The organism is Undibacterium sp. (assembly GCF_030683615.1).
GTDB lineage: Bacteria > Pseudomonadota > Gammaproteobacteria > Burkholderiales > Burkholderiaceae_D > Undibacterium > Undibacterium umbellatum.
This window is the reverse complement of the sequence record NZ_JAUXQE010000036.1, coordinates 171,866-229,536: the sequence shown is the minus strand read 5'-3', so window position 1 is coordinate 229,536 and position 57,671 is coordinate 171,866. Positions and strand designations below refer to the sequence as shown.

The 57,671-nt window shown below is 49.4% G+C and carries 59 protein-coding genes and 2 tRNA genes (2 of these 61 running past the window's edge); 16 read left to right on the top strand and 45 right to left on the bottom strand.

Annotation, left to right across the window (positions count from 1 at the left end; all coding sequences use genetic code 11):
• Together Q8K39_RS19540 and Q8K39_RS19535 are read right to left on the bottom strand one after the other, a co-directional pair.
• Nucleotides 1-188, bottom strand: partial view of an efflux transporter outer membrane subunit gene (locus tag Q8K39_RS19540; RefSeq protein WP_305262796.1) — the beginning only. It extends 1,231 nt beyond the left edge of the window; 188 of the gene's 1,419 nt are visible here — the first part of the coding sequence; its start codon is at nt 186-188; its stop codon lies beyond the left edge, outside the window.
• A 19-nt stretch (nt 189-207) separates the two neighbouring features.
• Nucleotides 208-933 carry a TetR/AcrR family transcriptional regulator gene (locus Q8K39_RS19535; RefSeq protein WP_305262795.1) on the bottom strand — a complete coding sequence of 242 codons (726 nt, stop codon included), beginning with the start codon at nt 931-933 and terminating at the stop codon, nt 208-210.
• 199 nt (nt 934-1,132) lie between these two features.
• Between Q8K39_RS19535 and Q8K39_RS19530 the strand changes: the two genes are divergently transcribed.
• Complete coding sequence (locus Q8K39_RS19530; protein WP_305262794.1) at nt 1,133-3,121, top strand: methyl-accepting chemotaxis protein; 1,989 nt, start codon at nt 1,133-1,135, stop codon at nt 3,119-3,121.
• Between the two features lie 75 nt (nt 3,122-3,196).
• Here Q8K39_RS19530 and Q8K39_RS19525 read toward each other — a convergent pair whose 3' ends face one another.
• The 9 genes from Q8K39_RS19525 to Q8K39_RS19485 form a co-directional block, all read right to left on the bottom strand.
• Entirely contained in the window at nt 3,197-3,571 is a 375-nt protein-coding gene (locus Q8K39_RS19525; RefSeq protein ID WP_305262792.1) for a MerR family transcriptional regulator, read from the bottom strand.
• 8 nt (nt 3,572-3,579) lie between these two features.
• Entirely contained in the window at nt 3,580-3,993 is a 414-nt protein-coding gene (locus Q8K39_RS19520; protein ID WP_110253938.1) for an integration host factor subunit alpha, read from the bottom strand.
• 42 nt (nt 3,994-4,035) lie between these two features.
• Nucleotides 4,036-6,462, bottom strand: a complete 2,427-nt coding sequence (pheT, locus tag Q8K39_RS19515) for a phenylalanine--tRNA ligase subunit beta (RefSeq protein WP_305262791.1) — start codon at nt 6,460-6,462, stop codon at nt 4,036-4,038.
• A gap of 74 nt (nt 6,463-6,536) precedes the next feature.
• Nucleotides 6,537-7,553, bottom strand: a complete 1,017-nt coding sequence (gene pheS / locus Q8K39_RS19510; RefSeq protein ID WP_186951801.1) for a phenylalanine--tRNA ligase subunit alpha — start codon at nt 7,551-7,553, stop codon at nt 6,537-6,539.
• Between the two features lie 128 nt (nt 7,554-7,681).
• Complete coding sequence (gene rplT / locus Q8K39_RS19505) at nt 7,682-8,041, bottom strand: 50S ribosomal protein L20 (RefSeq protein WP_110253941.1); 360 nt, start codon at nt 8,039-8,041, stop codon at nt 7,682-7,684.
• A gap of 28 nt (nt 8,042-8,069) precedes the next feature.
• Nucleotides 8,070-8,267 (bottom strand): 50S ribosomal protein L35, encoded by a 198-nt coding sequence (gene rpmI, locus Q8K39_RS19500; RefSeq protein WP_110253942.1) that lies wholly within the window; start codon nt 8,265-8,267, stop codon nt 8,070-8,072.
• Nucleotides 8,268-8,468: 201 nt separating this feature from the next.
• A complete protein-coding gene (gene infC / locus Q8K39_RS19495) occupies nt 8,469-9,029 on the bottom strand; it encodes a translation initiation factor IF-3 (protein WP_305262786.1) in 561 nt (186 codons plus the stop codon).
• A 31-nt stretch (nt 9,030-9,060) separates the two neighbouring features.
• On the bottom strand, nt 9,061-10,968 hold the full coding sequence (gene thrS, locus Q8K39_RS19490; protein WP_305262784.1) for a threonine--tRNA ligase: 1,908 nt from the start codon (nt 10,966-10,968) through the stop codon (nt 9,061-9,063).
• Between the two features lie 228 nt (nt 10,969-11,196).
• Nucleotides 11,197-11,273 (bottom strand) — tRNA-Val (locus Q8K39_RS19485).
• A 203-nt stretch (nt 11,274-11,476) separates the two neighbouring features.
• On the opposite strand from Q8K39_RS19485, the gene Q8K39_RS19480 reads away from it, so the two are divergent.
• Nucleotides 11,477-12,412, top strand: a complete 936-nt coding sequence (locus tag Q8K39_RS19480) for a cation diffusion facilitator family transporter (RefSeq protein ID WP_305262782.1) — start codon at nt 11,477-11,479, stop codon at nt 12,410-12,412.
• 39 nt (nt 12,413-12,451) lie between these two features.
• Here Q8K39_RS19480 and Q8K39_RS19475 read toward each other — a convergent pair whose 3' ends face one another.
• The 3 genes from Q8K39_RS19475 to Q8K39_RS19465 are packed head-to-tail and all read right to left on the bottom strand — an operon-like array spanning nt 12,452 to nt 15,920.
• Nucleotides 12,452-14,689 (bottom strand): bifunctional (p)ppGpp synthetase/guanosine-3',5'-bis(diphosphate) 3'-pyrophosphohydrolase, encoded by a 2,238-nt coding sequence (locus Q8K39_RS19475; protein ID WP_305262781.1) that lies wholly within the window; start codon nt 14,687-14,689, stop codon nt 12,452-12,454.
• Between the two features lie 5 nt (nt 14,690-14,694).
• A complete protein-coding gene (locus Q8K39_RS19470; RefSeq protein ID WP_186951806.1) occupies nt 14,695-15,045 on the bottom strand; it encodes a RidA family protein in 351 nt (116 codons plus the stop codon).
• Between the two features lie 11 nt (nt 15,046-15,056).
• Entirely contained in the window at nt 15,057-15,920 is an 864-nt protein-coding gene (locus Q8K39_RS19465; protein ID WP_305262779.1) for an alpha/beta fold hydrolase, read from the bottom strand.
• Between the two features lie 205 nt (nt 15,921-16,125).
• Between Q8K39_RS19465 and Q8K39_RS19460 the strand changes: the two genes are divergently transcribed.
• The gene (locus tag Q8K39_RS19460; RefSeq protein ID WP_305262778.1) at nt 16,126-16,920 is read left to right on the top strand and encodes a 3-hydroxybutyrate dehydrogenase; all 795 of its coding nucleotides are present in this window, start codon (nt 16,126-16,128) and stop codon (nt 16,918-16,920) included.
• A 125-nt stretch (nt 16,921-17,045) separates the two neighbouring features.
• Complete coding sequence (locus tag Q8K39_RS19455) at nt 17,046-17,570, top strand: DUF3617 domain-containing protein (protein WP_186951808.1); 525 nt, start codon at nt 17,046-17,048, stop codon at nt 17,568-17,570.
• Nucleotides 17,571-17,643: 73 nt separating this feature from the next.
• Here the strand turns inward: Q8K39_RS19455 and Q8K39_RS19450 are convergent, their stop codons facing one another.
• Both Q8K39_RS19450 and Q8K39_RS19445 read right to left on the bottom strand, forming a co-directional pair.
• Entirely contained in the window at nt 17,644-18,285 is a 642-nt protein-coding gene (locus Q8K39_RS19450; RefSeq protein WP_305262777.1) for a CoA transferase subunit B, read from the bottom strand.
• Between the two features lie 18 nt (nt 18,286-18,303).
• Nucleotides 18,304-19,005, bottom strand: coding sequence for a CoA transferase subunit A (locus Q8K39_RS19445; RefSeq protein WP_305262775.1), 702 nt, complete (start codon nt 19,003-19,005; stop codon nt 18,304-18,306).
• A 179-nt stretch (nt 19,006-19,184) separates the two neighbouring features.
• On the opposite strand from Q8K39_RS19445, the gene Q8K39_RS19440 reads away from it, so the two are divergent.
• Nucleotides 19,185-19,745 (top strand): LuxR C-terminal-related transcriptional regulator, encoded by a 561-nt coding sequence (locus tag Q8K39_RS19440; protein ID WP_305262773.1) that lies wholly within the window; start codon nt 19,185-19,187, stop codon nt 19,743-19,745.
• 70 nt (nt 19,746-19,815) lie between these two features.
• Here Q8K39_RS19440 and Q8K39_RS19435 read toward each other — a convergent pair whose 3' ends face one another.
• Both Q8K39_RS19435 and Q8K39_RS19430 read right to left on the bottom strand, forming a co-directional pair.
• Nucleotides 19,816-20,277 (bottom strand): thioesterase family protein, encoded by a 462-nt coding sequence (locus tag Q8K39_RS19435; protein ID WP_305262771.1) that lies wholly within the window; start codon nt 20,275-20,277, stop codon nt 19,816-19,818.
• Nucleotides 20,274-21,050, bottom strand: a complete 777-nt coding sequence (locus Q8K39_RS19430; RefSeq protein WP_162041802.1) for an SDR family oxidoreductase — start codon at nt 21,048-21,050, stop codon at nt 20,274-20,276. The genes Q8K39_RS19435 and Q8K39_RS19430 overlap by 4 nt, the downstream gene beginning before the upstream one ends.
• 342 nt (nt 21,051-21,392) lie before the next feature.
• Between Q8K39_RS19430 and Q8K39_RS19425 the strand changes: the two genes are divergently transcribed.
• Nucleotides 21,393-23,015, top strand: a complete 1,623-nt coding sequence (locus Q8K39_RS19425) for an electron transfer flavoprotein-ubiquinone oxidoreductase (RefSeq protein WP_370868646.1) — start codon at nt 21,393-21,395, stop codon at nt 23,013-23,015.
• Between the two features lie 228 nt (nt 23,016-23,243).
• Here the strand turns inward: Q8K39_RS19425 and Q8K39_RS19420 are convergent, their stop codons facing one another.
• The 27 genes from Q8K39_RS19420 to Q8K39_RS19285 form a co-directional block, all read right to left on the bottom strand.
• A complete protein-coding gene (locus Q8K39_RS19420) occupies nt 23,244-23,810 on the bottom strand; it encodes an NUDIX hydrolase (protein WP_305262767.1) in 567 nt (188 codons plus the stop codon).
• Entirely contained in the window at nt 23,803-24,270 is a 468-nt protein-coding gene (locus tag Q8K39_RS25015) for a DUF2818 family protein (RefSeq protein ID WP_370868643.1), read from the bottom strand. Before Q8K39_RS25015 ends, Q8K39_RS19420 begins: the two co-directional genes overlap by 8 nt.
• 11 nt (nt 24,271-24,281) lie before the next feature.
• On the bottom strand, nt 24,282-25,766 hold the full coding sequence (gene nuoN / locus Q8K39_RS19405; protein WP_305262765.1) for an NADH-quinone oxidoreductase subunit NuoN: 1,485 nt from the start codon (nt 25,764-25,766) through the stop codon (nt 24,282-24,284).
• A gap of 73 nt (nt 25,767-25,839) precedes the next feature.
• Entirely contained in the window at nt 25,840-27,333 is a 1,494-nt protein-coding gene (locus Q8K39_RS19400; protein WP_305262809.1) for an NADH-quinone oxidoreductase subunit M, read from the bottom strand.
• 26 nt (nt 27,334-27,359) lie between these two features.
• On the bottom strand, nt 27,360-29,405 hold the full coding sequence (gene nuoL / locus Q8K39_RS19395) for an NADH-quinone oxidoreductase subunit L (protein ID WP_305262763.1): 2,046 nt from the start codon (nt 29,403-29,405) through the stop codon (nt 27,360-27,362).
• Between the two features lie 89 nt (nt 29,406-29,494).
• On the bottom strand, nt 29,495-29,809 hold the full coding sequence (nuoK, locus tag Q8K39_RS19390; protein WP_162041807.1) for an NADH-quinone oxidoreductase subunit NuoK: 315 nt from the start codon (nt 29,807-29,809) through the stop codon (nt 29,495-29,497).
• The gene (locus Q8K39_RS19385; protein ID WP_305262808.1) at nt 29,810-30,460 is read right to left on the bottom strand and encodes an NADH-quinone oxidoreductase subunit J; all 651 of its coding nucleotides are present in this window, start codon (nt 30,458-30,460) and stop codon (nt 29,810-29,812) included.
• A gap of 16 nt (nt 30,461-30,476) precedes the next feature.
• A complete protein-coding gene (gene nuoI / locus Q8K39_RS19380; RefSeq protein WP_186951817.1) occupies nt 30,477-30,965 on the bottom strand; it encodes an NADH-quinone oxidoreductase subunit NuoI in 489 nt (162 codons plus the stop codon).
• Between the two features lie 12 nt (nt 30,966-30,977).
• Nucleotides 30,978-32,042, bottom strand: a complete 1,065-nt coding sequence (gene nuoH / locus Q8K39_RS19375; protein ID WP_186951818.1) for an NADH-quinone oxidoreductase subunit NuoH — start codon at nt 32,040-32,042, stop codon at nt 30,978-30,980.
• Nucleotides 32,042-34,348 carry an NADH-quinone oxidoreductase subunit NuoG gene (gene nuoG / locus Q8K39_RS19370; protein ID WP_305262759.1) on the bottom strand — a complete coding sequence of 769 codons (2,307 nt, stop codon included), beginning with the start codon at nt 34,346-34,348 and terminating at the stop codon, nt 32,042-32,044. Before nuoG ends, nuoH begins: the two co-directional genes overlap by 1 nt.
• A 32-nt stretch (nt 34,349-34,380) precedes the next feature.
• Complete coding sequence (gene nuoF, locus Q8K39_RS19365; RefSeq protein WP_305262758.1) at nt 34,381-35,676, bottom strand: NADH-quinone oxidoreductase subunit NuoF; 1,296 nt, start codon at nt 35,674-35,676, stop codon at nt 34,381-34,383.
• Nucleotides 35,676-36,161, bottom strand: coding sequence for an NADH-quinone oxidoreductase subunit NuoE (gene nuoE, locus Q8K39_RS19360; protein WP_162041813.1), 486 nt, complete (start codon nt 36,159-36,161; stop codon nt 35,676-35,678). Before nuoE ends, nuoF begins: the two co-directional genes overlap by 1 nt.
• Before the next feature lie 37 nt (nt 36,162-36,198).
• A complete protein-coding gene (locus tag Q8K39_RS19355) occupies nt 36,199-37,452 on the bottom strand; it encodes an NADH-quinone oxidoreductase subunit D (protein ID WP_110253968.1) in 1,254 nt (417 codons plus the stop codon).
• Nucleotides 37,452-38,048, bottom strand: a complete 597-nt coding sequence (locus tag Q8K39_RS19350) for an NADH-quinone oxidoreductase subunit C (protein WP_305262754.1) — start codon at nt 38,046-38,048, stop codon at nt 37,452-37,454. Before Q8K39_RS19350 ends, Q8K39_RS19355 begins: the two co-directional genes overlap by 1 nt.
• Nucleotides 38,049-38,077: 29 nt before the next feature.
• Entirely contained in the window at nt 38,078-38,554 is a 477-nt protein-coding gene (locus tag Q8K39_RS19345; RefSeq protein ID WP_305262752.1) for an NADH-quinone oxidoreductase subunit B family protein, read from the bottom strand.
• A 6-nt stretch (nt 38,555-38,560) separates the two neighbouring features.
• Nucleotides 38,561-38,920, bottom strand: a complete 360-nt coding sequence (locus Q8K39_RS19340) for an NADH-quinone oxidoreductase subunit A (protein WP_186951822.1) — start codon at nt 38,918-38,920, stop codon at nt 38,561-38,563.
• A 114-nt stretch (nt 38,921-39,034) separates the two neighbouring features.
• Nucleotides 39,035-39,119 (bottom strand) — tRNA-Leu (locus Q8K39_RS19335).
• 85 nt (nt 39,120-39,204) lie between these two features.
• Nucleotides 39,205-39,606, bottom strand: a complete 402-nt coding sequence (gene secG / locus Q8K39_RS19330; protein ID WP_305262749.1) for a preprotein translocase subunit SecG — start codon at nt 39,604-39,606, stop codon at nt 39,205-39,207.
• Nucleotides 39,607-39,647: 41 nt separating this feature from the next.
• Nucleotides 39,648-40,391 (bottom strand): triose-phosphate isomerase, encoded by a 744-nt coding sequence (gene tpiA / locus Q8K39_RS19325; protein ID WP_305262748.1) that lies wholly within the window; start codon nt 40,389-40,391, stop codon nt 39,648-39,650.
• A gap of 190 nt (nt 40,392-40,581) precedes the next feature.
• A complete protein-coding gene (locus tag Q8K39_RS19320) occupies nt 40,582-41,562 on the bottom strand; it encodes an NAD(P)H-quinone oxidoreductase (RefSeq protein ID WP_305262746.1) in 981 nt (326 codons plus the stop codon).
• Nucleotides 41,563-41,687: 125 nt separating this feature from the next.
• A complete protein-coding gene (gene pnp / locus Q8K39_RS19315) occupies nt 41,688-43,826 on the bottom strand; it encodes a polyribonucleotide nucleotidyltransferase (protein ID WP_305262745.1) in 2,139 nt (712 codons plus the stop codon).
• Nucleotides 43,827-44,040: 214 nt separating this feature from the next.
• Nucleotides 44,041-44,310 (bottom strand): 30S ribosomal protein S15, encoded by a 270-nt coding sequence (gene rpsO / locus Q8K39_RS19310; protein ID WP_110253976.1) that lies wholly within the window; start codon nt 44,308-44,310, stop codon nt 44,041-44,043.
• Nucleotides 44,311-44,451: 141 nt separating this feature from the next.
• Nucleotides 44,452-45,990, bottom strand: coding sequence for a 2-isopropylmalate synthase (locus tag Q8K39_RS19305; RefSeq protein ID WP_305262743.1), 1,539 nt, complete (start codon nt 45,988-45,990; stop codon nt 44,452-44,454).
• A 395-nt stretch (nt 45,991-46,385) separates the two neighbouring features.
• A complete protein-coding gene (gene pssA, locus Q8K39_RS19300) occupies nt 46,386-47,243 on the bottom strand; it encodes a CDP-diacylglycerol--serine O-phosphatidyltransferase (RefSeq protein ID WP_305262742.1) in 858 nt (285 codons plus the stop codon).
• Nucleotides 47,244-47,484: 241 nt separating this feature from the next.
• Nucleotides 47,485-48,501: a ketol-acid reductoisomerase gene (ilvC, locus tag Q8K39_RS19295; protein WP_110253979.1), complete on the bottom strand. Its 1,017-nt coding sequence runs from the start codon at nt 48,499-48,501 to the stop codon at nt 47,485-47,487.
• Nucleotides 48,502-48,558: 57 nt separating this feature from the next.
• Complete coding sequence (ilvN, locus tag Q8K39_RS19290) at nt 48,559-49,050, bottom strand: acetolactate synthase small subunit (protein WP_110253980.1); 492 nt, start codon at nt 49,048-49,050, stop codon at nt 48,559-48,561.
• Nucleotides 49,050-50,765, bottom strand: a complete 1,716-nt coding sequence (locus tag Q8K39_RS19285; protein WP_186951829.1) for an acetolactate synthase 3 catalytic subunit — start codon at nt 50,763-50,765, stop codon at nt 49,050-49,052. The genes ilvN and Q8K39_RS19285 overlap by 1 nt, the downstream gene beginning before the upstream one ends.
• Before the next feature lie 551 nt (nt 50,766-51,316).
• On the opposite strand from Q8K39_RS19285, the gene Q8K39_RS19280 reads away from it, so the two are divergent.
• The 10 genes from Q8K39_RS19280 to Q8K39_RS19235 form a co-directional block, all read left to right on the top strand.
• Entirely contained in the window at nt 51,317-51,889 is a 573-nt protein-coding gene (locus tag Q8K39_RS19280; RefSeq protein ID WP_186951831.1) for an RNA polymerase sigma factor, read from the top strand.
• Nucleotides 51,886-52,302 (top strand): DUF3619 family protein, encoded by a 417-nt coding sequence (locus Q8K39_RS19275; protein ID WP_186951832.1) that lies wholly within the window; start codon nt 51,886-51,888, stop codon nt 52,300-52,302. The genes Q8K39_RS19280 and Q8K39_RS19275 overlap by 4 nt, the downstream gene beginning before the upstream one ends.
• A gap of 2 nt (nt 52,303-52,304) precedes the next feature.
• Nucleotides 52,305-53,009, top strand: coding sequence for a DUF3106 domain-containing protein (locus Q8K39_RS19270; protein ID WP_305262737.1), 705 nt, complete (start codon nt 52,305-52,307; stop codon nt 53,007-53,009).
• A 4-nt stretch (nt 53,010-53,013) separates the two neighbouring features.
• The gene (locus Q8K39_RS19265) at nt 53,014-53,532 is read left to right on the top strand and encodes an RDD family protein (RefSeq protein WP_305262735.1); all 519 of its coding nucleotides are present in this window, start codon (nt 53,014-53,016) and stop codon (nt 53,530-53,532) included.
• Between the two features lie 62 nt (nt 53,533-53,594).
• Entirely contained in the window at nt 53,595-54,266 is a 672-nt protein-coding gene (locus tag Q8K39_RS19260) for a TetR/AcrR family transcriptional regulator (RefSeq protein ID WP_305262733.1), read from the top strand.
• Complete coding sequence (locus tag Q8K39_RS19255; RefSeq protein WP_305262731.1) at nt 54,263-54,844, top strand: TIGR00730 family Rossman fold protein; 582 nt, start codon at nt 54,263-54,265, stop codon at nt 54,842-54,844. The genes Q8K39_RS19260 and Q8K39_RS19255 overlap by 4 nt, the downstream gene beginning before the upstream one ends.
• Nucleotides 54,845-54,949: 105 nt before the next feature.
• Nucleotides 54,950-55,159, top strand: coding sequence for a DUF3460 family protein (locus Q8K39_RS19250; RefSeq protein WP_110253987.1), 210 nt, complete (start codon nt 54,950-54,952; stop codon nt 55,157-55,159).
• Nucleotides 55,160-55,201: 42 nt separating this feature from the next.
• Complete coding sequence (locus Q8K39_RS19245) at nt 55,202-56,059, top strand: ScpA family protein (protein ID WP_305262729.1); 858 nt, start codon at nt 55,202-55,204, stop codon at nt 56,057-56,059.
• Between the two features lie 39 nt (nt 56,060-56,098).
• A complete protein-coding gene (gene panC, locus Q8K39_RS19240) occupies nt 56,099-56,938 on the top strand; it encodes a pantoate--beta-alanine ligase (protein WP_305262727.1) in 840 nt (279 codons plus the stop codon).
• Nucleotides 56,938-57,671, top strand: the 5' portion of a protein-coding gene (locus Q8K39_RS19235; protein WP_305262725.1) for a cobalamin-binding protein. It continues 166 nt past the right edge of the window; the window shows 734 of its 900 coding nt (coding positions 1-734); it begins with the start codon at nt 56,938-56,940; the stop codon falls past the right edge of the window. The genes panC and Q8K39_RS19235 overlap by 1 nt, the downstream gene beginning before the upstream one ends.

The window sequence follows — 57,671 nt, the reverse complement described above, 5'->3', positions numbered from 1 at the left end:
TCCAGCAAACTGGCGTCGCCGTGCGCTTGCCACCAATTGCGCAATTCCGTGTTTTTTTCTTCGGAGGGCAAGATAGCCTGCCAGTGTGCTGGCAAGCTGGCTGAACTCGACGCAGTAGGATTTGTCGTAGCGCATGCAGCAAGCAACACTGCAATGGCCGGGATAAGGATGAAATGTCGTATAGTCATGTCGTTGTCGAAGATATGGTTAATCAGAATTCATTGTGAGCCGGCGGCGTTTTTCATCTTCACACATGGCGATGGCATAATCCACCAGCCGCGAAGCATAGGCATCAATTGCCTTGGATTTGGCAATCAAAGCGGGCCGGATCGCCTGTATCACATCACCACTGATCAGCAAAGAAATGGCCAGGCCAGAGATGGAAATCGCCAGTCTGTGTACATCATCGTCTGCCTTGCTGATACCCAGATACCTGCACAAGAATTTGACCATGGCCAGATGAGAAGGCTTGATGGCCGTATCGATTTCTTCCAGCCATAAACCAGTAGGTTCGAGCATTTCACGAAAATGCAATTTCATGCAAGTTTGCACGAGCTCCCCCTGCTTCAAAGAGTCAGTAAACGTACAGATCAAGGCGGCCAGTGTAGAACGCAAATCGGCTCCATCCTGTTCGAATATGGCTGGATCAACATTTGGATTGGTGCGCGGATCATTGAACACGGCACGATATAAGCCAGCTTTATCAGCAAAATAATAACTGATCGCAGAAATATTCACATTGGCGGCCTTGGCAATCTCCCTGGTCGATGTTTTTGCATAACCTCTTTCGGCAAATAATTGCAGGGCGGCATCCAGCAGGCGCATACGCGCCTCCAGGCCATCAACACGCAATATTTTTCCGTCGGCCGTGGCGACTTGGCTCTCTGGCTGGATTTGTCGCTTGGCAACTTTTTTTTTGCTGGATGTTTTCATTCCGGGAATACTAGCACATAAATCAAACGTTTGATTTAACTAGCACCGCAAAAACAAAAGACGTTATCAAATAGAAATACCATTGCAAAATGGGATAGCCCTGCTCACAACAAGGATGTTGCCAACTGTCACGGCATAGTCATATTCACGGTTTAGGCTTCGCACTAAACGCTTTCACAAACTCATTTGATATCTCAAAGTGACCTTACTTACCTCCCCCGCCATCCGCCTTTTGCGCAATTTCAAGATTGCTCACAAGCTTGGTTTTGTCGCTCTGGCATTTGCGATCCCCCTACTCGTCGTGCTGGCACTGCTATTCCATAATCTGCGGCAAGATGTCTTGCAAATCCAGGAAAAGCAGGCTGCCATCAAAATAATTGCGACCAAAAATGAATTGCGTCTGCTGATACAAAAACAGCGCGCCCTGCAGCACATGCGCCTGCTCGGCAATAAACAAGTGGGCAGCAGTATCAGTGAAAACCAGGGAAAGATAGAAAATTTGTTCAAGCAAGCAGGCCAAAATAACGTCAGCAATCAACTATGGTCCACTCTGGCATCAAAGCAGGCAACATTTAAAGCTGCTGAAAGTTTCACCGAACATAGTAGCTTGCTGAATGCCATTGAGCTTGAAATTAAAGAAATTGCCAATAATTCAAAGTTAGCGCTGGATAGTGATTTAAAAACCAACCAGTTGGTCAACATCTATCTCACTACCCTGCCCCAAATAGAAGAAAAGTTATCCATCATCGCAGGTCGTGGTGCAGCGTATATTGATACAGGTTTGTTCGAAGCAGGTGAAGATGTGATGCTAAATTCCCTGCACATGCTGGCAAAGCTTAACTTGTCTGAGCTTGCATCGAGCATGCAAAACCTGGGGGTGCATAACAAGGAATATGGGTTGGCAGACATCGGCGCGCAAACCAGCGTAGCGGATGCAAAAAAATTTCTTGTGCGCTCGCAGGATGAAGTACTGGCATCTGTCAATCAAAGTAACGGCAACGCATTCCTGCAGGCAGGCACAGACAATTTGAATACACTGCATGCAACGAAAACGGCGGTCGCCAAGCTCATTGCCAATAATCTCGAGCATGAAATTAATAAAACCAGCCAGCAAGCCTGGCAAATGTCAGCGGGCATTATTTTACTCTTGCTGATAGCCAGCTATTTTTTGATGGCAATCTATCAGGCATTAACGACGGACTTGAAGATATTGGCTCAGGCAGTAGCAGAAACTGCAGCAGGCAATTTACAAAACCGTGTCAGTAGTAAGAGCAAGGATGAACTGGCACAATTGATCAATGCGGTAGGCAGAATGAATATGGAATTAAGCAATCTGGTTGCCAATATTCGTCTGAGCGCGCAAACCGTGGATATCATTGCCAGGGAAATTCACGATGAAAACACGGACCTGGCCAACCGCACGGAAAGCCAGGCAGCATCCCTGCAACAAACTGCCAGTGCAATTGATGAACTGGCAGCCACTATTTCTGAAAACGCTGGCAATCTGGCGCAAGCCAATAGTCTCATGCATAGCTCGGCAGAGCGTGTGCAACATGGGCTGCAAGTCATGGATAGCAGCATCCTCTCCATGCAAACCGTCATTGCCAGCACCAAGAAAATAACTGAAATCATCGGCGTCATGGATGGTATCGCCTTCCAGACGAATATCCTGGCCCTCAACGCAGCGGTGGAAGCTGCCAGGGCTGGCCAGGAGGGCCGTGGCTTTGCGGTAGTCGCTGCAGAAGTACGCAACCTGGCACAGCGCAGCGCCAATGCCGCCAAAGAAATCAAAGGCCTGATTGCCTCATCCGGCCAGGCAGTGGAAGCTGGCAGCAAGATGATCAATACGGCAGGCCAGACCATGCGCAATATCGCCGACAATGTGGAAGTGGTCACAGAACTCATCAAGCAAATCGCCAAGGCCAGCCAGGAGCAAAGCATGGGTATTTCAGACGTCAATCAGGCGATTGCCGACATTGATGAAATCACTCAGGATAATACCCGACTGGTGGAAATGGCGAGTGAATCTACCGCCAAACTGGAAGAACAGGCCGCCTCACTCGGTGCAGCAGTCAGCGTCTTCAAAACATTGCCATTGGTTACTGATGCGCAGCACCTGCATCTGGCCAGCAGTTCAAATGACAGCTTTATGCTGGCAGCGCTTGAGAAGAAAAAACTGGCTGCATAAGGCAACAAGCAACTTACCATAGAAAAAAGCCACCAGACATATGCACTGGTGGCTTTTTTGGTTTTGCGGTTTATTTCAGACTTTTAGGAGAGTCAGTATGGAGAGCAATTCATCCCTGATCTGATGCAGATTTACAGGCTCGTCTGCTGGCTCTTGCACCGCTGTTTCGGCATGTCCACCGTTGACGTTGAGCTTGTTTCTGGCACCATTGATGGTAAAGCCCTGCTCATATAATAATTCGCGGATACGGCGTATCAGCAAAACTTCATGATGCTGATAATAACGACGGTTACCGCGACGCTTGACAGGCTTTAGTTGTGTAAATTCCTGCTCCCAATAACGCAGAACATGCGGTTTGACGCCACACAATTCACCAACTTCGCCTATCGTAAAATACCGCTTGGCCGGAATAGGCGGCAGTACAAAAGACTCAATCTTGATTTCAGTCATGGAAAATATCAGGCAGCATGGGCAAGAGGTTGATTACCGACATCGTCGACCATGCCTTTGAGTTTCTGGCTGGCATGGAAAGTAACGACACGACGTGCAGTAATAGGAATTTCTTCACCGGTTTTAGGATTGCGACCAGGACGTTGCGGTTTGTCACGCAACTGGAAATTGCCAAAGCCAGACAATTTGACGGCTTCGCCTCTTTCCAGTGCATCACGGATTTCATCAAAAAAAGTTTCTACCATGTCCTTGGCTTCGCGCTTGTTCAAACCTACATGTTCAAACAGGAGTTCGGCCAATTCTGCCTTGGTCAAGGTAGGCAATTCCTTTTCCGCCTGTGACCGCGCCCTGGCTTCCTGCATTGCGCGATTCAAATCAGCATCCAGCACCGACTGAAACTCGGCGGAAATCACATCATTCATTTAGAAACTCTTCTCAATTAATACTAACAAATACAGACAAGATCAACGCAGTTTGGCAGCAAATTGCTGACTTGCGGCTTGTACCAGGGCTTGCATCGCGGCCTCTACTTTATCGTCTTGCAGGGTACTTTGAGTATCTTGCAAGCTAAAGCGGAAAGCAAGACTTTTCTCATCCGCTTCCAGACCTTTTCCACGATATTCATCAAATAAAACAAAGCCTTGCACAATTTTACAGACTTCGTTTTGCTGCGTTTCGCGCTTGAAAACATCCAGCAGATTTTGCACTACAACTGTCTGTTTGACAACTAAAGCCAAGTCACGAGTAACGGCCTGGAACTTGGATATTTCCTGATATGAGGGCACTTGCACTTGTTGCAAGGCTATAACGTCAACTTCAAATACTACCGGTGCCAAAGGCAGGTCATATTTTTGCTGCAGGCGTGGATGCAACTCGCCAATAAAGCCGATGACTTTACCATCAAATTCTATATTGGCGCTGCGGCCTGGATGCAGGGCGACGTGCTCATTCTTGACGAAGCGCAAGGAACCAGGCGCAAACAGGGCTTCCAGGTCTGCCTTGATGTCAAAGAAGTCGACGTTGCGGGTATCTTGCCCCCACTGCTCTTCTGCTACCGGGCCATATGCCAATGCTGCCAAATGCTTGGGCTGACTGTAACCAGCCACTTCCAGCGGACCATCTTGCACGCCGGCATCTTGCAAGTACACTGCACCGATTTCAAAAATGCGTATTCGATTCAGTTTGCGGTTCAGGTTGTAACGAGTATTCGCTACCAAGCTACCTATCATGCTGGTACGCATGACACTCATCTGGCTGGCGATAGGATTAAGCAACTTAACTGGCGCATCATTACCAGCAAAATCTTTTTCCCATGCTTCTTCAACGAAGCTGTAATTCACGACTTCCTGATAATCCTGGTCAGCCACGAGGCGACGCACGGCAAACAGCGAACGCTGGTTTTCAGGTGCAATCAGCATGGCATTTGCAGCTACAGGCGGCAATGCAGGGATATTTTCAAAGCCATACACGCGCGCGACTTCTTCGATCAAATCTTCTTCGATTTCTATGTCGAAGCGATAAGATGGCGGTGTCACCAGGAACTCACCTGGCTGCTGGGTGAATTGCAAACCCAGGCGGGTGAAAATGTCAGCAATCCTGGCATCATCCAGCGCCACACCGATGACTTTCACGGCGCGCGCGGTACGCAGCTTGACTGGCGGACGTTGTGGCAGATTGACGATCTGGTCATCTACCGGCCCCAGCTTGACTTGTTCACTACCACCGCAAATTTCCACAATCAGGGCACTGATGCGCTCTATGTGTTCAACGATGGAGGCGAAGTCAACACCACGCTCAAAGCGGTGCGCTGCATCAGTGGAGAAATTAAAACGACGGGCACGGCCCTGTATTGCCTGTGGCCACCAGAAAGCGGCTTCCAGATAAATGTTTTGCGTATCCAGAGTCACGGATGTCGAGTCACCACCCATGATACCGGCCAGGGATTCAATTTCTTTATCATCAGAAATAACGCCAACCCAGTCATCCACTTCAACCGTATTGCCATTCAAGAGCTTCAGCGATTCACCTGCCTTGCCCCAGCGCACTTCCAGGCCACCATGGATTTTGTCCAGATCAAACACGTGGGAAGGTCGGCCCAGTTCCAGCATGACATAGTTGGAAATATCGACCAATGCAGAGATAGGACGCTGACCACTGCGTTCCAATCTTTGCTTCATCCATTCTGGTGTCGCGGCACGGGCATTGACGCCACGGATAACACGACCGGCGAAACGACCACACAGGTCAGGCGCACTGACTTTGACAGGCAGAGTTTCTTGCAAAGTCACCGGCAATACAACTGCTTCCGGCAAGTGCATGGCTGTGCCTGTCAAGGCAGATACCTCACGCGCCACGCCGAGTACGGACAGGCAGTCTGCCTTGTTCGGTGTCAGCTTGATGGTGAATTTCAGGTCATTGAGTTGATAGTAATCGCGGAAGTTCTGACCGACTGGCGCATCAGATGGCAAATCCATCAAGCCACCGTGGTCTTCCGACAATTTCAATTCACGGGCAGAGCACAGCATGCCGTAGGACTCAACGCCGCGCAGTTTGCCTATCTTGATTTCAAATGGCTTGCCATCTGCGCCAGGTGGCAGGATGGCGCCAACCATGGCGCAAGGCACTTTCATGCCTACGCGTACATTCGGTGCGCCGCAGACGATGTTGAGCAAGCTGCCCGTGCCTACATCGACCTGACAGACATTGAGTTTGTCAGCATCTGGATGCTTGGCGATTTCGCGAATTTCCGCGACGACGACATTATTAAATGGAGGAGCAACTGGCTCCACCTCTTCGACTTCCAATCCCGACATGGTGAGCATATGGGACAACTCATCCGAAGTCATCTTCGGATCGACCATGGTACGTAGCCAGTTTTCAGAAAATTGCATAATTCAGCAGTCTAATGTTGGATGCAGGGCGCGATGCGCCACTCAAAAATTCAGGGATGCGCTGTGTAATTCTTTTAGTTGAATTGCTTCAAAAAGCGCAAGTCGCCTTCGTAGAACAGGCGCAAATCATTGACGCCATAACGCAGCATGGTCAGGCGTTCAAGACCGGAACCAAAGGCGAAGCCTATGTATTTTTCCGGGTCCAGACCCATGTTACGCACTACGCTAGGGTGCACCTGACCAGAGCCGGACACTTCCAGCCAGCGACCTTTCAACGGGCCACTACCAAAGGCGATATCGATCTCAGCGGAAGGTTCAGTGAACGGGAAATACGATGGGCGGAAACGCACTTGCAGATCGTCAGTTTCAAAGAAAGCTTTGACGAAATTCAGGTACACGCCTTTGAGGTCAGCAAAGCTGATGTCTTCAGCAATCCACAAGCCCTCGACCTGATGGAACATCGGGGAGTGCGTGGCATCGCTATCAACGCGATAAGTACGACCAGGTGCAATGACCTTGATCGGTGGTTTGTTCATGCGTGCATAACGCACCTGCATGGGGCTGGTATGGGTACGCAGCAATAATTGTTTTCCCTGACTATCTTTGCCATCGACATAAAAGGTGTCCTGCATGGAGCGTGCAGGATGATTTTCCGGGCTGTTCAGGGCGGTAAAGTTAGTCCAGTCCGTTTCGATTTCGGGGCCGTCTGCCACGTCAAAACCGATGGAACGGAAAATCTCTTCGACACGCTGCCAGGTACGCATCACTGGATGGATGCCGCCAACGCCACGGCCACGGCCAGGCAAGCTGACATCGATCGCTTCTGCATTCAGGCGCGTCTGCATTTGCGCATTCGCCAGGGCATCGCGTCTTTCAGTCAGTGCTTCTTCTATCTGTACCTTGGCTGCATTGATCACTGCGCCCTGTACTTTTTTTTCCTCTGGTGGCAATTTACCCAGACTCTTCATCTGTTCTGTAATCTGACCACTCTTACCAAGGTAAAGCGCTTTCGCGTTCTCTAATGCGGCAGCATCATTTGCTGCCAGAAAATCAGCACGTGCCTGGCTGACGATTTGATCTAAAGGGTTCATGCCTTGTTCCCGCTTACTGTGAAGCTGAAATAATGATCTGAAAACAAAACGGGGCATAGGATTCAACCTCTGCCCCGCTTGATATTTGCAACTAGCTTGCACCAGTCGCTACGACTCACTGATTGCGATTAGGCAGCCAGGTTAGCTTTGACTTGATTAACAATCGCAGCGAATGCTGGTTTGTCAGTCACAGCCATGTCAGCCAGTACTTTACGGTCGAGTTCAATTGCGGCTTTTTTCAGGCCGTTCATAAACACGCTGTAAGTCAGGCCATGCTGGCGAGCCGCTGCATTGATACGTGTGATCCACAAAGCGCGGAATACACGTTTCTTGTTGCGGCGATCACGGTATGCATACTGACCAGCGCGCATAACTGCTTGCTTGGCAATACGGAATACCTTACTACGACGACCACGGTAACCTTTAGCAAGGTTGAGAACTTTCTTATGACGGGCACGAGCTGTAACCCCACGTTTTACTCTAGGCATAATAACTCCTTAAATAATGAGTATGAGGTTAAGCTGTTGGCATCATGCGCATGACGGATACCATGTTGGTGTCATGAACACCTACGGAACCGCGCAATTGACGTTTGTTCTTGGTAGTTTTCTTGGTCAGAATGTGACGTTTGAAAGCTTGACCGCGTTTAACGGTTCCACCTGGACGGACGCGGAAGCGCTTCTTGGCGCTGCTTTTCGTCTTCATTTTTGGCATAGTACTATCTGTCTTTTAAGACAGCTCCACTTTTATATGATGGTAGGTGGCAGCAACAATCGCTACTCTTGGATGCCTACTTCTCACTTATTGTGACTCATCCTGAGGATGAGTCTTTCGTAATGCGCGCAATGCGTGCCTCACAAACCTGCTCAAGAAACAAACAGAAAATAAGCAAAACTTATTTCCTGTTATTTCTCATTATTTCTTTTTCTTAGGTGCCAGAATCATGATCATCTGACGACCTTCCATCTTTGGAAACTGTTCGACCTGGCCATACGGCTCCAGATCAGCTTTCAAACGTTCCAACATACGCATGCCGATTTCCTGATGCGCCATTTCACGACCGCGGAAACGCAGTGTGATCTTGGTCTTGTCGCCATCATCCAGGAACTTGGTCAGATTACGCAATTTGATATTGTAATCGCCATCATCCGTACCAGGACGGAATTTGACTTCCTTGACCAGTATGACTTTTTGCTTCAGCTTGGCTTCGTGAGCTTTCTTTTGCTCCTGGTATTTGAACTTGCCGTAATCCATCAAACGGCAAACTGGCGGCTGCGCCGTCGGCGCTATTTCCACCAAATCAACATTGGCTTCTTCCGCTAAACGGAAGGCTTCACCCAGTTTTACGATGCCCAGAGGCTCGTTCTCAACGCCGGATAAGCGCACTTCTGGCGCTGTAATTTCACCGTTGATGCGATGTGACTTGTCAGTAGCTATTGCAGTTTCCTTCGAAAATAATAATAAAAAGCTATGCAACCCTGTTTAGAACAGGGTCGCTGCTAATCTGTTAAACCTTGGTTTCAACTTCGCTTTTTAAACGAGCTATAAAGGCGTCCAGAGGCATTACCCCCAGATCCAGATTGCCACGCGTACGCACAGCCACTGTATTCGCATCCCTCTCTTTATCGCCTATCACAAGGATATATGGCAGTTTTTGAATGGAATGCTCGCGTATTTTAAAGGTAATCTTCTCATTACGCAAATCAGTTTTCACTCTAAACCCTTGTTTCTTCAGGATTTCTGCAACAGATTGTGAATACTCCGCCTGCGATTCCGAGATATTCAGGACAGAGACCTGCACTGGCGCCAGCCACAAAGGCAAGGCTGCAGCATGATTTTCTATCAAGATACCAATGAAACGCTCCATCGAGCCCACAATCGCACGGTGCAACATGATAGGCACTTTGCGACTATTGTCATCGGCAACATATTCCGCACCCAGACGACCAGGCATGAAGAAGTCGACCTGCATGGTACCAACCTGCCATGGACGACCGAGGCTGTCTTTCAGGTGATACTCAATTTTAGGACCGTAGAAAGCGCCCTCACCCGGCAATTCTTCCCACTCAACACCGCAAGAACTGAGGGCAGTACGCAGGGTAGCCTCTGCCTTATCCCAGATTTCGTCACTGCCGATGCGGTTTTCAGGACGCAAAGCCAGCTTGATGAAAATCTTTTCAAAACCGAAGTCCTCATACACTTTCATCGCCTGCGGATGGAAAGCCATGACCTCATCCTGAATTTGTTCTTCAGTACAGAAAATATGACCATCATCCTGGGTAAAGCCACGCACGCGCATGATGCCATGCAGCGCGCCAGACGGCTCATTGCGATGGCACTGACCAAATTCACCAAAACGCAAAGGCAGATCACGATAGCTCTTCATGCCAGAGTTGAAAATCTGTACATGGCCAGGGCAATTCATCGGCTTCAAGGCATATTCACGACTCTCGGACTCAGTGACAAACATATTGTCTTTATAGTTCTCCCAGTGACCAGTCTTGCCCCACAGGCTTTTATCCAGAATTTGCGGGCCTTTAACTTCTTGATAGCCACAGTCCTGATAGACCTTGCGCATGTATTGCTCTACTTGCTGCCAGATAGTCCAACCCTTGGCATGCCAGAATACCAGGCCAGGCGCTTCGTCCTGGAAGTGGAACAAATCCAGCGCCTTGCCGAGTTTGCGGTGATCGCGCTTCTCTGCTTCTTCCAGCATGTGCAGATAAGCTTCCTGATCTTCTTTCTTGGCAAAAGCAGTGCCATAGACACGTTGCAGCATCTCATTCTTGGAGTCGCCACGCCAGTAGGCACCGGCCAGCTTCATGAGCTTGAATACTTTCAACTTGCCAGTCGATGGCACGTGCGGGCCACGGCACAAGTCAGTGAAATTGCCTTCTGTATACAGCGACACATCCTGATCAGCAGGAATCGATTCTATGATCTCGGCCTTATAGGCTTCGCCTATGGATTTGAAATAGGCAACAGCCTCGTCGCGCGGCAGAACCTTGCGAGTAACTGGCTCGTCTTTCTTCGCCAGTTCAGCCATTTTCTTTTCTATCGCCACCAGATCATCCGGCGTGAATGGACGCTTGTAGGAAAAGTCATAGTAAAAGCCATTTTCGATGACTGGGCCAATAGTGACTTGCGCATCTGGATACAATTCCTTGACGGCATAGGCCAGCAAGTGAGCGGTAGAGTGACGTATCACCTCCAGGCCATCAGCATCTTTATCCGTGACGATGGCAAGATCTGCATCAGCATCGATCAGATGCGAGGTATCGACCAGCTTGCCATTAACGCGGCCAGCCAGAGCAGCTTTTGCCAGGCCAGCACCGATGCTGGCAGCAACCTGCGCCACCGTTACCGGCGCATCGAATTGTCGTTGCGAACCATCAGGAAGTTTTACTGAAACCATGTCACTCTCCAAAGCGGAAAAATACAAAAAATAATTGAGATAAAAGATGAGTCTAAAAAACGCAGACGAAAAAAAAGCACGGCGAGCCGTGCTTTTTCAGTTTGTTTCAAACGAAAAGTATCCTCGACTAGAGTCGCTCCCAAACCAGTTTAGTGGTAGTTCGCGGTGTCATAACCAGGGATGCCTTTCTCGCTCTTAACTATAATGTTTTAATAATTTTAAAATCTTTGGTAGGCACGATTGGACTCGAACCAACGACCCCTACCATGTCAAGGTAGTGCTCTAACCAGCTGAGCTACGCGCCTAAGAAACAAGAGTATAGCAGAGCCTTTAGGAAAATTGCTAGTCCCCTCGGTCAAAATATTTCCATGGACCTTATAAGCCTGGATACTAAACCTGCATATTTAGCTCTACCCGCTGAAAGAACTGCATCCGAAAAATTGCCATGCATATATGATCCCGCCTTAGGCTACACTAATGCCATATTCAATACAGCACCATACCCTACATGACCTCCCCCTCCCATCATCAGAGCAGCGAGCATTTGCATGACCACCGGCGTGGCGATGCGCAGCACAGACATTATTTTGAAAACCGCAGTCAAAAAATTCTGGCATGGGCACTGGGCCTGACCCTGAGTTTTGCTGGCGTCGAAGTTGCATTTGGCTTCCTTTCAAATTCCCTGGCCCTGATCTCTGATGCGGGGCACATGGTGACTGATGCCGCCGCCCTGGGCCTGGCTCTGCTGGCACAAATCATCGCCAAGCGCCCGCCTACGGCAAAAAATTCTTTTGGCTTTGGCCGTGCTGAGGCGCTGGCAGCTTTTGTAAATGGTTTGGCCATGCTGGGTGTGATTGCCTGGATATGTAAGGAAGCGATACAAAGATTTTCTGCGCCAGAAACCGTGCAAGGCGGAACCGTCATGCTGGTAGCAGGCATAGGCCTGGCCATCAATATCGTCGTTGCCTGGGTGCTATCGCATGATAAAGAGAGCGTGAATACCAAGGCTGCCCTGGTTCACGTCATGGGAGATTTACTGGGCTCCATTGCCGCGATTATTTCCGGCGCGGTCATTTACAAAACCGGCTGGATGCAAATCGACCCACTGCTATCGATTTTTGTTTCCCTGCTGATTTTAAAATCCACTTTGTCGGTTTTAAAGGAGTCTTATCATTTCCTGATGGAAGGCGTGCCACACCATATAGACTACGTGCAGATCGGCACCGACCTGGAAAACATCAATGGCGTCTTGTCAGTACATGACTTGCATGTATGGGAAATGTCACCAGGCTACCCTGCCCTGATCGGTCACCTGGAAATCGAAGACCTCAGCGCGTGGCCACGCATTTTGGAAAACGTCAAGACCATGCTACTCGTCAAGCACAAGATTGATCATATAACGATACAGGCAGAAGTCACCGAGAGCGATGAATATCGAGATTAGATATAGACACGGGAAAAACCACCATCCGGTGCAAACATTTCAATTCCTGCGCACTTCCAGCACACCGCTAACTTCATGCAACACATGTAGCGCCTTTTGCAACTGAGTCGTGCCACCTATCTCTACAGTAAACGACATGCGCGCCTGTGCTTTTGCACTCTGGGTATTGACGCCTATCACATTGATCTTTTCGCGGGAAAATACTTCGGAAATATCACGCAACAACCCTTGCCTGTCCTGCGCCAGCACGAAAATATCGACTGGATAAACCGTGTCCTTACCATGATCACCCCAGGTAGTTTGTATCACCCTCTCTGGTGCCTTATTGCGCATTTCGGCGAAATTCTTGCAACTCAGGCGATGTATTGACACGCCTTTGCCGCGAGTGACAAATCCAACGATATCATCTGGAGGTGCTGGTTTGCAGCAGCGCGCCAGTTGCGTCATCAATCCTTCCGTACCTACCACCAGCACGCCCGACTTGGCACCTTGAGTAACGCTGGACGCCCGGCTCTTGTTGGTGAAACTGAGTTCGTCAGGCTCGACCTCGGGTACGTTTTCCCGTAAGACGGTTTCTATTTGCCTGAGACTGAATTCATCTTTACCGACAGACAGGAAGAGATCATTGACATCAGCAAAACCCAGCTTGCGCGCCAGTTCTTCAAGATTGACTGCTGTCTTCCCTTCACGCTGCAAAGTTTTTTCTACCAGAGCACGGCCATTCGACAGTGTTTCCTCCTGATCGATAGCATTGAACCACGCACGGATTTTGGTGCGTGTACGAGTACTGGCAGAGTAATCTGGCGAGAGCCAGTCACGCGATGGCCCCGCCTGGGAAGACCCTGCCTTGAGAGTAATGATCTCAACCGTCTGTCCATTTTGCAAAGGTGTATTCAGCGGCACCATGACATTGTCTACCCGCGCACCGCGGCAACGATGACCGACATCAGTGTGCAAATGATAGGCAAAATCCACAGGCGTGGAATTGCAGGGCAATTCTATGACCCGTGCTTGCGGGGTCAGCACATAGATACGGTCATCGAGGCTGGCTGCCTTGAGTTTTTCCACCCACTCACGCTGCAATTCCTCCTGCTCGACGACGACATCAGTGACGTCAGTTTTCCAGGCCAGCAATTGCCTGAGCCAGGCGATTTTTTCATCATATTCTTGCGTTGAAAAATTCGAACCACCTGATTCTTTATAGCGCCAGTGTGCTGCCACACCATATTCGGCAAACTGGTGCATTTCTCGCGTACGTACCTGCACTTCCAGCGGCCTGCCATCCTCCACCACCACGACCGTGTGCAGCGACTTATAGCCATTCGGCTTGGGACGGGAAATATAGTCGTCAAATTCCTTGGGTATCGGAACCCAGGCGTTGTGTACTATGCCAAGTACGGTATAGCAATCCTTGATGTCATCGACGATGACGCGGAAAGCACGCACGTCATACAGCTCATCAAAATTGACCGACTTGCCCTTCATCTTTTTCCAGATGCTATAGATATGCTTGGGACGCCCGGACACTTCAGCCTTAATGCCGGCTATCTGCAATTCCTTATTCAGTCTTTCGATCGCATTGACAACAAAGCTCTCGCGCTCCAGGCGCTTTTCTTCCAGCATCTTGGCAATGCGCTTGTATTGCACAGGCTCCAGGAAGCGAAAAGATAGGTCTTCCAGTTCCCATTTGAGTTGCCAGACACCGAGGCGGTTTGCCAGTGGCGCGTACAAGTCCATGGTTTCACTGGCGTATTGCTGGGCAGCGCCATCTTCGCGCTTGCATTCAGCAAAATACCGCAAGGTAGTTACCCTGGACGCCAAACGCACCAGTACTACGCGCATGTCGGTGGCCATGGCCAGCACCATCTTGCGCAGGGTTTCCATCTGGCTGGCGGCTTTTTCAGCAGCGTCTTTGCCACGGCCAACATCGTGTTGCGTCAAAGCGGCTTCACGCAATTTCATCAGGCGACGTATGCCGGTGACCAGATCGGCGATTTCCTTGCCGAAGCGGATTTCTATCTGCTCTGCCGCAATCGGGTTCAATTCTGGCAATTCAAACAGGATGGCAGCGATACGGGTATCAACATCAGTACGCAACATGGCCAGTGTAGCCACCACGCCATTGACAAACTGCAGGGCGTTTTGCTCAGTGATCACGCATTTACTGGCATACAGCGGCGTCACGTATTCCAGGGCAGCCATGACGCGTTCAGCGTCGGCTTCCGATAAGCCTTCCAGCAAAGCGGCTTCTGTTGCTGTAGTCGATATTGATACCATATGATTTATATCTGCGCTGCAGTGACAACGACCTCTATAAGCCAGTCAGGATTGGCCAGTCTGGCTTCTACCGTGGCACGTGGTGGCGAATTACCCTGGGCGACCCAGGCATCCCATACCTGGTTCATGCTACCTATCAGACTGATGTCAGACAAGAATATCTGGCAACTGAGTATGCGCGACTTGTCGCTACCCGCTTCTGCCAGCAAGCGGTCAATATGGGCCAGCACTTGTGCCGTTTGCCCTGCTATATCCTGAGTGGCGTCGTCTGGAATTTGCCCGGCAAGATAAACGACCTTATTAAAAATCGCGGTTTCGGACAAACGCGGGCCTACGTGAAATCTTTGGATACTCATTTTTCTTAACTTTAGTTCAATAAAAAATCAACAGCCACCGCGATCTGCTCTGGCTGAAGGAAAGTTGGGGCATGCCCCACACCAGCAAATTCCACCAACCGAGCACGCGGACCGCGCTGTGTCATCACTTGCGCAGATTCAGCAGTCAGCAAATCAGACTCTGCACCACGCACCAGCAAAGTCGGGCACGTTATCGCATCATACGCCGCCCATAGCATGGTCTGGGCAATTGCCGCCAGTTCTGGTGTACTGGCCTTGATAGGTTGGGCCAGACCGAGATCATAGTGTCGCACCCACTGCCCCTGCTCATTCTGACGCAGGACATCCCTCGCCAGCTTTTTCCACTGAGCTTCACTGTGAGGGCCAAAGGAAATCGAAATGGCCTTTATATAAGCCTGCGCCTCATCAAAGTTTTCAAAGCGCACGTCCTGACCTATGTATTCACCTATCCTGGCCAAAGCTTCAGGATTAAGCACTGGCCCCACATCATTCAACACGAGTTTTTTGATGGGATTGTCAGGCAAACTTGCAAGACTCATGCCTATCAATCCCCCCATGGAAGTACCAAACCAGTGCACGGTTTCGGCTTCCAGCCTGGCCAGCAAGCTGACCATATCACTGACATATTGCGGTATCTGGTAATGCATGGGATTGCGCAAACGGCCTGAATAACCGCGCCCGACCACATCCGGGCATACCACGCGGTACTCCTGGCACAGTGCTACGGCCAGGGAATCAAAGTCCTCAGCCACTCGCGTCACACCGTGAACACAGACTAATACCTTGGGATTAAGCGGGTCACCCCACTCTTTGTAAGACATGGTGTGCAAGCCGGTAGGCGAGATACATTGCACTGATTTGCGTCTGGCCTGCATGGATTTTCCTCGTGAACAGTATTTTTACTAGCGCATATGAACGACATTTTACCGTTCGTTGAGCTTAAAATCATTGTTAACTGTTGGAATGCATGTTTTTTAGACAAATTGAAACTTGCAGCCACTGGCATTAATACTATATACACCATGTACGAATAGCAGTTTTTTTGCGTCCCTTGCACAAAACCACACTTCAGGAGTCAGCATGTCAGCATCGTCCCTCAAAGGCAAAACCGCACTGGTTACAGGTTCCACTTCTGGCATAGGGCTGGGTATAGCCCGTTGCCTGGCTTCAGAAGGCGCAAATATCGTCTTCAACGGTTTTGGCGACAGGCAAGAGATACAGGTCCTGCAAAATGCCGTTGAAAACGAATTCGCGGTAAAAACGGCCTATCACAATGCTGACATGAGCAAAGCAGGAGAAATTGAAACCATGATGAGCTTTGCCAGCACGACTTTTGGTGGCATTGATATCCTGGTCAACAATGCCGGGATACAGCATGTCGCCAATATTGAAGACTTCCCGGTAGAAAAATGGGATGCCATCATCGCCATCAACCTGACCTCCAGCTTCCACACCACACGCCTGGCCTTGCCATATATGAAGCAAAAGAACTGGGGTCGCATCATCAATCTGGCATCCGTCCATGGCCTGGTTGCTTCTGCACAAAAATCTGCCTACGTGGCGGCCAAACATGGCCTGGTCGGCTTTACCAAGACCACGGCACTGGAAACAGCACAAACAGGCATTACCTGCAATGCCATCTGTCCCGGCTGGGTGTTAACGCCATTGGTGCAAAAACAGGTAGATGCACGAGCTGAAAGGGACAGCGTCGATAACGATACTGCCAAAAAGTTGCTATTAGCTGAAAAACAACCATCCGGCGAGTTCGTCACACCTGAACAATTAGGTGCTTTAGCAGTATTCTTTTGCAGCGACGCCGCCAGCCAGATACGCGGTGTTGCCTGGAATATGGATGGTGGCTGGGTAGCGCAGTAATACATAGCGCAACTGATCGTTAGTTGCCCTACCGAAGAACGAGAATGCGACGCTGACAATTTTTGCTTTCGTCGCATTTTCTTCAGATGTATAGTGTTGGGACACCATTTAAACGGGAGACTTTCATGCATATACTTGTCCGCCTTATCGGCATTTCAGTCATGGGCATGACGACTGCCACCTGCCTTGCCGCCGACAAAATGAAACCCGGCCTTTGGGAAATGACGATGAAGTCAGATGCCATGAAGGCCATGCCCAAGATCCCTCCTGAGCAACTGGAAAAAATGAAGCAGATGGGTATCAAAATGCCGGACATGCAAAATGGCGCAATGGTACATAAGATTTGCTACACCAAGGAAATGGTAGAGCAAGAAAAACCACCTGCCAGCGGTCGCGAACAGCAATGTCAAAGTAAGAATTTCAGCCGCTCAGGCAACGCCTATTCCGGCGACATTATCTGCGACATGCCAGAGATGAAAGGCACAGGAAATGTCAAAGGCAGCATCAGCCAGGACAGCATGACTTCAGTTTATGATTTCAAGGGTGTATCTCACGGCAAGCCGTATACCCAGCATATGGAAACCACAGGAAAGTGGTTGGGAAGCGATTGCGGTGATGTGAAGCCACCGATGATGCCACCGAAAAAATAGATCTACCTGAAGCCATATACCAAATCAAAAAGCCGCTGATCAGCGGCTTTTTGATTCCAAAACGAATTACACATCAGGCAACAGCACTGACATCCAGCGTTGCCTCAGTCTTGGCAATGATTTCTTCCTTGGCGACGCCAGTCGCCAACTCCACCAGCTTCAATCCTGCCGGAGTAACATCAATCACACCGAGGTCAGTAATAATACGGTTCACGACAGCCACGCCCGTCAGAGGCAAATTACAAGCCTTAAGGATTTTATGGGCATCGCCCTTGGCGACATGCTCCATCAAGACAACTACGCGACCTACCCCGGCCACCAGATCCATGGCACCGCCCATACCCTTGACCATTTTGCCAGGAATCATCCAGTTGGCCAGATCGCCCTGTTCGCTGACCTGCATCGCACCCAGAATAGCCAGGTTGATCTTGCCGCCGCGTATCATGGCGAAAGAGTCAGCCGAGCTGAATATGGACGAACCAGGCAAGGTGGTCACCGTTTGCTTGCCAGCGTTGATCATGTCGGGATCAACTTCTTCTTCTGTCGGGAAAGGGCCTATGCCCAGCAAGCCGTTTTCAGACTGCAACCAGACTTCCATGCCTTGCGGCACGTGATTGGCGACCATCGTCGGCAATCCTATACCCAGATTGACGTAAAAGCCGTCTTGCAGTTCTTGTGCTGCACGCGCAGCCATTTCATCACGATTCCATGCCATGTCTTGTCTCCTGCTATCTTAATTCGAAGGGCGTACGGTACGCTGTTCTATACGTTTTTCCGGATTGGCATTGACGACGATGCGCTGTACGAAAATACCTGGCGTGTGGACTTCATCCGGGTCCAGCTCGCCAATTTCTACCAGCACCTCAACCTCGGCTACCGTGATCTTGCCAGCCATCGCTACATTGGGGTTAAAGTTGCGTGCCGTCTTGCGATACACCAGGTTACCTGCCTTGTCAGCCTTCCAGGCCTTGACCAGAGATACGTCAGATACCAGTGAACGTTCCATCACATATTTCTGACCATCGAACTCGCGGATTTCCTTACCATCTGCAACAATAGTGCCGACGCCAGTCTTGGTGAAAAAGGCCGGAATACCGGCACCGCCGGCACGCAGTTTTTCTGCCAGCGTACCTTGTGGCGTGAATTCCAGCTCCAGCTCGCCTGCCAGGTATTGGCGCTCGAACTCCTTGTTTTCGCCGACATAGGAGGAAATCATTTTCTTGATCTGGCGCGTCGTCAACAACTGACCCAGACCAAAGCCGTCAACACCGGCATTATTTGAAATGGCGGTCAGCTCCCTGACTCCAGAATCGCGCAGGGCAGCAATCAGTGCCTCAGGTATGCCACACAGTCCAAAACCGCCTACCGCGATGGTCTGGCCGTCTTTAATAATACCAGCCAGAGCACTGGCTGCGTCAGGATAAACTTTGTCCATATTGTCCCCTCTCCAGGTTGTAAATCGATATTTCTTTTGTCAAATGGTTGCCTGCAACTTACCGCAAACAGCCAAACAAATCATTAGTCTTACAGGATATGATGCTGCGTTATACTGCGCAATACCGTAAAAATACGCCTTTACTACATCAATTGCACCAATGTCAGCGGAACCTGGAAATGAATGTCGTACAGCCTATCGATTTTGAATCCATATTTCAACACGCACCTGTTGGTATGTGCGTATCGCAAAACCGCATTATCCATGCCTGCAATGATGATCTGGCCAATATGTTTGGCTACCAAAAAGATGAATTGCTAGGGCAGTCTTTTCTGGTACTTTACCCTAGCCCTGACGAGTTTGAGCGTACCGGCGCACGCATCACTCCGATCATGAATGCCAAGGGCTATTATTCTGATGAACGCATCATGAAGCGCGCAAATCAAGACCTTTTCTGGTGCCATGTTTCTGGTCGAGGCCTGAACAAGGACAACCCGCATGCAGCTGGCATCTGGACTTTTGAAGACCTGAGTTCCAAACGCCCGGTCACGGCAGAACTAACGCCGCGTGAACGTGAAATCGCCGCCCTGCTGGTAGAAGGTAAAACCAGCAAGCTGATCGCTCGCCAGATTAATCTCAGCCCAAGAACAGTAGAAATGCACAGGGCAAAACTGATGCGCAAATTCAGTTCAGCGACATCCAGCGAACTGGTACACAAGTTGCTGGGCATCATGCGCTGAACAGCCAAGTTCCTCAAATTGCCTGAGTCGGCACCTGGCTTGCTTCATTGAAGCTAGCTCAACCTCAAATTCAAACCTTCACAGCTTTATTTTTACGCTTTGCGACTTTGATTTCACTGAGTTTTTGCTTGATCGCTTCGGGCAAAGCTTCAGACTTGCCAGTCTCGGCTGATACCCAGACGACCTTGGCCCCGCCTTCTGCATACAGGGCATAACCATCACCGACTGAACGCATTTCCTGCATGGTTTCAAAACTGCTGCGGCCTGCTGCGCCGATGTAGGTGCAAACTTCCACCTGCCCCGGATATTTCAACGGTTTTTTGAAAGTGCAATAGGCATTGACGATAACGGGGCCGTTGCCAGCCTCGTCTGGCAGGCACCCCATCATGCTCAGCCATTCTATACGCGCCTGCTCCATATAACGGAAGTACACGGTATTATTGACATGGCCCATGGCATCCATATCGCCCCACCTGATAGGAATGGTGACGGTATAGACCAACTTCTTTTCCGTAACCTTATTCTCTATCATTGCACGCTCATACCGTCATCGGCTGTGACGATCGCACCATTGAGGAAACGTGATTCTTCAGCCGCCAGCAAGAGCAGCAAACCATCGAGATCTTCAGGTGTGCCCACACGTTTTCTTGGCAGCATGTCGACCAGTTTTTGGCCAGCGTCTGTAGAAAAATAATCTGAATTGATTTCAGTAGAAATATAGCCAGGGCAAATCGCATTGACGTTAATGCCATACTTGCCCCACTCCACTGCCATGGCCTTGGTCATGTGTACGACCGCAGCTTTGCTCATGCAGTAAATGCCTATTTGCGGCAATACCCGCAAACCGGCAACCGAAGCGATGTTGATGATGCGATGTTGCTTTTTAGGATCACCCTTGTGGCGGGCGATCATGCGCTTGGCAGCTTCCTGCGCCACAAAGAAAGCACCACGCTGATTGGTATCCATGACATAGGCATAATCGTCGGGCGTAACATCGACCAGGCGTTGCGTGGTTGATACACCAGAGTTATTGATGAGGATATCGATAGGACCAGCCTCGGTCTCTGCATGGGCAATGGCTGATTTGATGCTGCCATAATCCGTAACATCGAGAGCAACCACATGAGCCGCACCACCTTCAGATTCGATTTCGGCACGCAATTCTTTAAGCCTGTCTATGCGCCGCGATGCCAGCACGACTTGTGCGCCTGCCTGCGCCAGAATTTTTGCAAATCGTGCGCCAAGACCACTGGAAGCACCAGTAACCAGTGCAATCTTGCCTTCGAAATTGACTTCTATGCCCATCTGACTCTCCGCAATATTTGGAATAAATTCACTAATCTATAAGACTCTATGATGACATACTGATTATGCTTGTGTTGTATGGATTTGAATTACTTGGCGATTTTTAAAGAAATTTTCCGGCTATTTTGTATGATCTTGATGCATACCAAAGTTGGCTCTGCGATAATTCTGTGTATTTTGTACATCCACAACAATAAAAATTCGAGCACACCCTCGCTTGCGCAATACATGGGTAGCAGATAACATGCTGACAGCAAATAAGCACGCTCGTTCGAAAATCTTCAGAAAGTGAAAAAAGCCATGACACAAAGCATACTTGAACAGTACGGCCCACGCGACGCAATGGAATATGACGTCGTCGTCGTCGGCGGCGGACCCGCTGGCCTGTCAGCTGCCATCAAGCTGAAGCAACTGGCCGCAGAAAAAGGCACGGAAGTCTCAGTCTGCGTACTGGAAAAAGGTGGCGAGCCTGGTGCCCATATCTTGTCTGGCGCCGTCATGGACCCAAAAGCGCTGACTGAACTCTTTCCGAACTGGAAGGAAATGGGTGCACCTTTAAATACAGAGGTTACTGAAGACCGTGTATTGATTTTGACTGAGAACAGCGCCTATCGCACTCCCAACTGGATGTTGCCTGCCTGCTTCGAAAATCATGGCAACTACATCGTTTCCCTGGCCAATGTTACTCGTTGGCTGGGTCAGCAGGCCGAAGCATTGGGCGTAGAGGTATTCCCTGGCTTTGCTGCAGCAGAAGTCTTGTACAACGAAGATGGCTCCGTCAAAGGCGTAGCGACCGGCAATATGGGGGTAGACCGTCATGGCCAGCCCTCTTCTTCTTTCCAGCTTGGCATGGAGTTGCATGCAAAGTACACCTTGTTTGCTGAAGGCGCACGCGGTCACCTGGGCAAACAAGTCATTGCCAAGTATGACTTAAATAAGGGTAAAGACCCGCAATCCTATGGCATAGGGATCAAGGAATTATGGGAAATCGATCCCAAGCAGCACAAACAAGGCCTGGTCGTGCATACGACTGGCTGGCCTTTGATGGACCAGTACAGCGGCTCTTTCCTGTATCATCTGGAAGATAATCTGGTGGCAGTTGGTTATGTGGTTGGACTTGCTTATGAAAACCCTTATCTGTCGCCTTACGAAGAATTCCAGCGCTTCAAGACCCACCCTGCAATTCGCACTTTCTTTGCAGGCGGCAAACGTGTTTCTTATGGCGCAAGAGCAATTACTGCTGGCGGTTTGCAATCACTGCCTAAACTGGTGTTCCCGGGTGGTGCATTGATAGGATGTGATGCTGGCTTCTTGAACATGAGCCGTATCAAGGGTAGCCATGCCGCAATCAAGACCGGCATGCTGGCTGCTACAGCAGCTTTTGAAGCCGTATCTGCCAACCGTCAGCATGATGAACTGAGCGCTTATTCAACCTCCTTTGAGCAATCCTGGCTGCATGAAGAGTTGTACACTGCACGCAATGTCAAAGCTTTGCTCAAGCGCGGCACTTATGGCTCGCCGCTGGTATGGCTGGATCAGGTAGTATTACGCGGCAAGGCGCCCTGGACTCTGCGTCACAACAAGGCAGATCATGAATGTCTTCGACCTGCTTCGGAATTTACACCTATCGTTTATCCCAAGCCAGATGGCAAACTGACTTTTGATCGTTTGTCCTCAGTTTTTATCTCGAATACCAATCACGCTGAAGACCAGCCTATTCATCTGACTTTGAAAAATGCCGATGTACCTGTATCCATTAACCTAGCAAAATTTGCCGGGCCTGAGGCACGCTACTGCCCGGCGGGTGTGTATGAATTTGTGAAGAACGAAGAAGGTGCAGACCGCTTGCAAATCAATGCGCAAAACTGCGTGCATTGCAAAACTTGCGATATCAAGGACCCAACTCAGAATATCGTCTGGGTGACGCCTGAAGGTGGCGGAGGACCAAATTATCCAAACATGTAACATGAGGCGCTGATTAAGCTACTGCGCGACCTTACTTTTAGCCTGCTGTTTTTGCAAATTCGTCGTCGTACGCTTGTACGACTGCGCTTCTTAACTAAAATTAAGGCCGCTCGCTACGCTTACTCAGCGCCTCCTGTGACGGAAATTGGACAACAGAACCAAACAAAAAAAAGCCGCTGATCAGCGGCTTTTCTCGTTTGCAAAGACTTTTACGACTTCAAGTTTCAATCACCACTTACCGGCCAGGATTTTTTCCAGCCAGAATGTGCCTATGACGGTTTTTACGTCGGTGATCTGGCCGGATTTGATCCAGTCCAGCATTTCTGGCAGTGTGGCGGTGAAGACTTCGAGGAATTCTTCTTCATCCAGAGCCGCCGGCCCCGCAGTCAAACCCTTGGCAAGGTAGATGTCCAGATGTTCGTCCGAATAAGCGATGGCGTTGTGTATGGTGCAGACGAAAGACCAGTCGCTTGCGGTATAGCCGGTTTCTTCGCGCAACTCACGCTGCGCGCAGAGTAAGGGGTCCTCACCTGCATCTATCTTGCCAGCCGGGAACTCAATGAAGACTTGATGCAAGGGATAGCGGAACTGCTTTTCCAGCAAGATGCGGCCATCATCAAACAAGGGGATGATGACGACTGCACCAGGGTGGCGTATGTATTCACGTGTGGCAGTCTGCCCATCTGGCAAAGATACAACATCTTTATCGACCTTGAGAAAACTGCCTTCATACACCAGCTCACTGCTGAGTTTTCGTTCTTGCAAATCCAGTTTACTGGTGACTTGCTCAGCCATGATGGTGCTTCAGGTAGCGATAAACAAAACCTGGGAAAGCCAATACCAGGAATAGACAGGCATTGATGGCATAGAATTCCCAGCGCTGCGGGAAGCGATTGCCAGCTGCAGATTCCAGGACAAAAGCGATGGCGCCGACGCAAAAGTACAGGATGATGAGCTCAAAAAGACGCAGCCACAGAGATTTTATAACTGGAGCGGATGTATCCTTCAAGCTTTGAATATGGATAGGCTTTTCAAGCGAGCCATCGCTTGAAGAAAATACCAATCCGTTCACACGCGGATCTGCAACTGGCAAATCAGTTGTCGGCACATCTCCCGTAGCCCGAGAGAACATCGATTTAAGAAATGCGAAGCGCTGCAAGGCGATGATAGCAAAGCAGCGTTCATTCAAGAAAGGCAGGTTGGCAGCAAGAACTGCCAACGCAATGATCAACCAGGTAGATGCAGAATTACCCACTGCTAGCCGTATCAGTATTTAAGAGTATTTGAGATGGCATTCACGCAGGCTGTCATCAAAGACCCAGGCATGATACCCAAGACCAGGACGAGCAAGCCATTCACGCTCAAGACCATACGCATGTCAGGGCTGGCGACGATAGGGCTATGGTCCAGCGGCTCATCAAAGTACATCAGTTTGACGACGCGCAGGTAATAGAACGTACCAATCAGGGAGAACAATACGGCAACTATAGCCAGCCACAATTTACCAGTGGACAAAACTGCTTCCAGGACTGACAGCTTGGCGTAGAAACCCATCATTGGCGGGATACCAGCCAGGGAGAACATCAACAACAACATGACAAATGCGAACCAGGGGCTGCGCTTGTTCAAGCCCTTCAAATCTTCGAGGTTCTCTGCTTCAAAGCCTGAGCGTGCCAACAACATAATGACGCCAAAAGTGCCCAGCGTCGTCAATACATAAGTGATGCTATAGAACATGGATGAGCTGTAAGCATCAACTGCCAGCGAAGAATCGCCATTTGCCACACCAGACAAGAGGCCCAGCAACATGAAACCCATTTGCGAAATAGTGGAGTAAGCCAGCATACGCTTGAGATTGGTTTGTGCAATCGCGGTCAGGTTACCTATCGCCATCGACAAGACAGCCAGCACGACCAGCATTTGCTGCCAATCAACAGCCAGCGGAAACAAGCCTTCGACCAGCAAACGGAAAGTGATAGCAAATGCGGCAAGCTTGGGGGCGCCGCCCAATAGCAAAGTGACTGCTGTAGGTGCGCCATGATAAACGTCGGGTACCCACATATGAAAAGGCACAACTCCCAGTTTAAAGGCCAGACCAGCAACCAGGAAAACAATACCGAATACCAGAATGGTTTTGTTAGCAGTCGCAGTGGCAGTTACCTTCACCACTTCACTCAATTGCAACGAACCAGTAGCACCGTACAACATGGAGATGCCATACAACATGAAACCAGAAGCCAGTGCACCGAGAATGAAGTACTTCATTGCTGCTTCAGTAGACACTGTGTGATTACGACGCAAGGCAACCAGTGCATACAGAGAAAGGGACATCAATTCCAGACCCAGGTAAATCACCAAGAAGTTATTACCGGAAATCATCACCATCTGGCCGAGCAAGGCAAACAGAGCCAATACATAGTATTCGCCACCCAGATGCGTATTCGTCATGGCGCGGTCACTGACGTATTGACGCGAATAAATCAGGGTAACGCCGACGGCGATATAAGAAAACAATTTCAACAGCACTGACATTGGGTCAGAAACAAACATATTATTACTGACGTATTCCGACTTCACCGTATCAGCGAATGCCACAGTCAAGACACCACAGATCGTCACTGCAATTATGCTGAGTGCATAAGTCACATTGCGTTTGCTGTCTGGCAAAAACATATCTATAAGCAAGATGGCACAAATGGCCAGCAGCAAAAAGATTTCAGGAAAAAGTGGTATCAGGTTCATATTATTCATTTTTTACTAGCATTGATCTGCTGCCACAACGGCCTGAAACAGACTGTCGTGGCTTGCGTATCCAAATTCCCGGTCAAGGTGTCAGCTTAGGGACTGCCACATGTTTTAACAGATCAGCTACCGAGACCTGCATTGCATCTGTAAATGGAGCCGGATACAAACCCATCACCAGCACCGCAATCGCCAACACACCCAGCATAAAGAATTCACGTTTATTCAGGTCGCTCAGATGGGCCACATGTTCATTCGTGATATTACCGAACACTACACGCTTGACCATCCACAAGGAGTAGGCTGCGCCAAATATCAGGGCTGTCGCTGCCAGCATGCCTATCCAAAAATTGAACTGTACTGCACCCAGTATCACCATGAACTCACCAACGAAACCGGATGTTGCCGGCAAGCCGCAGTTAGCCATGGAGAACAGCACGAACAAGGCGGCAAACTTGGGCATGGTATGAACCACACCGCCGTAGTCAGCAATTTCACGGGAGTGTACGCGGTCATACAAGACACCGATACACAGGAACATCGCGCCAGAGATAAAACCGTGAGAAATCATTTGTACGATAGCGCCCTGCACCGACATGTCGTTGAACATGAAGAAACCCAGCGTCACGAAGCCCATGTGGGCAATCGAAGAATATGCCACCAGCTTTTTCATGTCTTTTTGCACCAGTGCCACCAGACCGATATAAATCACAGCAATCAGCGACAGCGTGATCATGAAGCCCGCCATGTAATGGCTGGCGTCAGGCGCAATTGGCAGCGAGAAACGCAGGAAGCCATAGGCACCCAGTTTCAGCATGATAGCGGCCAGTACAACTGAACCACCAGTAGGCGCTTCAACGTGAGCATCTGGCAACCAGGTATGCACCGGCCACATTGGAACCTTAACTGCGAACGCCATCAGGAAGGCGCAGAAAATCATGATCTGGGTAGTCAAAGGCAAAGGCAATTTGTGCCATACCAAGATATCAAAGGAATGACCGGCTTTCAGGTACAGATAAATGATGGCAATCAGCGTCAGCAAGGAACCCATCAAGGTGTACAGGAAAAACTTGAATGCAGCATAGACGCGATTCGGTCCACCCCAGACACCAACGATGATGTACATGGGGATCAGCGTGGCTTCGAAGAAGACATAGAACAACATGCCATCAGTTGCGCAGAACACGCCTATCATCAAACCGGATAAAATCAGGAAAGCACCCATGTACTGGGAAACTTGCTTTTCTATGACTTCCCAGGCGGCTATTACCACGATCACAGTGATAAAGGCAGTCAAAGGCACGAGCCACAAAGAGATACCGTCGATACCCAGTGAATAAAACACATTGAAGCGCTCTATCCAGGCGTGTTTTTCAACAAACTGCATGCCATGAGCTGCATTGTCAAAAAGTTTAATCAATGGCAGCGTCACAATGAAGCTGCAGATGGAGCCGATAAGGGCAACACCGCGGACCAAAGCGGGATTATCATCGCGACCAAAGGCCAGTATGAAGATACCGAAAACAATCGGCAACCAGATCGCGAGGCTAAGTAGAGTAGAAGTTGACTGCATAATAATTATCTTTTTATAGCCGTGGTCACTTATTTAGCAAAGGGAAACAGCACTGTGTAAGCCAGGAAACCCATTACGCCGAGTATCATCACAAATGCATAGTGATAGATATAACCACTCTGCAAATGACGTATCAATCTTGAGACCCAGCCAACCAATTTCGCGCTGCCGTTAACAAGCAGGCCATCAATGAGACCTTTGTCACCGATGTTCCACAAACCACCGCCGAGCATGCGTGCACCACCTGCAAATACGATCTCATTAAAACGATCCAGGTAGTATTTATTTTCAAGTAAGGTGTACAGAGGGCTAACGGCTTTCTTGATGGCTGCAGGAATACCTGGTTTGACCATGTAGAACACATAGGCAGTCACAACACCCGCAACCGCCAGCCAGAATGGCGCAGTCGTGAATGAGTGCAAGCCCATGGCGCCAGCACCGTGGAACTCTTCCTTGAGCACTTTCATGGCGTGATGTGCATCATTGACAAAAATAACTCCATCGAAAAAGCTGCCGTACAACATAGGTTTGATAGCAATCGCACCAATAACTAGCGAAGGAATCGCCAACAAAACCAAAGGCAACCAAACTACCATCGGAGACTCATGCGGCTTTTGACCAGGAGCCAGACCATGGTGATGATCGTCATGATGGTCATCAGCAGCATGGTGATCATAATGTGCATGTGCCTTGCCAAAATTTTCCTTTCCATGGAAGACCAGGAAATACATGCGGAAGGAATAGAAAGCCGTGACAAACACGCCCGCAAGTACAGCAAACTGAGCAAAACCTGCCCCAGGCAAATTGCTGAGCTGCACTGCTTCGATAATACTGTCCTTGGAATAGAAACCGGACAGGAAAGGTGTGCCTATCAATGCAAGGGAACCAATCAGGGAAGTCAGCCAGGTGATACGCATGTACTTCCACAAGCCACCCATGTTACGGATGTCCTGATCATGGTGCATACCGATAATCACTGAACCGGCACCAAGGAACAACAGCGCTTTAAAGAAAGCATGTGTCATCAGATGGAATACCGCCACCGAGTAGGCAGAAGCACCCAGTGCCACTGTCATGTAACCCAGTTGCGACAGTGTGGAGTACGCTACCACACGTTTGATATCGTTCTGAATAATGCCCATGAAACCCATGAACAGCGCAGTAATCGCACCAATGACCAGGATGAAAGACAAAGCCGTGTCAGACAACTCAAACAATGGCGACATGCGCGCTACCATGAAGATACCCGCAGTAACCATGGTCGCCGCGTGGATCAGTGCAGAAATCGGGGTTGGGCCTTCCATCGAATCTGGCAGCCAGACATGCAAAGGGAATTGTGCTGATTTACCCATGGCACCGATAAACAGACAGATACAGGCAACTGTAATCAACATCCAGTCGGTATGCGGCAACAACATGGTTGCCAATTCATTTTTCTTGGCAAACACTTCGACATAATTCATGGAGCCGGTATTCGCTACCAGCAAGCCGATCCCGAGAATGAAACCAAAGTCACCGACACGGTTGACCAGGAAGGCCTTCATGTTGGCGTAAATAGCCGTCGGTTTGGTGTACCAGAAACCGATGAGCAAATAAGAAACCAGACCCACAGCTTCCCAGCCAAAGAACAATTGCAGGAAGTTGTTGCTCATGACCAGCATCAGCATGGCGAAGGTGAACAAGGAGATATACGAGAAGAAACGGTTATAGCCCTCGTCTTCTGCCATATAGCCTATGGTGTAAATATGCACCATCAGCGACACAAAGGTCACGACGCACATCATCATTGCCGTCAGATTATCGACCATGAAGCCGACTTCCAGCTTCATGTTACCAACCTTCATCCATTGATATAAGGTCGCGTTATAAGTCTCAGCGCCACCCATCAAGGCAGACAAGGTCATACAAGAAATGATCAATGCAATCAGCACACCAAGTATGGTCACTGTATGCGAGACCTTACGGCCAACCACATTGCCGAAAAACTTCGTTCCTAGCAAGCCTGCAATAGCAGACCCTACCAGGGGCGCCAGTGGTACTGCCAATAATAATTGTGGGTTAAGTTGCCCCGCCATGATGACCCTTTGTTAGCTTTATTACTTTTCTAAATCGCCAGCGTATACCGGATTGTCGTGAATCACGACATTCCGCACCATTAACCTTATTAACCTTTTAATGCATCCAGATCTTCGACATTGATAGTGTCCAGATTACGGAACAAGACCACCAGTATCGCCAGACCTATTGCTGACTCAGCAGCAGCAACGGTAAGGATAAAGAATACAAATACCTGCCCTGCCGCATCACCCAGGTAATGGGAGAACGCGATGAAATTGATATTCACAGCCAGCAACATCAATTCAATCGCCATCAGCAAGACGATGATGTTTTTACGATTGAGGAAAATACCGACGATGGAAATCGCAAACAGGATTGCGCCCAAAATCAGGTAGTGCGTTAAACTCAAAGTCAAAGCCATTTAAGCCTCCTCCTGCTTTACAGTTGCTGCCGCAGCAGTTGCATTATTCTCAGCGCGCTCAGATTCAGCTTTCATGCTGACGATGCGGATACGGTCCTTGGCTTTCACTTTAACTGCCGCTGCCGGATCAAAATACTTGCTGTCTTTGCGACGACGCAAAGTCAATGCAACCGCGGCAATGATAGCCAGCAACAAAATGGCTGCAGCGACTTCAAAAGCCAATTGATAATTCGTGAAAATCTCTATACCCAGATACTTGGTATCACCTATCTTGTCAGCTGCAGCTGGAACATGATTGTCTGGACGCAGGAAACCGCGCCACAACACTGCAGCCATTTCAAGCACGATCACGCCGCCAACAACGGCTGCCAGTGGAAAATGGCTCCAGAACCCCTCCCTGAGTTTGTCGAGATTAATATCCAGCATCATCACCACAAACAGGAACAGCACCATGACTGCGCCGACATATACCAGCACCAGGACGATGGCCAGGAATTCGGCCTTCAGCAACATCCAGATACCAGCGGCATTGAAAAAGGTCAGGACCAGGAACAAGGCTGCATGCACAGGATTACGTGCAGAAATGACCTGGATCGCAGCGACTATCATGATCGCCGAGAAAACATAAAATAAAACGGTAGTAAATTCCATATCGAACCAGATCCAGTTAGCGGTATGTGGCATCAGCGGCACGTGCTGCTGCAATTTGTGTCTCGTAACGATCACCTACAGCCAGCAACATCTCTTTGGTGAAATACAGATCGCCGCGTTTTTCACCGTGATATTCCAGTACATGGGTTTCCACGATGGAATCAACCGGGCAAGACTCTTCGCAGAAACCGCAGAAGATGCACTTGGTCAGGTCAATGTCATAACGGGTAGTACGACGAGTACCGTCAGCACGCTGATCAGATTCGATCGTAATCGCCATTGCCGGGCACACTGCTTCACACAATTTACAGGCGATGCAGCGTTCTTCCCCATTCGGGTAGCGACGCAGGGCGTGAAGACCACGGAAACGTGGTGACTGCGGTGTTTTTTCCTCAGGAAATTGCACCGTAATCTTGCGGGCGAACATATAGCGGCCTGTCAGGGCCAGGCCCTTGATCAGTTCACGCAGCATCAGGCTGCCAAAAAAATCCTTGATTGCTTCCATTTTTTTAGCCTCTTACTTCCAAATATTCCATGGAGATTGTATCCATGCTGCGACGATAACCAGATATACCAGAGTCATCGGGATAAATACCTTCCAGCCCAAGCGCATGATCTGATCATATCGATAGCGTGGGAAGGATGCGCGCGCCCAGATAAACATGGAAACCACAACAAAAGTCTTGATGCCAAGCCAGATCCAGCCAGGAATAAAATCCAGGAAGCTGAACGGTGCAGACCAGCCGCCGAGGAACATCAGGGATGCCATGGCAGAGATCAAAATCATGTTGGCATATTCAGCCAGGAAGAACATGGCGAAAGACATACCAGAGTATTCAACCATGTGACCGGCAACGATCTCGGATTCACCCTCAACTACGTCAAACGGATGACGGTTGGTTTCAGCAATACCAGAAATCACATACACCACGAACATAGGCAACAATGGCAACCAGTTCCAGGAGAACAGGTTGAAACCATGGCTGGCAGCAAAGCCTGTAGTTTGCGCATTGACGATATCAGTCATGTTCAGACTGCCAGATACCATCAGTACGATGACCAGTACGAAGCCCATGGCGATTTCATACGACACCATCTGTGCAGATGCACGCATGGCACCAAGGAAAGCATACTTGGAGTTGGATGCCCAACCGGCGATGATGATGCCGTAGACTTCCATCGAAGTGATCGCCATGATCAGCAGCAATCCGGCATTCACGTTTGCCAATACAGTTTCAGGGCCGAAAGGAATCACTGACCAAGCTGCCAGCGCAGGCATGATGGTCATGATAGGCGCCAGCACGAACAAGACTTTATTTGCCTTGGCCGGGATGATGATTTCTTTAAGCAGCAATTTCAACGCATCGGCGATAGGTTGCAGCAAACCTGCAGGACCTACACGATTCGGGCCAAGACGAATGTGCATCCAGCCTATCATCTTGCGTTCCCACAAGGTCAGGTAGGCTACGCAACCCATTACTGGCAAAGTAATGCAAACGATCTTGATCAGTGTCCACAATGGCAACCACAAGGCGCCAAGGTAGTGCTGACCCAATTCTTGGATAGAGAGCAGCAAATTCATTATGCACGCTCCAGTTTGATGGCACCGAACATGCCGTCCAGATTACTTGTCAGGCTATGGCCTGCAGCAATCCTGACTACATTATCAGGCAAGGATTTATCGATTCCAACAGGGATCAGGGTAGAACCTGTCTTGCTCAGTCTGACCATGTCACCTTCGGCGATACCGAGTTTGCTGGCATCAGCGGAGCTGATCCATGCTTGCGGTGCGCGGGCATCGGCTGTCAGTTGCAGAGACTCTGCACGGCGTACGATCGCATCTGTGCTGTAAATGCCAACATCCGCAATACGCTCCATGCCTGCAGCAGCATTGGTAGAAACCACTGGAGCCAGTTTGGCCAGGTTATTCAATTGCGTCGTCAGGTCAGCTTGCGTCAATACTGTTGCACGCACCGCTTCTGCTGTTTCAAAATCAAAGTTTTCCAGGCCCAGCAAATTGCCGAGTACACGCAAGACTTTCCATGCCGGACGGGTATCGCCCAGAGGCTTGACCACACCATGGAAGCTTTGTGCGCGGCCTTCGCAGTTCACAAAAGTACCAGATGTCTCTGTGTAAGGAGAAACTGGCAGCAGGACATCTGCATATTCTGCACCATGCTTGAATGGTGACATGACGACGACCATTTCAGCATTATCCAATGCTGCTTTGGCTTGTACCGGATGCGCGCTGTCAAGCAAAGGCTCGGCGTGCAAAACGATGTAGGCTTTTTTGGCTTCCGTGAATACTGGCTTGGCATTATTAGCAGGAATGGCATTTGCCAGGTAGCCGCCAACTGTGTTTGCTGCTTCTGTCAAATAACCGAAATCACTACCTGTGTTTTCAGCTATCCATTGTGCCAAGGCGTGCAATTGCGATGCTTCTGGATGGTAAGACGCTGTGTTACCGAGGAAAACACCCGATTTGCCAACCAACAGGCTAGCCGCAATTGCTTCTGCTTTGGCAGATACCTGTACTGCTTCAAAACCAGCAGGTTTGGCGATTTCTTTTTTAGCTGCGATAGCAACCGCAACCTCTGCCAGGAAGGCTGTCCATAGCGATGGTGCGACGACTGCATTGTTTGCCAGTTTGATCAGCAATTCATCATTCGTTGCGTTCAGGATGCTGAGCTTGGCCCCCATTTTTACGGATTGACGCAGACGCGCTGCCAGCAAAGGATGGTCTTTACGCAGGAAAGAACCAATCACGAAAACATTTTTCAACTGACCAAACCTGGCGATGCTGGTGCCCAGCCAAGGCTTGACAGAAGAATTCAAAGTAAAGTCAGACTGGCGCAGACGGAAATCAACATTGTCCGAACCCAGACCACGTACTACGCGTTGCAACAACGCCAGTTCTTCCAGAGTCGAGCTAGGTGCAGCAACAGCGGCGATAGCATCAGCACCATGCTCATGCTTGACGTTACGCAAACCATGCGCAACGTATTCGAGCGCTGTTTGCCAGTCAGTTTCCTGCCATTGACCGCCTTGCTTGATCATGGGCTTGGTCAGGCGTTCGGTACTATTCAGTGCTTCATAAGAGAAACGGTCTTTATCAGAAATCCAGCATTCATTGATTTCTTCATTTTCCAGAGGCACCACGCGCATGACCTTGTTGTTCTTGACCTGAACAATCAGGTTGGAACCCAGGCCATCATGGGCGCTGACCGATTTACGACGTGACAATTCCCAGGTACGGGCAGAATAACGGAAAGGCTTGGATGTCAGCGCGCCTACTGGACACAGATCGATCATATTGCCTGACAGTTCAGAATCAACCGTTTTGCCGACGAAGGAAGTAATTTCAGAATGTTCGCCACGGTTGAGCATGCCCAACTCCATGACACCAGCGATTTCCTGGCCGAAACGTACGCAACGCGTGCAGTGTATGCAACGGCTCATTTCTTCCATGGATACCAGTGGACCTACGTCCTTGTGGAATACCACGCGTTTTTCTTCTTCGTAACGGGATGCAGTGCCACCATAACCAACAGCCAGATCCTGCAACTGGCATTCACCGCCTTGATCGCAGATAGGACAATCCAGTGGGTGATTGATGAGCAAAAATTCCATCACTGCTTTTTGTGCTTTTACTGCCTTGTCGCTGGAAGAACGGACGATCATGCCCGCTGTCACAGGCGTGGCGCACGCAGGCAAAGGCTTCGGTGCTTTTTCAACCTCGACCAGACACATGCGGCAGTTGGCCGCAATAGATAATTTTTTGTGATAGCAAAAGTGCGGGATGTAGGTGCCAAGTTTATTGGCAGCGTCCATCACCATACTGCCCTCTTGGACTTCGACTTTTTTGCCGTCTATTTCGATTTCAACCATGGTCTACTCTAAGTGTGCTAACCGAAGCTGGCTTACATGTAAGTGGGCACCAAGCAATGCTTATGCTCGATGTGATATTCAAATTCTTCGCGGAAATTCTTGATCATTGCGCGTACAGGCATCGCAGCTGCATCGCCCAGAGCGCAAATCGTTTTGCCCTGAATATTGTCAGCGATGGAGTTCAGCATATCCAAATCGTCCGGACGGCCATGACCATGTTCTATCCTGTGTACCATGCGATACAACCAGCCGGTTCCTTCACGGCAAGGTGTGCACTGACCACAAGATTCTTCAAAATAGAAATAAGACAGGCGCAACAGTGATTTCACCATGCAGCGTGTTTCATCCATGACGATGACGGCACCAGAACCCAGCATGGACCCAGCCTTGGCGATGGAGTCATAGTCCATGTCAGTCGCCATCATGACTTCACCAGTCAATACCGGCATGGATGAGCCACCAGGAATAACTGCCTTGATTTTTTTACCGTCACGCATGCCGCCAGCCAGTTCCAGTAAGGTGGCAAACGGTGTGCCCATAGGCACCTCATAATTACCTGGCTTTGCGACGTCGCCAGACATGGAAAAAATCTTGGTGCCGCCATTATTTGGCTTGCCCAGTGCAGCGTATTTTTCACCGCCCATGGCAAACACAAAAGGCACAGCTGCAAAAGTCTCAGTGTTATTGATCGTGGTTGGCTTACCATACAAACCAAAGCTTGCAGGGAAAGGCGGCTTGAAGCGTGGCTGCCCTTTCTTGCCTTCCAGCGATTCCAACAAGGCTGTTTCTTCGCCGCAGATATAGGCACCGAAGCCATGGAAAGCATGCAACTGAAAGTTGAATTCAGAACCGGCAATCTTGTCGCCCAGCATATTGGCGGCACGTGCTTCTTCCAGCGCTTCTTCGAAACGGTCATAGTCGGCAAAAATTTCGCCGTGAATGTAGTTGTAACCCACCGTGATACCCATGGCGTAAGCACCTATAGCCATCCCTTCAATCAGAGCGTGCGGGTTATAACGAATGATGTCACGGTCCTTGAATGTACCAGGCTCGCCCTCATCTGTATTGCAGACCAGATATTTTTGACCAGGAAATTGACGCGGCATGAAGCTCCACTTCAAACCAGTAGGAAAACCCGCACCACCGCGGCCACGCAATGAAGATGCCTTCAACTCAGCAATCACTTGCTCAGGAGGGATTTTTTCATTGAGTATACGCTTCAAAGATTCATAGCCACCACGTGCTACGTAATCTTGCAGATGCCAGTTTTTACCATCCAGCCCAGCCAATATCAAAGGCTTAATATGGCGATTATGCAGACTCGTCATTATTTAACCTCTTTCAATTCATTGACCAGACCGTCAATTTTTTCATTCGACATGAAGCTGCACATACGCTTGTTATTGACCAGCATCACAGGCGCATCACCGCAGGCACCCATGCACTCTCCCTCAACCAGGGTGAACTGGCCATCGGCCGTGGTTTCCCTGTAATCAATACCGAGTTTTTGCTTCAGGTGATGTGCAGCACGTTCACCACCAGACAAGGCGCAAGGCAGATTGGTACAGACCGAAATCTTGAACTTGCCCACCGGTTTGGTGTTGTACATATTGTAGAAAGTCGCGACTTCCTGCACTGCTACCGCCGGCATGCCGATGTAGTCAGCCAGGGTCTGCATGACTTCTGGAGACACCCAGCCAGTTTCGTCCTGGGCAATAGCCAATGCGGCCATCACAGCGGACTGGCGCTGGTCAGCCGGGAACTTTGCAAGTTCACGATCAATTTTTTTAAATGCCTGCTCTGATAACACCATAGCTAATGCCTCGATTCGACGCCCTCAGGACGCCGCTTTATCTGTCAATCTCACCAAACACAATATCCTGAGTACCAATGATCGTTACCGCATCAGCAATCATGTGACCTTTTGCCATCTCATCCAAACCCTGCAAATGCGCAAAACCTGGCGCACGGATTTTCAGACGATAAGGCTTGTTAGCACCATCGGACATCAAATAGATACCAAACTCGCCTTTAGGATGCTCAACTGCGGCATACGCTTCGCCAGCAGGAACATGAAAACCTTCGGTGAACAGTTTGAAGTGATGGATGAGTTCTTCCATATTCGACTTCATGTTTACGCGATGTGGCGGCGCAACCTTGTGGTTATCAGTAATCACCGGACCCTGGTTATTTCTCAGCCATTCAACGCATTGCTTGATGATACGGTTTGACTGGCGCATTTCTTCCACGCGCACCAGATAACGATCATAACTATCGCCATTGACGCCAACCGGAATATCAAAATCCAGCAAGTCATACACTTCATATGGCTGCTTCTTGCGCAAATCCCACTCTATACCGGAACCACGCAACATGGGACCACTAAAGCCCATGGCCATGGCGCGCTCAGGCGACACCACACCTATACCAACCAGACGCTGTTTCCAGATACGGTTGTCGGTCAACAGTGTTTCGTATTCGTCGACATATTTCGGAAAACGGTTGGTGAAGTCTTCAATGAAATCCAGCAGGGAACCCTGGCGGTTTTCATTCAGCAACTTCATCGCTTTTTCATTCTTCAAAGCCGATGTCGTAAATTGCGGCATTTGATCCGGCAAGTCACGATAGACACCGCCCGGACGATAGTAAGCCGCATGCAAACGCGCGCCTGATACTGCTTCATAGCAATCCATCAGGTCTTCACGCTCACGGAAAGCGTACAGGAATACCGCCATCGCCCCCACGTCCAGCGCATGCGCGCCTATCCATAGCAAGTGATTCAGCAGACGCGTGATTTCATCAAACATGACGCGGATGTACTGAGCGCGCAATGGCACTTCCAGACCTAGCATCTTTTCTATGGCCATGACATAGGCATGCTCATTGGCCATCATCGATACATAATCCAGCCTATCCATGTAAGGCACGGATTGCAGGAAAGTTTTTTGCTCTGCCAGCTTTTCAGTCGCACGATGCAAGAGACCAATGTGCGGATCGGCACGTTGTATCACTTCACCGTCAAGCTCCAGCACCAGGCGCAACACACCGTGCGCAGCAGGATGCTGAGGACCAAAGTTCAGCGTGTAATTCTTAATCTCAGCCATTATTTCATCCCGTAATTTTCTTCACGAATCACACGCGGCACATTTTCGCGTGGTTCTATCGTGACAGGCTGGTAAACGACGCGCTTTTGATCTGCGTCATAGCGCATTTCAACATAGCCGGAAACTGGAAAGTCTTTACGGAAGGGATGGCCGATAAAACCATAGTCAGTCAAAATACGGCGCAAGTCATTGTGACCATCGAACAGGATACCGAACAGGTCAAATGCTTCACGCTCATACCAGTTGGCCGCATTCCAGATATCAATCAGCGAAGGCACGACTGGCATTTCATCATCCGGCGCAAACACACGTACGCGCAAACGCCAGTTATGCTTAATCGACAGTAAATGTGAAACGGCAGCATAACGCGCACCCTCCCACAAACCATCTCCGTAGGTAGAATAATCAACACCACACAGGTCGATCAATTCTTCAAAACTGGTCTCCACATGATCACGCAAAGAACGCATCACATCCAGATAAGCAGTTGCAGAAACCACGATGGTGATTTCACCAAGCGCATTCTTCAAGTCCAGAATACGCTCACCCAAGACATTCTTTACTGCTGCCTCAAGGTTTTCCAGTTTGGTAGTCATAATTTATTATTGCCCCAGCGATCGCACGATTAACGAGCAATGGTATTGGTACGTTTGATCTTGTTTTGCAATTGTATGATGCCGTACATCAGTGCTTCTGCAGTTGGCGGGCAACCTGGCACGTAAATATCAACTGGCACAATACGATCACAGCCACGAACCACAGAATACGAATAATGGTAGTAACCACCACCATTGGCGCAAGAACCCATGGAAATAACCCAGCGCGGCTCTGCCATCTGGTCATATACCTTACGCAAAGCAGGCGCCATTTTATTGCACAGCGTGCCGGCAACGATCATTACATCAGACTGACGCGGAGATGGGCGAAACACCACACCAAAGCGATCGAGATCATAGCGAGATGCACCAGCATGCATCATCTCAACCGCACAACAGGCCAGACCAAAAGTCATGGGCCACATGGAGCCGGTACGCGTCCAGTTAATCAGCTTATCGGCTGTTGTCGTAACAAAGCCTTCGTTCAATACACCTACAATTGACATAATCCATCACTCCCAATCAAGAGCGCCTTTTTTCCAGATGTACCAAAATCCAACAGCGAATTCCAGCACGAAGCCGAGCATTATCAGGAAACCTGTCCAACCCAGGTCACGCATTGCAACACCCCAAGGGAAAAAGAATGCTGTTTCCAGATCGAACAAAATAAACAAAATCGCCACCAGATAGTAGCGCACGTCAAACTTCATGCGCGCATCTTCAAAGGCCTCAAACCCGCATTCGTAAGCAGAATTTTTTTGTGAATCTGGTTTATAGGGAGCAAGAACACGCCCCAAGACTTGCGGCACCACACCAACAGCGATACCAACCAGAATAAAGAGAAGAACTGGGAAATAATTTTCGAGGTTCACGTTAGGCTACCTGTAATTGAATGCCAGATTGAAGCAAGCTATTTCCTAAAACCAAGCACAAGAAATAACTGCTTCCTCGACTGAGCCAGCAAAGAAAACTGACTCTATTTTTATTGGTGCCGACGACGAGACTCGAACTCGTACAGCTTTCGCCACTACCCCCTCAAGATAGCGTGTCTACCAATTTCACCACGTCGGCCTAAGCCCAGCATTCTACTATGTATAGCCCCATTGTTCAACGCGCAATTGCAGCAATTCAATGTTTTTTGCTGAGCAAGATCAATTTATTTTGGAATCTGACCAGCTTGACCAGCGGAGGAAGCTGGAGCAGATGTTGCAGTCGCAGCAGAAGCCGCTGCAGAGGCGGATGCTGGCGCACTTGTAGCAGCGTTAGCAGCAGGCTGAACGACAGTTACACCTTCCATCACGCCACCAGAAGGTTTGCGACCAGTAGTACTAAATATTGCCAAACCAAGTGTTGCCGCGAAAAATATTGCAGCAGCTACGCCAGTGGCTCTGGACATGAAATTGGATGAACCAGTTGCACCAAACAGGCTACCGGAAGCACCCGAACCAAAAGAGGCACCCATGTCAGCACCTTTGCCGTGCTGCAACAAAACCAGAGCAATAATTGCCAATGCAGACAGAATCTGAACAACAATGACCAACGTGTGTAAAGTTTGCATTCAAAACATCCAAGTAAAAATTAAGTATTACAATAAATCAATTAACTAGCTGCGATAATTGCAAGAAAATCTTGCGATTTCAGTGCAGCCCCGCCAATCAAACCACCATCAATATCGGGCATTGCCAACAACTCCTTGGCATTTTCCGGCTTCATGCTACCACCATACAAAATCTGTACTGTTTCTGCCGCACCAGCATCACGCGCAGCCACCTGCTGACGCAGGAAATGATGTACTTCTTGGGCCATTTCAGGCGTTGCTGTTTTACCTGTACCTATGGCCCAGACAGGCTCGTAGGCAATCACCAGGCCATCCAGACTATCCAGCACATCCAGCACGGCATTCAATTGCGCCGCCACGACCGCATTAGTCTGACCGCTTTCGCGCTGCTCCAGGGTTTCACCGACGCAGACTATAGGCAAAACACCATGCCTCAGCAATTGCTGCGCCTTGTGCGCCACCAGCTCATTTGTTTCAGCATGATACGCACGGCGTTCGGAATGCCCGACAATCGCATATTTGCATGCGCAATCCTGCAACATGGAGGCAGAAATTTCACCTGTGTACGCACCATGCTCATGCACAGATACATCTTGCGCACCCCATGAAACAACTGTACCGCCCAACACTTCGGCACATTGCGCAAAATACGGCGCAGGAGCACACACCAGCACATCACATTGCAAACTGGCAGGCAAACCCGCCTTGATTTCAGACAATAATGAACGGTTGGCAGCAAAACTACCATTCATTTTCCAGTTACCGGCTATTAAGGTGCGTCGCATAGTGAGCCAAAATATAAATAACCGTCTATTGTAGCCTTCGCAGCAGACAGGGTCAAACCAGCAAGACCAGTTTTACATGAAGATTTGCTTCAAAGACATAATTACATCAGATATATGAGCAATATGACATCACAAAACATCATCACACCGGCTATCTGCAAAAACCACACGCGAAGCCGAAACTGCAAACTCAATCCAGCGTCAACATGATTTTACCTATATGCAAACCCTCTTCCATCATGGCATGGGCTTGCGCAGCCTGTTCCAGCGGGAAAGTTTGATGTATCACTGGCACTATTTGCTTCGTCGCCAGCAAGGGCCAGACACTCTCCTGCAATTCAGCAGCAATTTTTGCCTTGAAAGCAACAGAACGTGGTCGCAAAGTCGATCCTGTTACAGTCAGACGCCTGCGCAAGACCTGCCCCAGATCAAGCTCAGCCGAATTGCCACCAAGCAGGGCAATAATAGCCAGCCTGCCATCATCTGCCAGGCAATTGATTTCTTTCGGCACATAAGATCCAGCAACCATGTCCAGGATGACATCGATGCCCTTACCTGTCGTCAACTCCTTGACGACTTCGACGAAATTTTCAGTCTTATAATTGATACCGCGCTCAGCACCCAATCTTTCAGTCGCCCGGCATTTTTCATCCGATCCAGCCGTGGCAAAAACCCTGTGTCCTAATGCCCGGGCAATCTGGATTGCTGCCACACCTATGCCTGAAGTACCGCCCTGCACCAGAAAACTTTCGCCAGGCGACAAATGCGCACGCTGGAATACATTACTCCAGACCGTAAAATAGGTTTCTGGCAGCGAGGCTGCCTCTATCATGGACAGGCCCGCTGGCGCCTTCAGGCACTGGCCCACAGGTGCTAGGCAATACTCCGCATACCCCCCACCCTGCACTAGCGCACAAACCTGGTCACCCAGCTCAAAACCACTACCCTGCACATCACCACCAACCACCTCACCCGCCACTTCCAGCCCAGGCAAATCAGAAGCCCCTGGTGGCACAGGATAAAAACCAAGACGCTGCAAGACATCAGGGCGATTCACGCCTGCTGCCGCAACCTTGATCAATAGCTCGCCAGCACCCGGCACTGGCAAGGGCCTGCTGCATATTTGCAAGACTTCAGGTTTGCCGTACTGGGTAATTTCAATTGCGCGCATGTCAGTTTTCATCTTCAGCCTTTGTATGAGTCCAGCAATACTAGCCATAATTGTAAGCGAATAAAAAAACGCCCGTGCAAGACGGGCGTTTTCAACTCATACAAGCCTTCCGGCCTGAGAATTTATTACTGCTGTTGCTGCTGCGGCTGAGCTTGCGCCTCAGACTCAGAAGCAGCTGCTTTCATCGACAACTTGAAGCGGCCACGGTCATCAGTTTCCAGCACTTTTACACGCACTTGCTGACCTTCTTTGAGATAGTCAGCAACAGCATTCACGCGCTCATTGGCGATCTGGCTGATGTGCAGCAAACCATCTTTACCTGGCATGATTTGTACAATCGCGCCGAAGTCCAGCAACTTCAATACTGTACCTTCGTAGATTTTGCCGACTTCAACTTCTGCCGTCAGCTCTTCGATACGACGCTTGGCTTCCTGGCCTGCTGCTGCATCAACAGAAGCGATAGTGACTACACCTTCGTCGCTGATATCGATTTGCGTGCCAGTTTCCTCTGTCAAGGCACGGATCACTGCGCCACCCTTACCGATAACATCACGGATTTTTTCAGGATTGATCTTGACAGTGATCAGGCGTGGAGCGAAGTCAGACAATTCGGATTTACCGACAGGTACGGCTTCTTGCATTTTACCCAGAATATGGATACGGCCTTCTTTAGCTTGGGCCAAAGCGACTTGCATGATTTCTTTAGTGATACCCTGGATTTTGATATCCATTTGCAGGGCTGTAATGCCTTCTGCAGTACCGGCTACTTTAAAGTCCATGTCGCCGAGGTGATCTTCATCACCCAGGATGTCAGTCAGAACAGCAAACTTGTTGCCATCTTTGATCAGGCCCATAGCGATACCGGCAACGTGCGCTTTCATTGGCACGCCAGCATCCATCAAAGCCAGACAGCCGCCGCAGACGGAGGCCATGGAAGAAGAACCATTGGATTCTGTAATTTCAGATACCAGACGGACTGAGTAGCTAAAATCTTCCGGATCAGGCAAGGCAGCTTGCAATGCACGTTTAGCTAAACGGCCATGACCGATTTCACGACGCTTAGGTGTGCCAACACGACCAGTTTCGCCAGTAGCGAACGGAGGCATATTATAATGCAACATGAAGCGGTCAGAGTATTCGCCCATCAGCGCATCAATTTTTTGCTCGTCACGGGCAGTACCCAGAGTGGCGATAACCAAGGCCTGAGTTTCACCGCGCGTGAACAGGGCTGTACCATGCGTACGTGGCAAAACGCCAGTGCGGATAGTGATAGGACGCACAGTGCGTGTATCACGACCATCGATACGTGGCTCTCCTTCCAGGATTTGGGAACGAACGATTTTCGCTTCCAGATCAAACAGGATATTGCCAACTTCAGATGAATCAGGAGCAGCTTCGCCTTTGGTAGCCGCTTGCTCAGCCAGTGCTGCCGAAACTGAAGAAGTTGCCGCCTTCAATTGTTCAGTACGTGCCTGTTTTTCTTTGGTTTGATAAGCAGCGCGCAACAAAGGCTCAGCCACTGCTGTTACAGCAGCAATCAAGGGCTCATTTTTTGCAGCAGGCGCCCATTGCACTTCAGGCTTGCCACCGTCACGTACCAGTTCATGGATCGCATCGATAACGGCTTTCATTTGCTCGTGACCGAACACAACTGCGCCCAACATGATTTCTTCAGACAATTGTTGTGCTTCAGACTCAACCATCAACACGGCTTGCTCAGTACCAGCAACAACCAGATCCAGCTTGGATTGCTTCAGTTGAGTTGCAGTTGGGTTCAATACATATTGACCATCAATATAACCAACGCGTGCAGCACCAACCGGGCCACTGAATGGGATGCCAGCAACGGAAATCGCTGCGGAAGCACCGATCATTGCAGCGATATCAGGGTCGATTTCTGGATTGACGGACAATACGTGAATGATGACCTGAACTTCATTCAGATAACCTTCTGGAAACAGAGGGCGGATAGGGCGATCGATCAAACGGGAAGTCAGTGTTTCTTTTTCTGATGGACGACCTTCACGCTTGAAGAAACCGCCTGGAATACGACCGGCAGCGTAAGTTTTTTCCATGTAATCCACGGTCAGAGGAAAGAAATCCTGACCTGGCTTTGCATCTTTCTTGGCGACGACGGTTGCCAGTACAACGGTATCTTCTATGGATACCAGGACTGCACCCGATGCCTGACGAGCGATTTCGCCGGTTTCCAGTGTTACCTGGTGCTGACCATATTGGAAGGTTTTAGTAATTTTATTAAACACAATGTGTCCTTTCTATTTGCCGACAGATTTTCAGGCGCTGTCGTTCACCTCACCACGAGCAATCCGCCTGGATTGCTTTTTGCCTGTTTTTAATATTTACATCAAAAACCGGGCTAAAACTGGGTAAAACCAAAACTCTAGATGGACAAAAAGCCTGCGACAGTCAACTGACGCAGGCTTTTTGCTACAAATCTTTTGCTAAATTCAGCAAGAATTACTTACGCAAGCCGAGTTTTTCGATCAGTGAGCGATAGCGATTCAAGTCTTTACCTTTCAGGTAAGACAACAGACTCTTACGACGGTTAACCATCATGATCAAACCACGACGTGAATGGTGATCTTTAGAGTGAGCTTTGAAGTGACCATTCAGATCATTGATACGTGCAGTCAACAGAGCAACTTGCACTTCAGGAGAGCCTGTGTCGTTTTGACCACGGGCATTGTCCGCTACGATAGCGGCTTTTGCATTTTTTTCGATAGACATGATTTTCCTTAACATGCGATAACAATAGTCGCTGTATTTATAAAAACAGCTACAAAACCATCATTATCGTGAGATAACAATCCCGCCGGAATGGCAGGACGCGTGACTATAACACCGTTTTAAGCCAGAATCAAATCTGCTTTAAATCTGAGGGTTCAGTTTTTCTGTCTTTGATTGCAATTTATTCAATGCTGACAAATAGGCTTTCGCTGAAGCAACAACGATATCAGGATCAGCGCCTACGCCATTGACAATGCGGCCAGCCTTGGATAAACGCATGGTGACTTCACCCTGCGACTGCGTACCAGTAGTGATCGCGTTCACCGAGAACAACAACAGCTCTGCCCCGCTCTGCACCTTGGAATCAATGGCATTCACAATAGCGTCAACCGGGCCATTACCATTACCCTCACAAGTCACTTCCTTGCCTTCCGAAGTAAATACGACTTTGGCATAAGGCAATTCACCTGTTTCTGAACGCTGCGACAAAGACACATAATGGAAGGCATCATTATTATGTGCATGTTCTTCGTCAGAGACCAGGGCAAGGATATCCTCGTCGAATATGTCAGATTTACGGTCGGCCAGTTCCTTGAAGCGGGCAAAGGCGGCATTGACTTCAGTTTCCGACTCCAGTGCGATACCCAATTCTTCCAGTCGCTGTTTAAAGGCATTACGGCCAGACAATTTACCCAACACCAGTTTGTTGGCGCTCCAGCCCACATCTTCGGCACGCATGATTTCGTAGGTATCACGCGCCTTCAATATGCCATCCTGATGGATGCCGGAAGCATGGGCAAAGGCATTTGCGCCAACGACGGCCTTATTTGGCTGCACGGCAAACCCGGTGATTTGCGATACAAGCTTAGATGCTGGCACGATCTGGCTGATATCTATACCCAGTTGCAAATCAAAATAATCCTTGCGGGTGCGAACGGCCATGACGATTTCTTCGAGCGCCGTATTACCAGCACGCTCACCCAGGCCATTGATGGTGCACTCAATCTGGCGCGCACCACCTATCATGACGCCCGCCAGGGAGTTGGCAACTGCCATCCCCAGGTCATTGTGGCAATGCACAGACCAGACTGCCTTGTCGGAATTAGGAATACGTTCACGCAAAGACTTCAGCATATTGCCATAGAGCTCAGGCACGGCGTAACCGACAGTGTCGGCAAAGTTGATCGTTGTTGCACCTTCTTTGATGACTGCCTCAAGCACGCGACAGAGGAAATCCATGTCTGAACGGCTACCGTCTTCAGGGCTGAATTCCACATCATCTGTAAAGTTGCGGGCATAGCGCACGGCTTGTATGGCTTGCTCCAGCACCTGGTCCGGCGTCATGCGCAATTTCTTTTCCATATGCAAAGGAGAAGTCGCGATGAAAGTATGAATACGCTTGCGCTGCGCTGCTTGCAAGGCCTCTGCAGCACGGGCAATATCACGGTCATTGGCGCGCGACAAAGAGCAAACCGTCGAATCCTTGATGATGGAGGCAATCGCCTTAATGGACTCAAAATCACCTGGCGACGCTGCCGCAAAACCGGCCTCAATCACATCAACCTTCATTCTTTCCAGCTGCTTGGCAATACGGATTTTTTCATCCTTGGTCATCGATGCACCGGGGGATTGCTCGCCATCACGCAGGGTTGTGTCGAATATGATGAGTTTGTCGGCCATGTTATTGCTCCTGATATGAATTGAAGTCTGAAATGTTGTAGATGTAAAACTGCAAACTGTGAATATTCTTTGGCCTACCCTTGCAAGACGCACATGGGTGGCGAGACTACTCGAATTGTGGGTATAGGGAGATTTAGCGCGTGAACGCTAGTAGAGATGCCAGCAATAGCGATAGCAGACCAGACAGGTCTGTCGTAGTATTTTTTGCTATTGATGTGGATGCGAAGTTCATGCCAAAGACTATAAGCGCAAAGGCAGAAAAGTGCAAGAATTTATAGCAGGAAATTCCCGTTTTTATGCGGCAGAAAAGCAAGAAAGCCGCGATACATTTTCTGTATTGCGACTTCTCTCTTAAAACACCAAATTTTATCTGGCCAACATTGCTTTAGACATGCTTATTTTTCTTCATGATGCTCGACACTGGTCTGCACGATACTGACAGGCCGCCCCTTGCGCCAGCGCCACAGCAAAACGACATAACCAGACAAACCATACAGAACAAACAAACCAAACAAAACCTTGGGCGGATCACTAACCACCGCAACATAAGCCAGCACGATGAGAAAAGGTGCAATAAATGGCACTGACTTACGGAGGTTCACGTCCTTAAAACTATAGAAAGGCACATTGGTCACCATCGTCAAACCAGCGAACAAGGTGATACTCCAGGTACTCCAGCTCAGCTCTTTACCGGGAAAATGCAGGTCTTCCATCAACAACACAAACCCTGCCACCAAAGCCGCCGCTGCAGGACTGGGCAGGCCCTGGAAATAGCGCTTATCGACTACGCCAATATTGGTATTGAAACGCGCCAGACGCAAAGCTGCACCGGCACAATAGACGAAGGCAGCCAGCCAACCCAGCTTACCCATGCCTTTTAGTGACCACTCATAAGCCACCAGCGCAGGGGCGGCCCCAAAGGAAATCATGTCTGACAAACTATCGTACTGCGCCCCAAACTCACTTTGAGTATTGGTCATGCGGGCAACGCGGCCATCCAGGCTATCCAGTACCATGGCCACAAATATTGCCAGGGCAGACTGGTCAAAACGCTGATTCATTGCCATCACAATGGCATAAAAACCGCAAAACAGGGCTGCCGTCGTAAAAGCGTTAGGCAATAAGTAAATCCCTCGCCGTCTCTTTGGAGAAACCTCAGCGGCAACGACTTCGGCAGATTGTTGGGTTTTGCGCACCCCCTTGGGGAAAAGCTTGAAACTACCCTTGGGCTTGCGTCGATTAGGAGTGGACATGCGGTTATTTCGTAAAAACTTGCCCGGCAGCGCCAGGCAATAGAAATCAAAAGTGTGGGCAGTATAACCTTGATTATTGACTGCGAAAACAATTCACACACTTGGATGACATGCTTGTGACAGCAAGCAGGCTGCAGAACAACAGCTACATAAACAAAAATCGCCCTTGCGGGCGATTTTTAGTCTTCGAGTTGCGTGCGCCTGCAAGCGCACGCTGGATGATGCCCGGCGATCTGAAGAATTAGTTCTTCGACTGATCAACCAGTTTGTTTTTAGCGATCCATGGCATCATGGCACGCAATTTCGCGCCTACTTCTTCGATCTGGTGCTCGGAAGTCAAACGACGACGGGAGATCAAAGTTGGTGCGCCAGCCTTGTTTTCCAGGATGAAGCTCTTCGCGTATTCACCAGTCTGAATATCTTTCAAACATTGACGCATGGCGTTTTTAGTGTCTTCTGTAACGACTTTAGGGCCAGTCACATATTCGCCGTATTCTGCATTGTTGGAGATCGAGTAATTCATGTTGGCGATACCGCCTTCATAGATCAGGTCAACGATCAGTTTCAATTCATGCAGACATTCGAAGTAAGCCATTTCTGGCGCGTAACCAGCTTCAACCAGAGTTTCAAAACCAGCTTTGATCAGTTCAACCGCACCGCCACACAGAACAGCTTGTTCACCGAACAAATCTGTTTCTGTTTCTTCGCGGAAGTTGGTTTCAATGATGCCGGCACGGCCACCACCGTTAGCCATCGCATAAGACAAGGCGATGTCACGGGCAGAACCGGATTTGTCTTGATATACAGCAATCAGGTGAGGCACACCACCACCCTGGCTATAGGTACCACGCACCGTGTGGCCAGGTGCCTTAGGAGCGATCATGATCACGTCCAGATCAGCGCGTGGCACGACTTGGCCGTAGTGAACATTGAAGCCGTGAGCAAATGCCAGCACTGCGCCTTGTTTAGCGTGAGGGGCAACATTTTCAGCATACACCTGTGCAATGTTTTCATCTGGCAGCAAGATCATGATGACATCAGCAGCTTTGACTGCATCATTCACTTCAGCCACGTTCAGACCCGCATTTTTTGCCTTATCCCAGGATGCGCCGCCTTTACGCAGGGCGACAGTTACTTTACAGCCGGAATCATTCAAGTTCTGTGCATGTGCGTGACCTTGAGAACCGTAGCCGATGATAGCAACGTTTTTGCCTTTGATCAGGGAGAGATCACAATCTTTATCGTAGAAAACTTTCATTTTGTATCCTAATAATTAAGTATTTTGTAGGGGATGGCGTATGCCTGAAACTATTTTTTAAACCTTGAGGATGCGTTCGCCGCGTCCTATGCCTGAACCACCGGTACGTACCGTTTCCAGAATTGCCGTGCGGTCAATGGAATCAATGAAAGCATCCAATTTACCTTTATTACCGGTCAATTCAATGGTGTAGGTCTTTTCGGTGACATCGATGATGCGGCCACGGAAAATATCTGCAGTGCGCTTCATTTCTTCGCGCTCCTTGCCGACCGCTCTCACCTTGATCAGCATCAGTTCGCGCTCTATATGCGCGCCCTCGGTCAGATCAACGACCTTGACCACCTCAATCAGGCGATTCAAATGCTTGGTGATCTGTTCAATGATGTCGTCAGAACCAGAAGTCACGATCGTCATGCGTGACAGTGTCGGGTCTTCGGTTGGTGCAACCGTCAGGGTTTCAATGTTGTAGCCGCGGGCAGAAAACAGACCAACCACGCGGGACAAGGCACCGGCTTCATTCTCAAGAAGGATGGAAATAATATGTCTCATTACAGATCCTCCGAACCCAGCAACATTTCAGTCAAACCCTTGCCTGCCTTGACCATAGGCCAGACATTCTCGGTTTGATCAGTAATGAAATTCATGAACACCAGCCTGTCTTTCATGGCAAAGGCTTCACGCACTGCACCGTCTACGTCTGCCGGGTTTTCTATCTTCATACCAACGTGACCATATGCCTCAACCAACTTGGTAAAGTCAGGCAAAGAGTCCATATAAGACTCGGAATACCGTGAACCATAATCAATTTGCTGCCACTGCCTGACCATGCCGAGGAAGCGGTTATTCAACAAGATGATTTTTGGCGTCAGATGATATTGCTTGCAGGTTGCCAGCTCCTGTATGCACATCTGTATCGAGGCTTCGCCAGTGATACAGGCAACAGTCGCATCAGGGTTGGCCATTTGCACACCCATGGCATATGGCAAACCTACGCCCATGGTGCCCAGGCCACCGGAATTGATCCAGCGACGTGGCTTGTCGAAACGATAGTATTGCGCAGCCCACATCTGGTGTTGACCTACGTCAGAGGTCACAAAGGCATCACCCTTGGTGACTTCCCAAACTTTTTCAACTACGGATTGTGGCTTGATGACTTCATTCGAAGTCGGGTATTTCAGGCATTCGCGGCCACGCCATTCATTGACTTGTTTCCACCAGGCAGCCAGTGCCTTGGGATCAGGACGTGTCTCAACCGTACTCAGTTGCGACAGCATTTCCTGCAACACGTCTTTGACATTACCCACGATAGGAATATCAACCTTGACGCGCTTGGAAATCGACGAAGGATCAATATCAATATGAATGATCTTGCGTGGATGCGAAGAAAAATGTTTCGGGTTGCCGATCACACGGTCATCAAAACGTGCACCAATGGCGATCAGCACGTCACAGTGCTGCATGGCCATATTGGCTTCGTAAGTACCATGCATACCCGGCATGCCGACGAATTTTTCATCGCTGGCACGGTAGGCGCCCAGACCCATCAGGGTATTGGTGCAAGGGAAGCCGAGCAGATCAACAAGCTTGTTCAGTTCCGGTGCTGCATGCGCGAGAATCACGCCGCCACCGGTGTAAATCATGGGACGTTCAGCCTGCAATAACAACTGCACAGCCTTGCGAATTTGTCCTGCATGCCCTTTGTCGACTGGCTTGTAAGAGCGCATTTCGACTTCTTTAGGGTAGCTGTAGGTGGTTTTGTGCATGCTAATATCTTTAGGGATATCGACCAGCACAGGACCAGGACGACCTGTCGTTGCTATGTAGAATGCTTTCTTGACGGTCTCGGCCAGGTCTCTGACGTCTTTCACCAAAAAATTATGCTTTACGCATGGACGGGTGATACCAACAGTGTCGCATTCCTGGAAAGCATCCTGGCCAATAACGGCACTAGGCACCTGCCCTGAAATAATCACCATGGGAATCGAATCCATATACGCAGTTGCCAGCCCGGTTACCGCATTGGTAACACCAGGTCCAGAAGTGACCAAGGCCACGCCGACTTTATTGGAGGAACGGGAATAAGCATCAGCAGCATGTACTGCAGCCTGCTCGTGGCGCACCAGGATATGTTGAAACTTATCCTGATTGAAGATCGCATCATAGATATAGAGTACGGCACCACCCGGATATCCGAATACGTGCTCAACACCCTCTTCGGCAAGACACTTGACAAGTATCTCTGCGCCTGTAAATTCTGAACTCATAAATTGTGTCCTTTCAAGGTCCATAGGAGATTGATCGGATGTTCTTTCCTGGCGAAATCGACATGTAAATACCGGAAAGCTGAGATCCCTTTATGTGCGGTCACATCGCCCTTTACACATCCGTTGGATATGGTGCCAGGCAAGGCTTAGTGCACTCGTTCAATCAGTATTAAGGCTTTACAACGACAGACTTCTCACGCTTGTGGCATGGGTCAGAACAAACAGCTACTTAAAGCGAACTTGTCGGCTGCAGCATTGTGGGCTGTTCCAGGCAAGTATTTTATGCCCCGAGATTTTGGAGCGGACTCACAAGGTACTGCGTCGCAGCATTTTGGTCAAGGAAAATTCTATAAGAAAAGAAACTTATTTACCGTTAAAATGTTGTCAAATGACAAGAAACCACAAAATTCAGGACATAAGTACGTATTTTTGCTAGCATGTGCGCAATTTTGCATAGCCAGCTTCCTTAAAAGTTCAGCGCCACTCGTCAAAGCAAATGCGCAATGACTATCAGGAAGCAGCACCTGCTATAAACAACGTAACTGCCGACAATGGCCACAGACAAAGAATTATCCAGCTTTTTGGAAGGTGTGGAACGACGCGCTTTCAAACATGCTGTCTACACGGTAAGAAATGAAGAATCAGCTCTGGACATTGTCCAGGAAGCAATGATCAAGCTCGCCGAAAAATACGGCGACAAACCAGCAGCTGAATTGCCCATGCTGTTCCAGCGCATATTGCAAAACACCATCCTGGATTTTTTCCGCCGGGAAAAGGTCAGAAACACCTGGGTCAGCTTGTTTTCCAACATTACGCCGTCAAATAGCCAAGATGATGATAGCTTTGATTTATTGGAAAGTTATGCAGCGGAAGATGGCACAGAAGCATCAGAATCCAGTGCCGACAAGATAGAACGTGAGCAAGTTCTTAACATTATTGATGAAGAAATAAAAAAACTTCCCGCGCGTCAACGGGAAGCCTTCCTCATGCGTTATTGGGAAGACATGGATGTAGCGGAAACCGCCGCTGCAATGGGGTGCTCAGAGGGCAGCGTCAAAACACACTGCTCTAGAGCAACACATGCATTGGCTGTCACGCTCAAGGCTAAAGGAATTCACCTATGAACTATTCAAAAGAAGCGAAGGACCTTGAATTTGCTTACAAGGTAAAAAGAGCGCTGAATGAGTCGGCGGAAAACCTGCCTGCGCCCACCTTGGACAGGTTGGCGCAAGCGCGCAAGCTGGCTTTGGCGCGCAAGAAGCAAGAATCACCTGCAGCAGTGCAAGTACTAAAGGGTGTGCTGGCTGGCAATTCTGGCTTTTCTTTCCAGGGGCCTGGTTCCTGGCTGGGCAAGCTGGGCCTGGTCTTACCCTTGTTGGTATTAATAATCGGCCTGCTGGGTATATACGAGTACGAGCAACAGCAAAACATCAACGAACTGGCAGATATTGATACTGCCGTCCTGGTGGATGAATTGCCGCCAGCCGCCTATGTCGATACCGGGTTCAGTGCATATTTGAACAAAACGGAGGAGTAGTAGTGACGTTTGCGTTAATACCGAATTCTGTCTGCCTCGTCATTTTGTCACTTGCAATACCGCTGGCTTTTGCTGGCGGCGTTTCTGTTCCTGCGTCCAATCCACAAAGTACAGTTAAGGCAAGCACTGGCCTGCTGGGTGGCAGTACCCTGAGCAAACCGCTGTGGAAAGAACTCAGTGCTGCACAGAAACAGGCTTTGGCACCATTGAGTCCGGAATGGGACAAGATGTCTGAACTCGCCAAGAAAAAATGGTTGGGGATAGCAGATCGTTACGCGACGATGAAGCCGGACGAACAAGCCAGGCTACAAGAACGTATGCGTGACTGGGTTAAGTTAACACCAGAGCAACGTATGGCTGCCCGTGAGAATTACGCAAAATCAACACAACTCAAGCCTGAGCATAAGTCTGCGCAGTGGCAACAATATCAACAGTTAAGCGAAGAAGAAAAGAAACGCCTGGCTGATGAAAGTCAGAAAAAGAAAAGTGTAACCAATTTACCATTGGAATCTGTCAAAAATCCAAAAATTCTGGCCCCCATCAAAGTGGGCCCTAAACCTGCCAGCGCTACGCAACCCGGTGTCAAAGTAGTTACGCCAGCGTCACTGCCGGCGACCAATGTTGCTCCCGCCATCAACCCAGCCCCCGCCTCGAGCATGAATGAGGCGGCAGCAAGTAATCCTGCCCCTCAGGGAACAAGCAAGTAATCCTGTGAATCCTGATCTGACTGCTCCACCACTACGTCGCCGACTGATTTGCATGGTCTATGAAGCCATGCTCTTGTTTGGCATTGTTTTCGTTTCCGATTTCTTGTTCGACGTCATCACCCAGAGTAAGCATGCTCTGGTATTACGTCATGCTCGCCAGTTCTGGCTATTTCTGGTCATCGGTACCTATTTTGTATTTTGCTGGACCCGAAGTGGCCAGACCCTGGCCATGCAAACCTGGCGCATCAAGGTGGTCGACCTGGATGGTGGGAGGCTCCCTGTCATCAAGGCCATCGTTCGCTACTGTCTGGCATGGATGTGGTTTTTGCCAGCCGCAGCCCTGGTTTACCAGCTTGGCCTCAAACAATGGGCAATGGCTGCAGCGATCGCCTTGGGCATGCTGGCGTGGGCATTGACAGCCCGCCTCGACAAGTATGGACAATTCCTGCATGATCGCCTTGCCAAGACCAGACTGGTGCATATTCCATCAGAAAAAGAACTGAAAGCGCAGTCCGAAGCCTGATACTCTTTTGATGTTGCGCTTTCAATGTTATTCTTATGAAATAATTTATCGAGAAGAATGACATGCAACACAAAGCTCCTCGTCGCACCAGGGAACGGATACTAGAACTTTCCCTACGCCTTTTCAATGAGTTCGGTGAACCGAATATCACCACGACCGTGATTGCGGAGGAAATGAATATTTCCCCAGGCAATCTGTATTACCATTTCCGCAATAAAGACGATATCGTTAATTCCATCTTCGTTCAATTCGAGGCAGAAATTAACAAGAAACTGGCCTTCCCAGAAGGGCGCAAAGCCAATATCCAGGATATCTGGACTTATCTGCACCTGACCTTTGAGCTGGTCTGGCGTTACCGTTTTTTCTATCGCGACTTGAATGATTTACTCTCCAGGAATCGCAAGCTTGAACTCAACTTCAAAGAAATACTGACGCACAAGATCAAGGTTGCAACCGGGCTTTGCACAGGCTTGCGGGCCGATGGCGAATTTGAAGCCAGTGATATGGATATCGATGCCCTGGCCACCAATATGGTGGTGGTGGCAACTTACTGGCTGTCTTATGAATATGTGCGCAATCCGCGTAAATATACCGAATTGCAAACCATGTCAGAGTCGCTGGCACGCGGCTGTTATCAGGTGATCGTCCTGATCAGCCCGTATCTGCGTGGCGAAACCAAAAATGTCTTTGAAAAGCTGTCACAAGACTATTTGCGCAAGATCAATCCGACATGAAGAATATTTGCGTTTATTGCGGGTCCTCTCCCGGCATTACCGAAGACTACGCCATTGCAGCACGCCAGTTAGCTGCCGAACTCGTCAGGCAAGACCTGGGACTGGTGTACGGCGGCGGCAATGTTGGCCTCATGGGGGTGATTGCTGATGAAGTCATGCGTTTGGGCGGCAAAGTCACGGGTGTTATCCCTAAAGCATTGATGGACAAGGAAGTCGGCCACACTGCCCTCACCTCCTTGCATGTCGTTGCCAATATGCATGAACGCAAGGCCATGATGGCAGAATTGTCCGATGCCTTCATCGCCATGCCTGGTGGCATAGGTACACTGGAAGAGTTATTTGAAGTGCTGACATGGTCACAACTGGGTTTCCATGAAAAACCAGTAGGTTTATATAATATTAATGATTTTTATCGAAAGCTGCATGATTTTCTCTTGCATACAGTAGAGCAAGGATTTCTGCGGCCTCCCCATCTGGATCTGCTATATATGGAAACAGAGCCTGCAAAGCTATTACAAAGATTTGCCGACTATCGTCCAGTGCACGTAAAAAAATGGCTGGAAGTCAAAGACCTTTGAGTATCTGAGTCAATTGAAGCCTTACTCCATGGGCAAAACACCATAGCCAGCCCAAAAGCAGAGTAAAATGCGGCTTCATCCGACTTTTTGTGTTTATTTCAAATTATGAAATTCTCCAAGCAATTCTCGCTGTACGAATCCGAAGCAACCAACTTCATCAAAGACTTAAAAAAAGCCAACCCTGCACTGGAACAAAGCCAACGCGATGGCCGCGCCCTGCTGTGGGACAAGCAAGCGATAGATTTGGATACGCAAAAACGTAATCAGGAATCGCGCATCAACCAGCAAGCCTACGTGTATCAAAACAAGGGCTGATTCGGCCCGCATTGATACTACATATACGTAGCCGGAAAGCTTGTGAGCACTACGAACGCTTTGACGCCAACCGATTTACCTTTGGTTGGTGCGGTCGACAGCACACCTGATGTTGTCGATGGCTTAGCATTTGCCAAGCTTTATGGCGAGCCGCTCTTTAAGCTGCCAAATGATCTTTATATTCCGCCAGACGCGCTGGAAGTATTCCTGGAAGCATTTGAAGGCCCGCTGGACTTGCTGTTGTACCTGATACGCAAGCAAAATTTCAATATCCTCGACATCCCCATGGCGCAAGTTACGCTGCAGTACTTGCAGTATGTCGAACAGATACGCAAACACAATCTGGAACTGGCCGCTGAGTATTTGCTGATGGCCGCCATGCTCATCGAAATCAAGTCACGCATGCTGCTGCCGTCGAATAAAAGCAAAGACAGCGAAGAAGCCGATGATCCGCGCGCAGAACTGGTACGCCGCCTGCTTGAATACGAGCAAATGAAGCTGGCCGCCTATGACCTGAATGCAGTACCGCAACTGGGCCGTGACTTTCTACATGCCCAAGTGTTTGTCGAACAAAACACCGTATTGCACTGGCCGCATGTGGATATCGCTGACCTGCAATCTGCATGGGCTGATGTATTGAAGCGTGCCACTCTGGTTGCCCATCACAAAATCAGCCGCGAAGAACTCTCAGTACGTGAACACATGACGGGTATTTTGCGCAAGCTGCAGTCATCCAAGTTTGTAGAATTTTCAGACCTGTTTGACATTAGCCGAGGTGCGCCAGTGCTGGTCGTGAATTTTGTTGCCTTGCTTGAACTGGCAAAAGAGACCCTGATAGAAATCACCCAGGCCGAAGCCTTTGCTCCCATCTATGTGCGTCTGGCCTATTCGCCTGCCTGATCATAAGAATAAGACTAATCCTTACTAAAGAGCCGTAACATGAAAATCATTTCCTCCATAGAAGAATTGCGCGACCAGTTGAGCGGACAATTGCGTACTGCATTTGTCCCAACCATGGGCAATTTGCATGAAGGGCATTTATCCCTGATGCGGCTGGCAAAAAAACATGGTGACCCTGTTGTCGCTTCGATTTTCGTGAACCGCCTGCAGTTTGGCCCGAATGAAGACTTCGACAAATACCCGCGCACTTTCCAGGCTGACGTAGAGAAACTGGAAAAAGAAGGCGTGTATGTCTTGTTTGCACCGACTGAAAAAGACCTGTACCCAGAACCGCAAGAGTATCGAGTGCGCCCACCAGATGACCTGGGCAATATACTCGAAGGTGAATTCCGTCCCGGTTTCTTTGCTGGCGTCACTACTGTTGTACTGAAACTGTTCTCTTGCGTGCAGCCACGCGTTGCCGTATTCGGTAAAAAAGATTATCAGCAGCTCATGATAGTACGCAATATGAGCAAGCAATTTGCCCTGCCGACTGAAATCATCGCAGCTGAAACTTTCAGGGCAGAAGATGGCCTGGCACTATCTTCACGCAATATGTATTTGTCGCCAGAAGAACGCGCTGAGGCACCCGCCTTGTACAAGGTCTTAAACGAAGTCGCACAAGAAGTACGCGGCGGCCATCTTGATATGTTTGAACTCGAACGTCAGGCCATGGCAAAACTGGCGACACGCAACTGGAAACCGGATTACATCTCGATACGCAAGCGCGCTGACCTGCAACCACCATCTGCGGGCGATATCGCCCAGCAATCGCCGCTGGTAGTAGTCGCTGCAGCCAAACTGGGTGGCACACGCCTGATCGACAATCTGGAAATCTGATGCGCTTTTTTCCGCTATTAACAGGCAGTGCTGTGCTTGCAGCCTGCCTGGCAGGAAGCCTAGTTTCAAATACTTCGCACGCCGCCATCACTGTACTGGATGATGCGCAACGCCAGGTCACGCTAGAGAAACCAGCGCAACGCATCATCAGCCTCGCTCCACATATTACCGAGATGCTATTCGAGGCAGGTGCAGCAAATAATATCATTGCAGTAACCGACTATAGCGACTATCCCGAAGCCGCGAAAAAACTGCCATCGATAGGCAATATTTTTGCCCTGGATCTGGAGCGCCTGCTTGCCCTCAAACCTGATCTGGTCATCGTCTGGGGTACAGGCAATGCGAAAATCCTGGCCAACAAATTGCGCAGCAACCACATCACCGTCTTTGAAAGTGAGCCACACAACTTTGAAACGGTGGCAACTTCGATAGAAAGACTAGCGACACTGGCTGGCACTGGTAGTACTGGTAAAGCCAATGCACAAAAGTTCAGGCAGCGTCTTGACAGTCTGCGCAAAACTTATCAATTGCCAGCTGGGGCAACACCGGTCGGCGTGTATTATCAAATGGTGCGCAGGCCGTTGATGACCATCAATGACACGCATATGGTGTCAGACTCCATACGGCTGTGTGGTGGCAAAAACGTATTTGGCCAACTCAAAGACCTAAGTTCAACCATCACAAATGAGGCTGTATTGGCTGCCAACCCAGACGTCATCCTCAGCAGTGGTGA

Bases quoted from the DNA above. Each gene is read 5' to 3' on its own strand.
- Q8K39_RS19535 (WP_305262795.1), bottom strand. From the start codon at position 933: ATGAAAACATCCAGCAAAAAAAAAGTTGCCAAGCGACAAATCCAGCCA.
- Q8K39_RS19525 (WP_305262792.1), bottom strand. From the start codon at position 3,571: ATGACTGAAATCAAGATTGAGTCTTTTGTACTGCCGCCTATTCCGGCC.
- Q8K39_RS19520 (WP_110253938.1), bottom strand. From the start codon at position 3,993: ATGAATGATGTGATTTCCGCCGAGTTTCAGTCGGTGCTGGATGCTGAT.
- pheT (WP_305262791.1), bottom strand. From the start codon at position 6,462: ATGCAATTTTCTGAAAACTGGCTACGTACCATGGTCGATCCGAAGATG.
- pheS (WP_186951801.1), bottom strand. From the start codon at position 7,553: ATGAACCCTTTAGATCAAATCGTCAGCCAGGCACGTGCTGATTTTCTG.
- rplT (WP_110253941.1), bottom strand. From the start codon at position 8,041: ATGCCTAGAGTAAAACGTGGGGTTACAGCTCGTGCCCGTCATAAGAAA.
- rpmI (WP_110253942.1), bottom strand. From the start codon at position 8,267: ATGCCAAAAATGAAGACGAAAAGCAGCGCCAAGAAGCGCTTCCGCGTC.
- thrS (WP_305262784.1), bottom strand. From the start codon at position 10,968: ATGGTTTCAGTAAAACTTCCTGATGGTTCGCAACGACAATTCGATGCG.
- Q8K39_RS19480 (WP_305262782.1), top strand. From the start codon at position 11,477: ATGACCTCCCCCTCCCATCATCAGAGCAGCGAGCATTTGCATGACCAC.
- Q8K39_RS19475 (WP_305262781.1), bottom strand. From the start codon at position 14,689: ATGGTATCAATATCGACTACAGCAACAGAAGCCGCTTTGCTGGAAGGC.
- Q8K39_RS19470 (WP_186951806.1), bottom strand. From the start codon at position 15,045: ATGAGTATCCAAAGATTTCACGTAGGCCCGCGTTTGTCCGAAACCGCG.
- Q8K39_RS19465 (WP_305262779.1), bottom strand. From the start codon at position 15,920: ATGCAGGCCAGACGCAAATCAGTGCAATGTATCTCGCCTACCGGCTTG.
- Q8K39_RS19460 (WP_305262778.1), top strand. From the start codon at position 16,126: ATGTCAGCATCGTCCCTCAAAGGCAAAACCGCACTGGTTACAGGTTCC.
- Q8K39_RS19455 (WP_186951808.1), top strand. From the start codon at position 17,046: ATGCATATACTTGTCCGCCTTATCGGCATTTCAGTCATGGGCATGACG.
- Q8K39_RS19450 (WP_305262777.1), bottom strand. From the start codon at position 18,285: ATGGCATGGAATCGTGATGAAATGGCTGCGCGTGCAGCACAAGAACTG.
- Q8K39_RS19445 (WP_305262775.1), bottom strand. From the start codon at position 19,005: ATGGACAAAGTTTATCCTGACGCAGCCAGTGCTCTGGCTGGTATTATT.
- Q8K39_RS19440 (WP_305262773.1), top strand. From the start codon at position 19,185: ATGAATGTCGTACAGCCTATCGATTTTGAATCCATATTTCAACACGCA.
- Q8K39_RS19435 (WP_305262771.1), bottom strand. From the start codon at position 20,277: ATGATAGAGAATAAGGTTACGGAAAAGAAGTTGGTCTATACCGTCACC.
- Q8K39_RS19430 (WP_162041802.1), bottom strand. From the start codon at position 21,050: ATGGGCATAGAAGTCAATTTCGAAGGCAAGATTGCACTGGTTACTGGT.
- Q8K39_RS19425 (WP_370868646.1), top strand. From the start codon at position 21,393: ATGGAATATGACGTCGTCGTCGTCGGCGGCGGACCCGCTGGCCTGTCA.
- Q8K39_RS19420 (WP_305262767.1), bottom strand. From the start codon at position 23,810: ATGGCTGAGCAAGTCACCAGTAAACTGGATTTGCAAGAACGAAAACTC.
- nuoN (WP_305262765.1), bottom strand. From the start codon at position 25,766: ATGAATAATATGAACCTGATACCACTTTTTCCTGAAATCTTTTTGCTG.
- nuoL (WP_305262763.1), bottom strand. From the start codon at position 29,405: ATGGCGGGGCAACTTAACCCACAATTATTATTGGCAGTACCACTGGCG.
- nuoK (WP_162041807.1), bottom strand. From the start codon at position 29,809: ATGGCTTTGACTTTGAGTTTAACGCACTACCTGATTTTGGGCGCAATC.
- Q8K39_RS19385 (WP_305262808.1), bottom strand. From the start codon at position 30,460: ATGGAATTTACTACCGTTTTATTTTATGTTTTCTCGGCGATCATGATA.
- nuoI (WP_186951817.1), bottom strand. From the start codon at position 30,965: ATGGAAGCAATCAAGGATTTTTTTGGCAGCCTGATGCTGCGTGAACTG.
- nuoH (WP_186951818.1), bottom strand. From the start codon at position 32,042: ATGAATTTGCTGCTCTCTATCCAAGAATTGGGTCAGCACTACCTTGGC.
- nuoG (WP_305262759.1), bottom strand. From the start codon at position 34,348: ATGGTTGAAATCGAAATAGACGGCAAAAAAGTCGAAGTCCAAGAGGGC.
- nuoF (WP_305262758.1), bottom strand. From the start codon at position 35,676: ATGACGAGTCTGCATAATCGCCATATTAAGCCTTTGATATTGGCTGGG.
- nuoE (WP_162041813.1), bottom strand. From the start codon at position 36,161: ATGGTGTTATCAGAGCAGGCATTTAAAAAAATTGATCGTGAACTTGCA.
- Q8K39_RS19355 (WP_110253968.1), bottom strand. From the start codon at position 37,452: ATGGCTGAGATTAAGAATTACACGCTGAACTTTGGTCCTCAGCATCCT.
- Q8K39_RS19350 (WP_305262754.1), bottom strand. From the start codon at position 38,048: ATGACTACCAAACTGGAAAACCTTGAGGCAGCAGTAAAGAATGTCTTG.
- Q8K39_RS19345 (WP_305262752.1), bottom strand. From the start codon at position 38,554: ATGTCAATTGTAGGTGTATTGAACGAAGGCTTTGTTACGACAACAGCC.
- secG (WP_305262749.1), bottom strand. From the start codon at position 39,606: ATGCAAACTTTACACACGTTGGTCATTGTTGTTCAGATTCTGTCTGCA.
- tpiA (WP_305262748.1), bottom strand. From the start codon at position 40,391: ATGCGACGCACCTTAATAGCCGGTAACTGGAAAATGAATGGTAGTTTT.
- Q8K39_RS19320 (WP_305262746.1), bottom strand. From the start codon at position 41,562: ATGCGCGCAATTGAAATTACCCAGTACGGCAAACCTGAAGTCTTGCAA.
- rpsO (WP_110253976.1), bottom strand. From the start codon at position 44,310: ATGTCTATCGAAAAAAATGCAAAAGCCGCTATCGTAGCGGACAATGCC.
- Q8K39_RS19305 (WP_305262743.1), bottom strand. From the start codon at position 45,990: ATGGCCGACAAACTCATCATATTCGACACAACCCTGCGTGATGGCGAG.
- pssA (WP_305262742.1), bottom strand. From the start codon at position 47,243: ATGTCCACTCCTAATCGACGCAAGCCCAAGGGTAGTTTCAAGCTTTTC.
- ilvC (WP_110253979.1), bottom strand. From the start codon at position 48,501: ATGAAAGTTTTCTACGATAAAGATTGTGATCTCTCCCTGATCAAAGGC.
- ilvN (WP_110253980.1), bottom strand. From the start codon at position 49,050: ATGAGACATATTATTTCCATCCTTCTTGAGAATGAAGCCGGTGCCTTG.
- Q8K39_RS19285 (WP_186951829.1), bottom strand. From the start codon at position 50,765: ATGAGTTCAGAATTTACAGGCGCAGAGATACTTGTCAAGTGTCTTGCC.
- Q8K39_RS19280 (WP_186951831.1), top strand. From the start codon at position 51,317: ATGGCCACAGACAAAGAATTATCCAGCTTTTTGGAAGGTGTGGAACGA.
- Q8K39_RS19275 (WP_186951832.1), top strand. From the start codon at position 51,886: ATGAACTATTCAAAAGAAGCGAAGGACCTTGAATTTGCTTACAAGGTA.
- Q8K39_RS19260 (WP_305262733.1), top strand. From the start codon at position 53,595: ATGCAACACAAAGCTCCTCGTCGCACCAGGGAACGGATACTAGAACTT.
- Q8K39_RS19255 (WP_305262731.1), top strand. From the start codon at position 54,263: ATGAAGAATATTTGCGTTTATTGCGGGTCCTCTCCCGGCATTACCGAA.
- Q8K39_RS19250 (WP_110253987.1), top strand. From the start codon at position 54,950: ATGAAATTCTCCAAGCAATTCTCGCTGTACGAATCCGAAGCAACCAAC.
- panC (WP_305262727.1), top strand. From the start codon at position 56,099: ATGAAAATCATTTCCTCCATAGAAGAATTGCGCGACCAGTTGAGCGGA.